This is a genomic window from Chitinophaga sp. (assembly GCF_035538455.1).
In the GTDB taxonomy this organism is placed as follows: domain Bacteria; phylum Bacteroidota; class Bacteroidia; order Chitinophagales; family Chitinophagaceae; genus Chitinophaga.
Genome location: NZ_DATLKJ010000016.1, coordinates 1 through 42,005 on the forward strand (window position 1 = coordinate 1; position 42,005 = coordinate 42,005).

Consider the following 42,005-nt stretch of genomic DNA (forward strand, 5'->3'; position numbering starts at 1 on the left):
AATAGCTGAGGGTTAATAGTTGATAAAACATCATAAGTAAAAAGTACCATTAAAGACCCCAATAGCACAACCCGTTATCTTCCTTGCGTTGTACCTTTGCTATATCATGTCAAAGGCACATATTCCTACATATGACATCTGTTCCCTGTCCATGGGAAAGCCTGCAGCGGAAGACGTACTAGTGGCGCGATTTACTGATTACCTCGCAGCACACCAGGATATACACTTCCCGCACCGGCATTCATTTTACCATCTGGCTTGTTTCACCAAGGGTAACGGCAGCCATACTATCGACTTCGAACGGTTTCCTGTGAAAGCCGGGCAGTTGTACTTTATGATCCCCGGACAGGTGCATAGCTGGTTTTTTGAAGGAAAGACAGAAGGCTATGTTGTCAATGTATCTGCAAGTTTTTTTAACTCTTTTTTACAGGACGCGGAATATGTGGAGCGTTTCCCTTTCTTCAGTGGTGTTAGCACGGAAGGAGTGGTACAGCTTCCTAAGCAGGCTGTGGCTGTTGTAGCTGAGCTATTTGAAAAAATGTTGAGAGAGATAGATGGTGAAGAGGCATATGGTCATGATATGTTGCGACTGCTGCTGATGGAAATGTTTATCCAGGTAGGGCGTGCTACCCGCAGGGGATCTGCAAAGCAGGAAGCACCGCATAACTATGTACTGCTGCGTAATTTCCGTAAGCTGGTGGAACAGCACTATATGCAGTTGCATCTGCCCAAAGATTATGCAGCATTACTTTACGTAACGCCCAATTACCTGAATGCCTTCTGTCGGCATATGCTGGGTAAATCGGCCGGCGAGATCATCCGGGACCGCGTGCTGCTGGAGGCCAAACGGTTATTGATCAATGCAGATATCAGTATCTCCACCATTGCTTATCAGCTGAGCTTTGCCGACAATTCCTATTTCACGAAGTTCTTCAAAAAATATGCGGGCATCACGCCGGAAGAATTCCGTAAAAATATTTCCTGATAAAAAACAATTAAGATATGTGTGCAGATAAAAATCATGAGAAACCAAACTTTCTCAAAAGCCTTGTTACGAATAAATGTGCCCGTTGCAGGCGTGGTTCTATTTTTACAGAAAAGAATCCCTACAGCCTGAAGAATTTTATGAAGATGCCTGATACCTGCCCTGTGTGTGGACAACAGGTGGAGGTAGAGGTGGGTTTTTATTATGGTACCGGCTACGTGAGTTATGCATTGTCTGTAGCAGTGTGTGTGGCAAGTCTTATTGCATGGTGGGTGTTTATCGGTCTTTCCATATACGATAACAGGCTTTTCTGGTGGCTGGGTTTCAATGCCTTGCTGCTGCTGGTTTTGCAGCCACTGATTATGAGATGGTCCAGGACAATATGGATGGCCTTCTTTGTAAGATATGATAAGGAATGGTATCAGGGGCCACCGGAAGGTACAGGCAGGGTAAATGCTACATTTAAGAATTTGGTATAGATAGAAGATAGGATTAAGTGTTAGGGATCAGCCTTCAGGTTCAGTGGAGATATGCTTCACAGGAGCCTGAAGGCTGATCCCGTTTTGAGGCATAAGTAATAAAATAAAAAGCCGGAGAGTTGTCCCCTGCCGGCCTTTAAACTACGACTAAAACTCAAACCTTAGTCTTTTTTATCGTGGATCTGGGAGGCTTTCAAATAAACCTTTTTCCCTTTTTCATTCACGATGTATTTCTGATCTTTTCTGTTGATGTATACGGTTTCACCGTGAGGGCCTACTTTGCCTTTATACACTTTGTCTGCTACGGTTGAAGCACCTTTCACTGCGATAGAGGCCGTTTTGTTACCAATTTTTTTCATGGTGCTGTCGAATTTATTCTGTGCATAGGAGGATCCGGCTGCTAATGAAACGGTTGTACCCAGCGCGGCAGCGAACAGAAATGCTGAAATTTTTTTTGGAGCTTTCATTGTTATATATGTTTTAGTTTTTTTTAACAATCAGCTAGTGGCTGATTCCGGAGGGAGTATTCCAATTTTAATGCCATTTAAGTTTTATACTTGTCGAGCGGTTGATAATTAGTCATTTATGGATAGGGCTTTAACACAGATAGATGAATGAACCAGGAAATCTCCGGTTTTGAAACGTGAAAAATTCGTATATTCATAGAGGTAATCCTATGCCTATGAATAACGCCAAAGGTCTGTACCTGTCTGTTCCTACACCTTGCATGGAGAATTGGGATGAAATGACCGGCACTGCTGTAGGAAAGCATTGTATGAGTTGTAACAGGACCATAATCGATTTCTCCTTAATGACGGATGCTGAAATTGTTACTGTTCTGAAAAACAGTATGGGGACCCGTTTGTGGCAGATTCAGGGATGATCAGCTGGAAAGATATATAGGCGCCTGCTGTTCACAGAAGTCGCTACCTGGTTTGTGGAATGGTGCTGATGGGAGGATTGATAACCGGTATTGCCAATGGTGGTCATGCTGCGACAAGAGTGTTCAAAAAATAGAGATGGGTATTGCCATATCCATATCAGCATAACATGACTTCCCGTAAAAAGAAACGTTGGATCTGGAGATAAAACCGGCTCCCGGATTGGCCCGTATTCCCGGAAGCCGGCCTGCTGTACTAATTTCCCCAGAACATATTCTCCTGCGCGATATCTTCTGCATATACAGTAGCAGCTACTATTTTGCCATCCTTTACCGTATATACGTCTACGTTATGCGTATCCAGTGCTGCTCCCTGTCTGGAGGCTGTCCAGCGTAACAGTACTGCGGCCTGATTGCCGTTTACAGTAATAGACTTTATATCTGCCAGCCGCATGGTATTCTGAGATACTTCAAACATACCGCCTACCATCTGAAATACTTCTCCACTGGAGTTTTTGGTGCCTGAAAAACGATTGCTGCCAGGTTGCTGCCAAGTGATCTCCGGATGCAGCAGTGTGCCTAGTGTTTCGAGGTTTACCTGTTGTACGGCTGTTACAAATTCTCTTACTACTTCGAATGTTTGTTTTTCCATGATTGTGAATTTTTGATACTGCAAAACTAGTACAGGAGAGAGAGATAGTAGTTATCATAACACGACAAACGTTTATCATTTCATGACATACCTTTTTTTATCATCTCAGCGATGAATATCTTTATCATATGAAACAACTCATATTAAGCATCATTGCTTACGCCATACAACGGGATGTATATGCAGACCGGCTTTGCAGGCTATCCGGCCTGGATCTGGCATCACTGAAAAAGAGGAACAGTCCGCCCGTCACTGCACAACAGCTGGATGCTTTGTGGCTCAATGCCACGCGTCTCAGTAATGATCCTTTGTTTGGATTGCATTTTGCGGCATCGCTACAACCTACTGCATTAGGTATTGTTGGCCAGATCATTCAGGCCAGCGCTACTGTCGGGGAAGCGCTTACACATGCGGCGGCGCTCATTCGCCTGGTTACAGATCAATGCAGGATGGAATTATCGCGCAATACCAAAACATTTACCGTACAGCTGATACCGGCAACATCCTTCAATGGTGTGCCGCCACAGCCGTTCAGGTGGCTTGCTGAAACCCTGCTGGTAATGGTGATACATGAACTTGACGGCCTGGTGCTGGAAAAGATTGCGCCTTCTGTGGTGAGACTGCCTTATACTGTTTCTGATGCAGCTGAGTATGAGCGTGTATTTCGCTGCATGCCCACTAAGCGTTCCGGCGAATTCTCACTGGTATTTGATGCCCGTTACTGGGATGAGCCGATACTCACAGCGAACTACGACCTGCAGAATATGTTGTTGCAGAAGGTAAGTACGTTAGGTAGTGAAAAGGCCGGTGCACAAACCTTACGGATACGTATTTTCAACTACCTACTGGCCAATTCCTACCTGGGCGTATCTTCCCTGGAAGATATGGCGTCCAACTTCAACATGAGTACCCGCAGCCTGCAACGCAGGTTAAAAGACGAAGGCGTTACCTACCAGGAGATTGCCGATGAGGTCAGGAAGTCATTAGCCCTGTATTATATATCGTCCGGAAATTATCCGCTGAAAGATATTTCATGGATGTTGGGATATAATGAATTGAGTGCCTTTACGCGCGCTTTCAAGCGGTGGACCGGCAGCACACCGGTAAATTATCAGTCGTTGTAATTAAAGCTGGTATCCCTTCGCACAATGCCCCATTTCTTAATGAAAACATACTCCCCTTTTTCAAGGCCGGAAACGTAATTATCCACCCATTTACGGAAGGAGGGGGCTATTACTTCACGGTGGCCGTCGTCGTGCCAGAAGGCGATCACCTGTCCTGTGCGGCCCTCCGGTGCGGGGTCCATGTCAATGCAGAGATGGTTATCGAAGCCGTCGCTGGTGATAGGAATCCATTTGGGATTCCACCAGTTGTTGCGGATGCCCGTATCCGGTTCGGATGCGAATGGTTCATCATTGTGCATGAAAGTGCCTGCATCCAGAAGATCCTGCCAGCGGTGCCATACTTCTATGATCTCTTCCACAGGCAGTAATTGATCTGCATCTATGAGGCCGGTGCGCTTACGCTGCTGGCCGTTGTGAATAGCATAGAAATTTTTGAAGTCGGCCGGAAGTGCTGTTCCGGTAAGCCTTTCAAGGGATGTGATGGTGTCGGTGTTAACACCAGGGTTCAGGATGTTCAGTAGGGGCGGGGCGTGATGTTGCATCCAGTTCTCCCACCTTGTCCAGTAGTCTTGCATATGGAATCGGTTTGAACCTGGGTATAAAGATGTGAAATTTCAGCAATAATTTCAATCCTATTTCGTGGTGTTTTTTATTGATCAATTATCGATACTTTTGTAACTCATATACAGCGAAGATCATTAAAACGTAAATAACACATTATGTCACAGTTACCTAAATTTCTGATCGCAGACGATCCAGTAACGGACCCGGAGAATGAATATATTTTTCATACCCAAAAACCCCGCTTCTTTGCCAAACGTGTGGAAGAAGACGAAGAAACTGCCTACATTGACATTGTTGAAGAGATTGATAATGTAGAAGAGTTTTATAAAGATTCTCCGGAGAAGAAACAGGAACTGCTGGAGCAGCTGGAGGACTGGTACTACTCTTACATGGAGTGGCTCGAGGATGACGGCGAAGAAGATGATGAAGAGGAAGAAGCGTAAACTTTTTTTATAAGTAATTCACAGCAAAGAGCCGGCTTTTAGTGCTATTGAGAAGAATGATTACTTCTTTATAAAGCTAAAAGCCGGCTCTTTGCTGTGAATTATTTATTGGTCAGGCTACCTGTTGCATTTCCTTCCTGTATGCAGAAGGATTGACGCCCTTGTACTTTTTAAAGATCCTGTTGAGATGGCTCTCATCTGTAAATCCAAGCTCATAGGCTATCTCCCCCACACGCATGCTGCTGTATTGCAGCCTTGTTTCCACCAGTCTCAGTTTGTATTGCGTAATGTACTGCTGCAGGCTGTCGCCATTATTCCTTTTGAAATATTCACTGAGATAAGTAGGAGAAATATTAAAGTGAGCAGCAATCTGTTCTGCCCGCAGTTTTTCGGGCACATAAATATTTTCGTGGATATAGTGCAGGATATTGAGTGAAGCCCCGTTCCTGGATTGTATCTGCGGCTGTTCCGGCAGTTGATAGAGAATATTACGCGCCACCACCATCAGTATTGTATTCACAATCTGCTGCGATAACGCCTTATGATAATGCTGTTTGTTTACTTCTTCCCTTATCAGCGCCTCTATCAATGATTTCACCAGCGGCTTATCATTTTTGTTTTTGAGTATACAGCCCGGCATATGATTGTTATTCTGGAAGATGAATTCCAATTGCTGAATCCAGTCTTTGGGCTGGTCTTTCAGGTAAATATCATTGAAGCGGATGAAGAAAAACCTGGTAGGCTCCTTTACCTCGAAGGAGTGGCAATCCTGCGGCATCAGCAGGAATAGCTTACCAGGTGCATAAGGCAACTGGTTTTTATTTACACACTGTGTGCCGGTTCCTTCCACAATGTACACCAGCTCAAAGAAGTTATGCTTGTGCGCGTCTATCGGACATTCTTCACACTCCCTGTATTCAATATCAAAGGGTTGATATAAGTTCTCCTGTATCATATTACAAAAGTACAGAATGATCCCAGAATTGTACAAGTGTTTTTTCCTGGCGTCGATTGACCTTTGAGCCTGTAAAAATTATGCAAATGGAAAACAACGCAATCGTATTTTTATTGCTCAGGCTGGCTGTAGGAGCCAGTATGTTTGGACACGGCCTGGTAAGGCTGCCCAAGCTCCAGGGTTTCAGCGCCTGGATGGTGAAGAGTTTTGAAAAATCCATGCTGCCATCCGCTATGATAACACCTTTCAGTTATGCTTTGCCACTGGCCGAATTTGCTATCGGTCTGTTACTCATATTCGGATTGTTTACCCGTATATCATTGATTGGCGGCGGTGTTGTAATGGTGATGCTGATATTTGGCACTGTCATGATCGAAAACTGGGAAGCGCTGCCTTCGCAACTTATCCATGCTGCATTCTTCGCCGCTTTGCTGACATTTCTCTCCTACAATACTATCTCCCTGGATCATTTAATTAAAAGATAATGGTTACAAGAAAAGAGTTCCTCAAAACAGCCGGTATAGCCGGACTGGCAGGCCTTGCAGTCCCTTCGTCACTGATGGCGCAGCCTGTGCGTAAATGGGCTGATGGTTCGCGTCTGATCGTTTCCATCTCCATGCAGTTTGAAGCCGGTGGCCAGCCGGACAACGCAGAAAGTCCATTTCCGCAGAATATGCAGAAAGGCTACAAAGACCTGCCCGCCGCCACCTGGTATCAGTATGGTTACAAAGAAGGCATTCCCCGTATGCTTGATAACTGGGACAAATACCACATTAAAGTAACCTCACATATGGTGGGCGCCGCTGTGCAGAGAAATCCCACACTGGCGCGGGAAATAGTACAACGTGGCCACGAGGCCGCCGCGCATGGCCGTGACTGGTCATCTCAATATATGCTGCCTTATGAAGAAGAAAAGCGTTTTATTCAGGATGGCGTAGATGCTGTGAAACAGGCTACAGGCATAACTCCTGTAGGTTACAATGCCAACTGGCTGCGGCGAGGGGAAAACACGCTTAAAATACTACAGGAACTGGGATTCCTGTACCATATTGATGACCTCAGCCGGGATGAACCTTTTATCACTACTGTCAATGGGAAAGATTTTGCAGTAGTGCCTTACACCCTGCGCTGCAATGATATTCAACTCATCGCCGGGCAATGGTTTTCTTCCGATCAGTTCCTGAACCAGGTGAAAATGGAGTTTGATCAACTGTATGAAGAAGCAGCCACCCGTCGCAGAATGATGTCGATCAGCTTTCACGACCGTATCGGTGGTACACCACAATTGGTAAAGGCAACCAGTGAACTGCTTGCCTATATGCAGCGTCAGAAAGGTGTTGTATTCATGCGTAAAGATGAAATCGCAAAAATGGCATTGGCGGATAAACACACTATCCGGGAATAATTTCAGGATGAGCGGAGATCGTAGCAAGTAATTGTCTGAACTGTGATTTATATGATTATTGTGATGCTGGTGATGGTTGAAGATAAAATTGAAGGCCTATCCTGCTAAAGTAATTGCAGGATAGGCCCTTCAATTTTATCTTCTAAACTATGAATCTGTACAATCTCCGCTTATCAGGATAGTCGTTCAAATTGCAATAATCATTGTCAGTGCTCGGGTCTTGTTATCTTCAGCTCATCGAGATCCAGTTGTAATTCCTGGTGGCGGATCGCTTCATCGCTGAAGGTATTTTCACGACGTAGCTGGAAAAGGGCGTTCCGTTGCACGGAATACAGGTCCAGCAGGACACGTTGATACAGCTCCACCTCTTCTTTTTCTGTATCGTCGCATTCCAGTGAGGCGAGGCGTGCCTGTGTATTGGATATGTTATGTTCGAGATCCGTTTTGAGGAAGCCAACCAGTTCATTGCCGATGATTTCGGTAGCGTATTTTTCATTGAGGTGATTGAGGGCAGCCCGCATCAGGTGAAGCCTGACACCGGCTTCCTGCTCTTCTTCCGGTGTAATGTCATCGATCTCTTTAATCTTAATCAGTTTTACCAGGAAAGGAAGCGAGAGTCCCTGAAATACCAATGTGACCAGTATCACGATAAAGGTGATAAACAATATAAGGTTACGATGTGGAAAGGGCTGTCCGTTGGCGAGCAGCGGGATAGATAATGCAGATGCCAGCGATACCACGCCGCGCATACCAGCCCAACTCACTACTAACGGGCCTCTCCAACCAGGGCTAGGCTCGTTGGTACGTATTTTTTTGCTCAGCCACCGCGGAATAAATGTAGCGGGATAGACCCAGAGTAAACGGATCAGGATAGTGAGTGCACTGATGATAAGTCCGTATTTAATGGCGTCGCCTATGGAGTAATCACCCAGCCCTTCTACGATGGTGGGGAGTTCCAGCCCTATCAAAATAAAGATGATGCCGTTGAGCACAAATATCAATGTGCTCCAGACACCCAGCATCTGCATGCGTGTGGCGCCGGTGCTAAATATTTCATGCGAGCGATATGAAAGGAATAACCCGCCGCTTACTACTGCCATCACGCCGGAGAAGTGGAACTGCTCTGCAGCTATGTACATGAAATAGGGCGTCATTACGGTGAGCGCCGCGTCAATGCCGGGCGTGGTGGGCAGGAAACGGTGTATCACATACATGATATGCGCAATGGCCAGACCAATTACAATACCCATGCCTGCAGCCAGGAAGAAATCTTTTACAGCGAGCTGCATAGAAAACTGCCCGGTTATCACAGCGGCCAGTGCGAACCGGAAAACGATCAAACTCGATGCGTCGTTCACAAGGCTTTCACCTTCGAGTATGGTGATGGCACGTCGCGGTACTTTTACATGTTTCAGTACAGAGGTGGCTGCAACAGCATCGGGGGGCGAGATAATACCACCCAGCAGGAAGCCCAGTGCCAGCGTAAAGCCGGGAATCATGGAATTTGATATGTAGGCAATAATTACGGAGGTGAATATCACTGCGCCAAATGCGAGCAGGGATATTGGCCGTTTCCACTTCCAGAAGTCATTCCAGGAGGTATACCATGCGGCTTCATACAACAGTGGGGGCAGGAATATCAGGAAGATCAGCTCCGGATCTATTTCAATGCGCGGCATTCCGGGAATAAATCCAATACCCAGACCGGCCAGTACGAGGAAAATAGGATAGGAGATCTTCAGTTTCTGGCCCAGCATAACGAGCATGAAAACAGCGAACAGCAAAATTAAAATTAGCAACAGTGTGTGGTGCATGTAAGGAGTTGATTTGGGCTTGAATTTAGTAATTTTCAAATTATGCAGCATCGGGCATCTTTAGTATCTTTCTGCCTGTTCAATTGTCTGTTCATCTATGATGCAGTTCAAAATAAACCCGGAATCCTTTGCCACAATGAGAAAGGAGGCATTGATAAGGCGACTCCCGCTGATTGTAATGTCGGCGGCGGCAGGTCTTACCATTTTGTTATGGTATGTGCCTGGTAATAATGCAACAGAGCTGATGATCACTGTTGCGCTTGTGGTGATGGTGCTTATCATCAGGCTATATATGAGTACTGGCAGTCAGCAACGGCTATTGGCCAGTTATACAGTTACGATTTCCGATGATGCAATCACCCGGGAACAGTACAACACGCCACCACTTTCATTTAACTTTATTGAGATCCTGCAGATTGCCAAAGACAAAGATGGAAACATTTTCATCAGAGGTATGGAAAAGAGTGACGTCATGGTGATCCCTTCTGAGATTGAGCGATATGAAGAATTGGAATCGATCCTGCAACGGATAAAACCGTTTGCTGACAGAGATATTAAGACACCTGCGGAGAAATACCGGTACGTTGGCAGCATTCTTTTGCTGGTATTGATGATGGCGGTTTATTTGTCAGGTAACAAAATCATAGTGGGGAGCAGCGCAATACTCTTAACCGCCTTATTGATATGGCAGCTTATTCAGGTGCAGCGTAACAGGAATGCGCAGGAGCATGTAAAGCGCAGATACTGGGTGATATTGCTGGTGATGCTGGCAATCATTGCCATTGCTGTAATCAAGATCGTGAAACCGGAGATGCTACGCTGATCACTCTTCAAACCTGCGCAGCAGTTGTTCCAGTTCTTTCGTCGTGATACCAATGCTGAGATCCTGTTCATCTAATACATTCTTGGCGCGAAGATCATGGATCGTTCTGTTGAAGCTGCGCACAGAAATGCCCAGGTAAGCGGCCATATCTTTTTTGGAGAAAGATATTTGCTGATCCGCTTCCAGCATCAGCAACCGCAGCAGGCCATATTCTACGGGATAAAGCTGCTGATAAGATGCCCGCCTGCAGGTCTGCACAATGCGGGTAACCAACTCCTTTACTATCAGCTCATTGAATTCCTGCTTTTCAAGCATAAAGCGTGAAAAGAGGTGGTAGGGAAGAACATATACCTCCATAGCGGTTAGTGCCTCAATATTGCAGAGGCAGGGCGCTTTCTGGATGGCTTCCAGGTCGCCGGTGATTTCCCCTCTTCCCAGAAATTCGAAAATATAGTCTTTGCCGTTATCTTCCCTGATATAACACTTAGCGATACCATCTATGATAACGTAAGCCTGATTAATATCATCGCCCTGCCGGATCAGAATATCGCCAGGCTTAAAGGATTTTTGTACAATACCGTAGCTGGCGGGCAGGCTTTCCATGAATGATAATAAGGCTAAATTCGTCCGGAGCATATAATTGAGTGATGTAGGACAAATGTCCCGCTTTTTTATGATGCTGCATATATTTTTGCAAACGTCGAAATTAAATATAGAATAATGATTGAAAATATTAACGTAATAGCTTTTGATGCCGATGATACGCTCTGGGTGAATGAGCCGTATTTCCAGGAAACAGAGCAGAAGATCTGTAGCCTGCTCGAAGACTACCTGCCGCATCACAGCGTATCCCAGGAGCTGTATAAGATCGAAATGGCCAATCTGCCGTTATACGGATATGGAATTAAGAGCATCATGCTGTCTATGATAGAGACCGTACTGACTGTATCCAACCATACGGCTGGCCCCGAAGCTATCTCAAAAGTAATAGAATATGGTAAAGAGATGCTTAACAAGCCTATTGAGCTGCTCGATGGCGTAGAGGACGTGCTGAAAGCCCTCTATGGCAAATACAAACTGGTAGTAGCCACCAAAGGAGATCTGCTTGACCAGGAACGCAAGCTGCAAAAATCCGGCCTGGAGCATTATTTCCATCATATAGAGATCATGAGCGACAAGCATGAGAAAGGATATGAGAAATTACTGAAGCACCTGGACTGCAAACCGGAAGAATTCCTGATGCTGGGGAACTCCCTTAAGTCAGATGTGCTGCCAGTACTCGCCATTGGCGGACACGCAGTGCATATCCCGTATCACACTACCTGGGTGCATGAAAGAATAGACCATAAAGTAGAGAGTCCACGCTTCTTTGAAGTGAAGACCATTACTGAAATATTACCGCATTTATTGCCATGAAACAATTACTGGATCTGAATACCTGGGCCAGGAAGGACCATTACAATTTCTTCAGCCGTTTTGAAGAACCTTTTTTCGGAGTGTGTGTAGAAGTGGATTGTACACATGCCTATAAAAGGGCAAAGGAAGAAGGTGTATCGTTCTTTCTGCTGTACATGCACTGCTCACTGGCAGCTATCAATAATACGGTTCCTTTCCGCTACCGCATTGTAGATGGTGAAGTATGGGTGTATGACCAGGTACATGCATCTCCTACCATTAACCGCCCTGATGGAACCTTCGGTTTTGCCTATATGGATTACTATGAGGATTTCCGTGAGTTTGAAGTACATGCGCAGAAGGAGGTGGAGAACGTACAACAGAGTACCGGCCTGGTGCCGGCGGTATCCGGAGAGAATGTGATACACTATTCATCGCTGCCGTGGATCAGCTTCACGGCCATCTCGCATGCACGCAGCTTCTCATTTAAGGATAGTTGCCCGAAGATCTCTTTTGGTAAGATCAGAGAAGAAGGAGACAGGAAGGTGATGCCGGTATCTGTACATGTACATCATGCGCTGATGGATGGCGTCCATGTGGCGCAGTTCCTGGAGTTATTCCAGCAAAAGATGAACGGGCAATAGTTTATTCCAGGAAAATCTCCTTAAAAGGGTGATACCTGGTGTCCATGTTGCTGATATTCTTTTTCAGGATGATAATCCTGTTGCAGATAAATTCATCTTTATAGTCAAACACCGGCAACATGGTCTTCAACTGTGCCAGGTATTTTATAGGAATGGACCTGGCAATGGTTATATGTGGAATCAGTGTTCTGTGGCTGGCCCGGAATTCATTGATGAGCAATTGATGCAGATGTTGTATGGATGTTGATTCTTCGATATTTACATAGAGTGTTGCCGATACTTTACCATGTGTGAAAATACCTGCGCCGTGCAGCTTTACAGGGAACTTCTTTAATCCGTGCAATGCATGATGAACCTTTTGGGTAATCAGTTCCTCATTGCCGCGTGACCTTATTTTAAAGAGGGAGATGTGTGCTATGGAACGGAGATTAGCGGGTGATAAGGGTATTTCGGCATGCAGAATGGCCTTGAGTAGACTGAAATCCCCGGTGATCCTGCTGTCTGGCGGGATCAGGATAAAGTACTCGCTGATGGGATGGGTGCTGCCCATCTCTTCGGTGTCAAACAAGCATAGTTGTCCGTTTCCTGAAACATACATGTGTCCGGTCTGTTAGGTCGTAACAGATATAACAAATGCCGGCGGTTAAAAGTTGTGAGGATTCCGAATGACTGTGCGGGAAAAAAGAAGCCAGGAATCACGGGCGATTCCTGGCTTTATATTGTCGTTTAGTTAATTGCTATTCTGACATCACGGCCGCCTCTCTGTTATACTTGCTACGATAGTCGGCTGGGGAAAGGCCGGTAAGTTTTTTGAAGACGGCGCGGAATGCTTTGAGGTCAGAGTATCCTACCTCGTACATCACTTCGTTGACGTTCATGTTGCTGGTTTCCAGTTTCTTTTTGGCGGCTTCCATTTTCACGCGCTGTATATATTCCAGCGGGGTATTGTTGGTCGCTTTTTTGAAGCGTCTTTCGAAATGTCTTCTGCCTATGGCAAACCGTACGGACAGATCCTCCACAGATATTTTTTCAGACACATTCTGTTCAATAAACTCCTGGGCCTGCTTTACGGGTTCATCTTCATGCTTTTTCTGTCCGTTGAACATAATGAAGGGTGACTGGCTTTTGCGGTCTATCTCCAGGGCGAATACCTTAGATGCCATGATGGCCATTTCGCGGCCTGCATATTTTTCAACAAGGTGCAGTAACAGGTTCCAGTAAGAGGCTGCACCACCGCTGGAATACAGTCTTTCCGCCTCGGTAATGATGCGGCCGTCTACCAGTGTCACTTCCGGGAACATTTCGCGGAAGAGGTTGGCAGAGATCCAGTGGCTGGAACACTCTTTACCATCCAGCAGCCCTGTGGAAGCCAGCATAAATGCACCGGAGCAAAGGCTGAGCACTTCGGCACCTTTGTTATACTGGTCTACAATCCAGGGGATGAAGTCCTTGTTTTTTTCGAGCGTTGTTTTGAAGTCCCCGCCAATGGCAGGTACAATAACCAGGTCGGTTTTGGCCACTTCATGCAACAGCGCATCTGTATTAACACTAAAGAGCCCATTATTAAGCTTCACCTGTTCAGTAAGTCCGATGAACTGGAGTTTAAACCGGGGTGATTCCCCAGCGGCTTCCAGGAAACTGTTAACCCCCGAGAATATGGTATTCGGGTCTACAATGCTGGCTAGTACTGCATCGTTGAGAATCAGGATGGAAACGTGTCTCATAACGTCTGTTTTGCCTGGTAAAGATAAATAACTAAAAAGTCGCAAACAACCCCAATAACGTCGTTTACTCCCCCCATGCCGAACAATAACCCGGCGTACTTTTGTTTCAACAACATCACAAACGAATCATTTAACTTAAAAATTCTCTTACCATGGCAACAAAAATTTTCGTCAATCTCCCGGTAAAAAACCTGCAACAGTCAATGGATTTCTTCAGCAAGCTGGGTTTTACCTTCAACCCGCAGTTTACTGATGATACTGCCGCGTGTATGATAATTTCCGAAGATATTTTCTCCATGCTGCTCACCCATGAAAAGTTTCAGGAGTTCCTGCCTGAGGGTAACACCATTGCAGATGCCTCTGTCTCTGAAGTACTTACCTGTCTCTCCCGCGATAGCAGGGAAAAGGTGAACGAATTTGCTGATACAGCGATCAAAGCCGGAGGAAAAGAAGTGCGCGAAGCTAAAGACTATGGCTTTATGTACACCAGGAGTGTTCGTGATCTCGATGGTCATGTATGGGAACTGATATGGATGGACCCCGCTTTCATCAATAGCCCGGAAAATGCCGCCGCCGCCGGAAATTGATCTTTTTAACTTCAACAGTTATTTCTCATCACCAAACGCTATCAGCCATGGCAAATATCCAGGCAAATAAAATTACCCCGTTCCTCTGGTTCAATGACAATGCAGAGGAGGCAATGAATTTTTATCTATCTGTTTTCAAAAATTCGCAGGCCGGTAGCGTTTCCCGCTATGGAGAAGGCGCGCCGTTGCCCAAGGGCACGGCGATGTCTGTGACTTTCCAGCTGGAAGGACAAAACTTCATGGGACTTAACGGCGGACCACACTTTTCGTTTACACCTGCTGTTTCTTTTTTCGTGAACTGTGAAACACAGGAAGAAGTAGACGGGTACTGGGCAAAACTCTCCCAGGGTGGTTCTGAGGAGAGGTGTGGATGGCTTAAAGATAAATTCGGTTTATCCTGGCAGATCATTCCGTCCTCACTTGGCAGGTTGCTGAACGATCCGGATCCTCAGAAGGCAGGCCGAGTGATGCAGGCTATGATGAAAATGGGCAAAATAGATATTAAAAAGCTCGAAGAAGCCTATGCCGGCTGAAAAATGGCAACCACTAATGGTTAAGAATAACCTCATTTAAAACTCGGGGTATGAGAAAGGTGATAGTATCAATGAATGTAACGCTGGATGGATTTATATCCGGCCCGGATAACGAGCTGGACTGGCATTTCGAAAGTTGGACTCCCGATATGGGAGAAAGGCTGACGAAAGAACTAAGCATGACAGATACTATCCTGCTTGGCCGCAACACTTATGAAGCCATGGCTCAATACTGGCCCGGTAGGGCTACAGACCTGCTCTGCCCCAGAGACGATGTCGCATACGCAGTGATGATGAACAGGCACTATAAAGCGGTATACTCCAAAACCCTTAAGATCGCCCGGTGGAATAACTCAAGATTAATTAAGGGAAACCTTAACGATGAAATAAAACAGCTGAAACAATTCCGCCATGAACAGGAAAAGGACATTATCGTTTATGGCAGCGGCAGATTGGTAGCAACATTGATTGAACTGAACCTCATTGATGAGTACCAACTCTGGATACATCCGGTACTGTTAGGAAAAGGTAAGCCACTGTTCAGAGAGCTGAAAGAAAGAAGAGAGATGCGGCTCATACAATCCAAATCATTCAAGTCTGGGGTCGTGTTGTTGCATTACGCCGCATTGCGGGTGGCGGAGTAGTTCCACTGGAAAAGATGATGGATCGTTTTTAATATAGTATGATGACTTTTTATTTCCTTTGCCGGGCTAAATCATCTCTATGCTATCGGTGCGATGAATGAAAGATTGAAGAAAGCCGGACTGTGATTTTTTATGATTAAAGTGATTCAGGTGATGTACGAAGATAAAAGCGGATGTCCTATTTTGATTCATTCAAAATGGGACATCCGCTTTTATAAGCTGTTATTGTCTTCGCTTGTCACCTGAATCACTTCGGTCATAACAAGTCAGCTATAACGCTATAGCATTTCGTTGAGCGGTTGTGCGCCATTCAGCTATACATACTGGGCTATCCCCTGACCGAATGACCAGTTTTCAGGAGCATTTTCACTAAGAACGATCACCACATCATTGATGCTGCAACCTGTTGATGTGGCAATTTTGTTCGCAATTGAGCTGTAAAGGCGTTGTTTCATTTCCACGGTTCTTCCATGCCTGGCAGTAATGTGTACATAAATCAGATCGTCTGTGTGCGGAATGTTCATGTATTCATCGGGGTAGCGCAGGTGCTCTTTCTTTAAAGAGTGTACCACCTGGAAGTAGTCTTTGGGCGGAATCGCGAATACATCTATGAGGCTGGTGTGCACGGCTTCAGAGATATTGTCGATTCTTTTGTTGTCGAATCTCTCAGGGAGATAGAGTTGTACAAATGGCATGGTTGTTTTTTTAACAATATTAGGATATGTTGGTGGAATGGTCTTGTAAGATATTGCGTGAGGAGAATGCCGGTTGCTGATTCAATTACTTAATCACTTTCTCTACCCATTTGTTGGTATCGGATACCAGTAATGACATCGTATCAGTTTTCCCTGCTTTAAAGGAATGGTCTGCTCCCTCTAATTGTATCAGGGTGGCTTTCTTTAAGGATTTGCATACGGTGGTGATCAGCTCCGTAGTTGCCAGTGTATCTTTGGTGCCTTGTAAAAAAAGCATAGGTATTTTTATTTCTTTCAGATGGTCAGCACGCTCAACAGAGGGTTTACCGGCAGGATGAAGCGGGAATCCATAAAAAACAATACCCTTCACTGAACCATCAGGATGTGCTGCCAGGAGTTGGGAACTCATTCTTCCTCCAAAAGATTTACCAGACGCAAACAGTGGCAACTTAGGATTTAGTTCATGTGCTTTTGCAATGGCTGCCTTTATAGTAGCATGGGCAACTGCGGGGGTGTCCGGCCGGCCTTTCTTGTTCTCGATGAACGGGAAGTTAAACCGCAATGTACTGATTCCGACTTTAGAGAGAGCATCTGCCAGTGTTTCCATGAAAGAATGATTCATACCAGCGCCAGCACCATGTGCCAGTGTGCAGACACATTTAGCATTTTCTGCTGGGATATACCTGGCGGAAACTTCGCCTATTGACGGGGAGACCTCTATTTTGAAAGATTGCATACTCATGGTGAATCAAAATTAAGACATCTCCTGCAAAAACCTTCTGGTAATAGATGTCTCCCCTCTTTATCTGATTAAAGAATACTTTCAATACCGCTGTGCTATTCTGAAAACAAATCGTTCGGGTTCTCCAATTACTCCTGCTGCCTTTCGTTTTTCTTTAAGCGCATCTGATTTCCAGTAAGCATCGGCTTTGACTGAATCAGTGATGGCTACTACCAGTGTTACTTTGTGATTGTCATCTACATCATGTCCATAAGCTCTTACGGTTAAGCCATTATCCAGTCTTGCCTGTTTGCCTTCTTCAAATGCTTTTTGCCAGGTATTCCAGTCTTTAACCATGAATGTTGTGCTGGATCGAAGGTCTGTTGCAATAACAGCGGTATCCTGAAAGGTGATTGTAACAAAGCTGAATGTGGGGGTGCCCGTTACTCCGCTTTGTTGCATGGCCATTTTCAGATTAGGAGCTTTGGCAAATGCTTTTGCTTTGGCTATATCATCCACTCTTGTGGCTACCAGCACCATATTGGGGTCCTTTACGCCACGGCCAATAACGTGGCTGTGTATCTGACTGGCTAATCGCATGGAATCACCGGTATCGTAGCCGGATTTCCATTTCGCAAAGTCTGCCACTTTGTGAATACATATCATCATGTTTTGCGGTGTGGTAATTACGGTGTTTGTTGCAGGTGTTGTGTTTGGGGTGGTGCTGTTTGTTACAGCTGTGTCGTTGGTAGTATTGGTTTTGTTACCTCCGCCGCAAGAGGTTAAGAAAACTACCACAGTTGCATAAACGAGCGTACATGAAAGTCTTAGTTGGTTCATTTCTTTTTTGTTTAAGAATTAAGAAATAAAAGGGTAAGAAATTGGGGTTTATTGAGGTGGCGTAAAGGTAGTATATGTTGAGTTATTCGTCGAATTTTTCAGGAGAGTTAAAGGATGGTAAGCGCTTTCTTAGCAAAAGGGCCGTGTTAAAAAAGTATTACGACAGCGCTTCTTTTTTCGAGGTTAAAACAAGGATTAAACTGAGACTGATGGAAGGATAGATGGAAGAAAGGCGAAGGAAAGACGAAGGATGCATGAAGGAGAGGTGGACTTGATGCGGAGATACACTGTAAATGATATTAAATCAGCAAGTTGTAAATACGCTTATTTTTCTTAATATGATTGGTGTTGATACAATTTTCCCCTCTGGAAGCCTTTGGTCAGGAGTCTGATTATTTGCATCTGTGAGCTGTTCCCATTTCTTTGATTTTTCAGTTTTTTCTTGTTTCTCTTCATACTCGATGGAGTCATCGTTACAAAGTTTATTTTAAGTTAACAGTTTGGTCATATTGAGTGACTAGATTAGCAAAAGTATTCTCAATTTTTGTTAACAGAAAAACTCAATGACCATGAGAAAATTCATTGTTTTGTTTGCTACAGGTCTTGCATTCTCAAGCGTATTCCAGGTGTACGCAAAAGATAATCACCCGGTTAAGAAATCTTCATCCGTAAGTAATGGTGTATTTATCCAGAACAAAGCAGGCCAGTGCTGGAATGCATTGAGTGCCTATGCTGAGAACCCGGACACCCATGCCCACAAGATTACTGTTGAACGTACGGAAGAGAATCCAAATTATCCCCAGCCATATGTTGAAACGATTACCATAACTGTTCCTGCAGGAGGTGAAGCATATCTCGGCTGTACATTACTGGTAGGAGGATTACCTAATGGTGATATTCCTGTCGATTTCAGAATAGTAGGAGATGAAGTAATAAAGTAATAATTACTTTTCTGTTTGGGTATTGTAAAGTAAGCTCCCGATGGTTCATTAACCGGGAGCTTATTTCTTTATATCATCATAGACTTTAAGTTTTATCTGGGTATTCATTATATTTAATAAAACAGGGAATGTTCTCTTCTACCAGTATCACGTAAACAAAAATATATCTCATCAAAATCTAAGCATTACGTCGCAAAAAATGGTCGCTTCAAAGTTTGTGTCTTCAATAAATGAACAACCGTATGGGCTATTTCATTAAACTCCTGGAATGAATAACGTAGGAATAAAACACTTAAGTCTTTCACGTGATGAGCAAACACCCACTCTCCAAAATCCTTGTCCTCAGTGAGTAACAAATAACCATATTGTAATGCCAACTGAATTACCTGATCATCTTTTATGCTCTTGGCTGATTCACTAACAGGCATAAATTCCGCAAGGTCTGGATAATAAAACTCTGGATGTTCTCATCTGCCAGTATCATGCAACGGCAATTATTGTTTCGTTTGAGATAACATCTGATGCATACGCTAATGCTGCATTAATGGAGGTCTCCGTGAGATTGGGATATGCAGTAATAAGATCCTGTATAGTAGCTCCTTCAGATAATCTTTGCAATATCAACCCTACAGTAATCCTGGTACCTTTCACCACGGGCTTACCTAACATAATATCCGAATTGGACTCTATATATTTTGTGTAATCCATAATCTTTATAATTTTTGGTGGGCAACGCTCTCAAATTTACGAATTTTGGGATGATGGAGATGAGGTGATAGCGAGGCAACGGAAATAAAAACAAAGAGTCTTGTCGTGTAGTAATTTACAAAACTCTTTGTTCCTATGTAGCCCGGACAAGAATATTTGTTTTGTTCATAATGTATTGATTTGTAAGTTGTTATGATTTTTTCTGATTTCTTGGGGTATACGTTGGGGTACACCAGAGAAAAGGACTATCTTCAACTAAGCTAAAAAAAACTTTTTGTTTGAACTTGCATTTCCTGCATATCCTACATTAAACGAAGCTCCCAGCCTAGAGAGACCGGGAGTATACTTACCCAATCTTACATATTACACAAATAACCATTGAGGCATCTGCATAACAGTTTCTTATGGGATTATTCAGGATGAAGTTGATATACTCCTGGCTTAGATAGGCCGGGAGGTTAGGTCATCTCACAATGGGGAACTGTTTAAAAATTCGAAAAATCACAGTTGCCTTATAACTCCCGATTTGGGAAAGCAAGAGATTTATTTTCCGCATCAGATCATAATGGGAAGTCTTTTATGGATACAAATAATTATTTATTGTCAAGTGTTGGGCTTGGATGCGCCCTAAATTTTTCCATGAAAGTGCCAATAGCCAGGTACATGTCATCAAAGATTTGAAGTACCTTTTCATATTCCGCATTGCTGATGGGCTTAATGTTTTTCGTTTCAGAAGCATAAGGTCTTATTTTCCTGTAGAACGTAGGCATACTCCACCCGCATTCAGCACACACACGCTGACGTAACTCGACAGGAAGGTCACTAAAGAGGTTATGTAATGCAAACAGCATGTTATCATTTGGTATGGTTACCTGTGATTCTGTAGTCATGGTACTGGATTTTATTTTGAATGATTCAGTAAGAGATCATGTATTATCGCATCCTGTGAGATAATGATAAGTAGACTGATGCCCAGCGCCAGCGCAAAGCATACCATAACGCCTATCATTATCCCTAGGGCGATTTCCGGACTTGAAATTATTGACCTTGGCGTCTGTCCTTCTTTGGTTACCGTATCTTCTGGACAAGGAATAGACTGTAAAGTTTCCATGTGGCTATTTGGGTTTAACAGGGATAGGCGCTCCGTATAGACATGACGGTTACCGTTCCCTGCATAGGGATAAAAATGGTTTCAATAAATGCTGAGTGAACCGGTGTGAGTAGAAATAAAAAAGCGCGGTACTCAACCTGTCATGTGCCTGTGTCCTTGGCGAGGGCAGGCCATTAACAAGCGAGTGCCCGCGCCTATAAGGTGCAGGCATCGCCTCACTATCTCTGCCCTCGCCAAAGACACAGAGAATAGAACGATGACAATGCGGTCTACCAATTATGAAGACTGCAAAGCTAACTCATATAATGAAGTTTGCACGCATTCTAACTGGTGCATGTATTTTCTGACTGCAATATACAAAAAATACTATTAACCTAACATGTTAGGTTGTTATTTTATCACTTAACAAGTTGCTTACACCCAAAAATAACTATGAGTAAGCCACATGCTACGGAGATCGATTTGTACGTAATAGGGAAGGTTAAAGAAAGAAGGAAAGAACTCAATATTTCGCAGCTTGCTTTATCTCAGCAGCTGGGGGCTGCCGATAGCTTTGTTTCAAATGTAGAAAGTTCAAAGTACAGGACTAAGTATAATGTTCGACATCTTAATGAACTAGCGAAGATATTTAAATGCTCGCCGAAAGATTTCTGGCCAGAAAAACCACTATAAACATCTTTTCGAGATGATATGAAAATATTTTTGTTTTTCAATTTTCAATATATTTACTATGTCGTGATTTGTTGAGAGTGTGTCCTATACCGTTAATCCGTGTTTCCTTAACCTTAAGCAGATAATAAATATGAAAAAAATATTTATATGTTACCCCGGCTTTATTGTTTAGTTGGCCTGTTAACCTGTACTTCAAGCCTACGAATATTAAAAGCCCTCTTTTATATACATTGATATTTCTACCAACCAAGTGAAATTGTAAATCAATTTTTATGAACCCGAAATTATTTAGTTATCTCAAAAAGGCGTTGTTACCCTTTACTATTTCATCGATTCTGTCCTTAGCTTGTCGGAAGAACACAATTCAAGATAATAGACTAGATACTATTTCCGACATGAAGGAAGCGTTTCAAAATATTGGCTGGTCCGATAAATTGACAGATCCTTTTAATGATACCTTATCCCTTGTATGGTCACCTAATTGGGAGCAATACGCTGAGAAGAAATCGGCAGAAGGTACGACGTTTTACTATGTACCGCTCAGCTCCACTCTTAGGAATAAGAATAATACTAATCAGCGTGACCATATTAATCAGATTAGATTCCAGCGATACTTGGTTGTAGCATTAGATAAGTCTAACAACTACACTTTTCAAAGGTTAACTTATATTCCCCAGTACAGGATAAGAAACCGAAGTACCGGTCAAGATATGACCTTTAACTATGCAGGCTTTACTGGTTATTCAATAGCTGAAGATGCTCATGGGTACAGTAAGGTCAGCTACTTTAGAACTGGGGGGCTGTTATTTGAAGACGGACGACGCATAAACAATCCTGCTGCCAACAATAAATCAATTTATGCGCCGCAGGCAAAAGTTGTTCCAGGATTTGATACAGTGAACTTATGGGAACTCAATCCCGATCCAGGGATGTTACCCGGCGATCCCTTGGCGGGGGAATGTTTTACAAAGTGTTTCTGGGCCACGACCTGCGGAGACGGCGTATGGAATATAACGAGGACTATAGCCGCGCCGAAAGAACCATGCACCCAGCCCATGGAGTCAGCATGCGACAATGATCGCACTGCCGTATGGCGGTTAAGTTATTCCGAGAAATTCAATTGCATCATTCCCGGAAAAGACCCGAATGCCGTGCCGCTTCCTCCTGGTGATGGTGGAACTGGTGGGACTGGTGGGGCTACAGGAACAATGCATGTCACCGAGATAATTAAGTCACAAATAAAAGACCCTTGTATTTCTTCCGCTTTAGATATTGCGCTCACAGGAGGCGTGAAAAACAGTATTGCAACTACTTTTAATCAATTATTTGCAAGTTCCACTGATTATGAGATCTCCTTTCTTGATGGCCCTCTTGATGAAGCTACAGATGGAATAACGAAAACTATTACCCGATACAAAATAGAAATAACGTTAAATAGCGCAATCCTGCCCAATACTTCCAAGGAGTTTATAGTAGCAACGGTTTTACATGAGGCTATTCATGCATTGTATGACGCACAGGGGATGGAGGCACAGGCTCCCCGGCTTAGTTTTTCAGAACATGTTCAACATAACTTGATGGCTTGGAAGTATGTTTCCCAAATCAGTACTGTCTTACGAAATATTTTCCCTACGCTTGGGCAGGAGGACGCGGATGCTATGGCTTGGGGAGGGCTAGAGAGTGGACTATTTTGGAGAACATTAGATCGCAGTACGGCAAATAAATATCTACTCATTAATCAGGAGTTCAGAAATAAGGGACAGAGAGGAACACGTTGCAGATAATTTTTTTAATTGTAACTTTTTAAATAAATTCTTTTACATGAAGACTATTAAACCCATTTTACCTTTATTTCTCCTGATGATTACTTTCATTCAGGCATTCTCCCAAAGCAATAAGGAAGAACAGAGATTAATTAAGCTGATTTCAAAAAACTTAGAGTACCCAAAGCAATTTAGAGAACAAAAGAAATCTACCACTTTTTCATTACGATTTAAACTATCCACTAATAGTAAATTGGAACAGGTTACGGCTTCAAAGCTGGCATCTTCTGACTTAGTTAGCCATATTGTCGATAAGAAGAACTATGAGACGATCCAGTGGGCAGAAATCGCAAAACAAGGAAATGTATTGAATAATGTGATCATTGTAGTTCTTACTATAACTCCTGGAGACAACATTCCCGGCTTAAATAATTTTACACAAAAAGACGTGAATAGTTTGTTTATATATTCTGGATTGAATGAATCCGGAAGTTCTTGTTACCTGCTTCAACCTATATCACTCCAATATTATGATGCAGTCAAGTGAGTGGCGATTTAAGAACGGTTACTAAATGAGATCACGAATGTAACTCATTCCGAAATAACCTTCCGGAATAGCTATACGTTAAACACAAGGTCACCAATTTAGGAGACCTTGTGTTTAACGAAATCAGCGAAATTAGAATCTATCTCTTTGGGATTATTTTTTGTAAAGCATTTTGAGAAGATATTTTTTACTTACATTTTCGGCTACTTTTAATTGGGCAGCAATTTTCAAAAACCGCTTGGTTGGCTTCCCCTTATAGTACTTCCTGAAGTGCCGGGAATACAATCCTGATCATAGTTCCTTACTCCTGAAATATAGTCTATATATCTTTTCAAGATGAGAATGTACCAGTTTTTCATAATGTCCATTAATGGCCTCCCTACACAGAAAGTGTCCATCAATGAAATACAGCCTCCGGCGACGTCTATTTGCAAAGAAGCATATCTTTCCCCAATTGGAGTGATACCCTTTAATACTCGTTTGGCTTTTGTCAGGTATAGGAATGCACCAAATAAACGACTGAAGGAGAAATAAAAAACAGGCGGATTTCGCCGCCTGTATAATTCTTATAGAAATGTATCCTTTTTATCTTGATACTATAGCTGCTAAATCTTTGCAGGGCTATAGTGCAGTGAATATGTTTGCATAATTAAGCAGTTAATAAAATCGGATTTTTCACCAGGATATTGAAACAGATCTTCGAGTGTGTATTCGTAAAATGTGGAACTGTTTTCCTGGGGATTGTAAATCACAATCGGAATAATCAACTGATCATTATTTTTTACTTTCCTGTTAAATATTTTCTCCCAATTTACACTTTGGAAAATTGATAAATCAGTTAGTTGCGGGATCATCTTCGCAGGAGTGAATTTTGATGCTACAACCTTAGAGAGACCACTTTCGGAGAATGTTAGTTTAATTGAAAATGCTATGGCTTCCTTTTTCTCAGATAACTCCCTGGGAAATCTGACATGGTGTTGAAGTACTTTTGTCAGCTCCGCATTAGTCGAATTAGAGATGTTTTGAGAAAAACACAGCATTGAGCTTGATAGAGATAGAACAAGTATTGTAATGAAATTTTTCATTGGATTACTTATTTATGTATGAAATGTAAGAAAATTATTGACACCTTGTTCCCTTTGTGTGATTTTTATCATATTCGGCTGCTCTGTTGAGAATAGCATTAGCTTCTGCTGGATGCGCTAAAGCAAATCCCTTCCATGCTAATGTTGTTTGTAAGCCACCCCATGCCAAGGCTTCCGCATCACTATAACTTAAATTGGGAAATACTTCTTGCAGTGCTTCACTCATATTGCTTAGGTAACTTGCACTCATGATCTCATGCTGAAATGCTTCTTCCCATTTCAGGGGGTCACTATCCCTGACTTTTTTTGCATCGAAAATACCATGAATCATCTCGTGCAGTGCTGCCGCAATAATTATCTCTTTTGAGGCATGAGAAAGTTGATCCGTATTAAAAACAATGTCAATAAAATAATTACTTTCAGGATGTTCCTTTGCCTCAAATTGGCTTCCATAGGCTCCTTGATCAAAGACAATTGAAAATTCACCAGCACCGCCGAATATCTGATTAAAGGTATTGGTTATTGTATTTTTAAGATTTTTACTTGTAATTTCATTTATTGCCCAAATGAAACAAGGATCAAGCAGTGTGGTGGTTTTCCCAATAGTGTCAACTACATAGTTGCCACCTCCACCATCACCAAGAGCTCCGTTGCCAGCTCCTCCAGCTCCTCCTGTTCGAGGATTATTAGGCTCGGATGGCGCAGGAAGGGGCGGAACATCATCAGGTGAACAATAAACCTCCCAACTTGTCCAACCACTGTACCAATTTGCACTTGGACAACTTAGGCTTAAGGGAATGCCACATGTTATAGACCTGTTTGTACTTCCATCACCGCGTGTATACATAACCGTTTGGACTCCATTGCAATAGGCCACCCATGTGCAAGAGTTAAAGTATAAACAAGTTTCCGTCTGGGCGCCTTGCCTGTGTGTTGAAATACCGTTAACAAATTCCTGATAGGAGCCGGTATTCTCGCCTATTTTATTATAAAATATGTTCCCGTTGAATGCTCGTCTCTGATCAATATTCTTTCCGTTTTTTATTGTACTCGCTAAATAAAACTTAAAGCCATTACTAACCTTTTCGGCAACGAGGTATTTATTTTCATTAATAATCAAATTATTACTTACAATATTTCTACCACCAGCAACCACGGGTACACATGGAATATAGTATATCTGAGGTCCATTGGTTTGGGGCAACGAATATTGATTCCACTGTGGACGCCAAACTATGTATAGGGAGTCGTTTACTTTGTGTTTTATCATTTGGAAATTTTCCTGGCTATAGTATGCCTTTACGACCTCGTTTAAATTCTGAGCTGAGAGAGGATTTTCTTCTGTCGTATTGTTTTTTTGACAACTAACAAGAAAGACGGCACACAAGATTAGTGCATTCTGAATAATACTTTTAATAGAAGTCTTCATAAAAATTGTGTTTTTGGGTTATTAACGGAGTAATAATTGTATCATGACATTTTAAAGCTCTGTATAAAGGGTAATAATTCTGTTTTGATTGATAGTTATGGGTTCTTAATTTGAAATACCTATGGCTATTTCATTGTGTAAATGATAACTATAACTAAAGGCTGATAATCTCGATATTTGCTAGCCCAAGGTATATATTAAAAATTACAAATGCAATGAGGTCGAACAATTTTTTCAATTTAGTAATGTACCTATTTGTGTCGGGTCATCTCATTAACTAGGTCGTTTTCATTTACTCCCTCAGCGGCTTTTAACTGCCTGCAAATCTTCACAAATCGCTTGGTAGGCTTGCCTTTATAAAATCTTCTAAAATGTCGGGAGTGTAGTTCGGAATAAAGATCGTCACTTTTGAAATATGGCCCATAAATCTTTTCAAGATACCGGTAGTATTTTGACTGTATCTGTTTATCATAATACCCATTGATTGCCTCTCTGTGCTGAAAGTGCCCACCAATGAAATATAGTTTCCGGCAACGTTTATTTGTGAAGGGGCAGTGAAAGAACCATATCCGGCCTTTCCCCAAATTAGAGGGAGCCGGTATCAGGAATACTTTGTAACGTTTACTTTGCTCCTGCCAGTTATAGGAAAGCTCCAGATAAGGCCTGTCGGATTGCATATTGACGGCAATATTTATCTGGCTGGTAATTTCGCCGTTCCGGCTCCACGTGATCGTGCCTGATTGCCAGCTTCCCGGCTTTAGGTAGCCCCATTTTCGTAGGTCGGAGATTGACACTGATTTTCTTTGTTCGAATGTAGTTGGGTAAGTCCCTATTTTAGCCATAGTATTTGGTTTTACGGAAACCGAAATTGTTAAGGAATGTTAAGGTTAAATCTTCATTTTTGCCGCACTTTTGCCGTAGAATTTCCTCGAAATAGTGTCATATAATGTCACATCTTATTCCTGAAATACGTCAGGCACTGACTACCGTTAAGTAATCCGATAGTGAGACTATAATTATAGAATTGGGCAATATCTCTACTAAGTGAATCATCTATATTAACCGGCTCTCCCGAATCATTAAATAAAACATCACAATGACTGTTGTCAGATAGAGCTATGCAGGCGAACTGATAATGATTATACCTTTCTCCTAAACAGGAAATAGAAACAATACCTTTTATCTCAAATGTATTATTGTTAATAACAAGCTGGGGGCCTGTTGCTTGATTGCTTGCATCATCACAATTGTTATGATATGCTTTGAATGGGTATCTGGTGAGATAATCCCGGAGATCAAGGCCAGAAACCCTTTCCTCGTTGGTGGCATGTTCCTCCAATATATCAGAAACAGTTATGGACGCAATACCGGCTATTTCTTTCGCTTTACGGCTCCATGATTTGCAGGCTTTCCCGTCGTTTGACAGGTCAGGGAATAAGCATACATGCCGGCCCTCCAATGCCTTGCATCTCTCTGCTGTAAGGTAAGACAGACTACCCGTTGCCAACCAAAGGAAATCAGGTAAATAAACACTGGCAACAATGGCTGTCGCCGGGGCCTCTACTATTGCTACCGGCTTTGTCGGTTCCTGTCTTAGAAGATGTTCGCCAAATAAGCAACAGGCATAATTTCCACCTTGTTTAAGATAAGATGAAAGCCAATCTGGCGGTTCAGTTCCCTGACGATCACAGGTATATTTTAAAATATTGTGTAACCAGGTTGTACAGCTGCGTTTATCTCCTTCCGCTGTATAGTACTTAGCGGTATGGCCGGTATTATCAAATAGTTTTACCTGTGCTGCCCGGACTTTGCCGGTAATGTCAATAAACCAGAATATCGTAGCTCCCGGCCAGCGACTGTTGGAGCTGCCTAAATGATAATGTTTGATAAGGTTTTGAGTGATTTCAACTCCGAAAAGCCGGATGAGATATTGAACAAATTTGTTTCCTTCATATGCTTTCCTGCTCTGTTTCAGTACACTAAAGGGAATATAAGCGGGTGTTATTATTGGTGAACGCTTGGGTTGTGTGCCATACAGGTCTTTACTGGCGGTTGTTTCACCCTCCCTATCCTGTGCCAGTGTGCCATCAACATATTTGAAATAGCTGCATTTAACCTCCCTGTCGCATCGCCCATAAGCTGCCGGTAAGTATTCTCCGGTATGGGTATCAATAAAGCGAACAAACGTTTTTTTGCCACATGAGGGGCAGTAATGCTTTTTACTGCCCGGTTCCAACACAAATCTATATTCACGCATAAAACTATCCGGTATAGCATTTCCTTCATGTAGGATATGAAGGAAATGCAGGTTCTGGTAAAACATTTATTTTTCGATGTAAACAAACATTCCTTTTGATCTCCGCTCCGATTCATAACCATGTTGTCGCAGCCTGTCGCTGAAAGTCTTTAGGGAGCAAGCGCGGTAACCATTGTCAGCACAGTAGATGCGATACTCAACAAACAGCTCTTTCAGTGCCTTACTGTCTGCTGTAGACGGCCTGTAATCTTCATCCTCAATAAACATGAATATGCTGTCCGACTGCCTTCTGTATTGCTCCACCTGAAGGCGGGCCGCTTCACAATCTGAAAACCTCTTTTGTTTAAGTAGTCGGTGTAATCCCCCCAGTATCCAGTTGAACACACCGGATAGCTCATTAGCTAAGATCTTTTTAGATAGCTCTTTGTCCTGCTCTGCTTCAGGGATTGTCACATCAAAGGGAATGATCAGGAAGCGCCGAAAATAGGCGTTTGTATGCTCTACATCTTTGGGCAGTTCATTACAATTGAACATCAGCTTGGCATAATGGCTCATGTTGAATGCCTCGCCGTATGGTTGTCGGGCCTCTACCGGCTCACCGCTGGCAAGCTGCTTAAAGATGGCAGCTTCCAGATTACCGTTGATTTCGCTGGCATAGTTCACCAGCTTATTAGCCAGCTTGGCGCGATAATAACCGGTTGTATCGGTAAGGCTCTGTAGAGAGTAGCTACAAACATTCTCCGGGCCTAATAAGGCGTTCACGATCTCAAAGAATACGGATTTCCCATTAGCACCGGAGCCATACAATAACAGCGATTTTTCCAGCTTCAGCGTGCCAGGATGAATGAACACATAGCCCATGTATTCGGCCAGTACATTTTGCCGTTGCTGATCAGGCAATACTTTGTTCAGGTACTTCCGGAATAACGGAGCCTGTGCTTCTCTATCATAGGCAAACGGCAGCTGATAAGTAATGAAGTCATCCCGGCTGAAGGTGCGTAGCTGTGTGCCTTCCGGCCCGATCTCAAAAGTGCCATTCTGTAGGTTGATAAATACTGTATTGGGTGGTTGCGGCGGTGTAGGCAGATTGGCGAGAGCAAAGAACTGTTTGAATAAATGATCCCGGAAGGCATAAAAGCGGCTTTTGAACTTGTCAATGTTCATCCGTTCCGCAGCTGCACCTAAGAATGATCTTAGCTCGTCACTGCTCAATTCACTCCAGAATGCGCCATTGTACAGGTAAACGAAATCATACTTCCGGCAGATACCCCAATTGTTAGCCTTTGCCAGTCTCAATACTTCCTCAATACAGATGATGAGGTACTGAGGAAGCCGGATCTTATGTTTTTCTATCTGGCCGGCTATGGATTTCGTTTTCTCCCGTAATGCCGGATCATCTTTAAATGAGCCGTCTTCGTTAATGAGCTTGGATTCAGCCTCTTTTAATTCAGCCCGGAGTGTTGCTGTCTGTGGGTATGCGATCAACAGGAAGTCTACCGGGCCTATTTTTTCTAACAGGTTACTGAGTATCTCTGCATGCGGTAGTGGCAGACTTGCTTTTATCAGCTCCTTAGCATGTTTCTGTATGGCCTCTACCGTTAGTGTGCCAGATTCTTCAAAAAAGCGATCTTGCCCTGTGAAATCAGGTTTTATCAGGAGGGTATTGTTATTGTCCTGCATAACCACCTCCTTTCTTTTTTACTGACTGTATCTGTTTCAGCGATTGCTCCAGCTCCGAACGCTTATAGCGGACCCGTGTGCCGATCCGGTAGCCTGTAATCTTACCGGATTTCGTGAAGTCCAATAGGGTAGGGAGAGAGATACCTAAAATCTTTGCGGCTTCTTTACGGGTTAGTAACTCGTTGCCGGTAGGCTGCGGATTAACCGGGTTGAGATGCTTTGTAAGTTCATTGTTCACTGCCTCCGCAATCATTCCTTTGAGTTCCTCAACAGGGATTGCTGATAATAACACATTTTCCATTTGCTTAACTAAATTTGTTTTAGCAAATTTCCTCTTACTTAATCAGGCTTACTTTCTGAATGGTTTCTTATTACTTTCGAAAGCCTATTTTAGGTGTTCAATTTTGGGCAACGACAACTTCAACCGGTTTTCAGCACATAAAGAATTAGTGCGGTCACTAAGCTCTTTGGCTAAAGTTGCCTTTGTGGTTTCAAGCTCAAAGAGCTGTAGATATATAGCAGCATCTTTGGAATATGAAGATGTTGGGCGCTCCAAATACCCTTTAGCTATAAGCTCATCGAGAATACAACCGAGAACGGCAGCGCTGCCGTTCCATTTAAGTTTAGTAATGGCCAATTGCCTGTGTTCTGATTGTGATAACTGCTGATCCTGTAATTCAATAAGTTTATCATTAAATTCTTTACAGAGAGCGGCGGCGGTTGCCAGACTTTTCAACTTCTTTAAACATCGTTCTGTATGTAATTTAAAGTCAACAGCACAGTAGGAATAATAATAAGGTCGGATAAAGTAATATAGATTGGTCTTTACAAGTTCCCTTTTTTCAGATAAAAAATAGTCTTTACCTGTTAAAATATCTTCAATGATAGTTTGTTGAAATATCCCTTTATTCCTGGAATACAAATGACCTTTGCAATCCTGAATTTTTTCGTTTATTCTAGTGATCTGAAACGATAGTCTCTGACGTTCGATTAGATTGAAAACCTTTTCAGCTTGCTTATTGACAGCCTCCATGTTGGGTAATTCAGACAGTTTAATTTCTAAATTCAACGTGCTGAAATATGCATCAAATAATCGTTCAAACACGCCAATATTCTTTTTGGGGATGTTGAATATTGGTTCATTCTCGTGAGGATCTCTAAATTGTCTAAACTCTCCAAAATGCATATTAAATATTATTTTAAGGGTTAACATTCAACAAGACAAATAAAATTGTCACTGTGAAATTACTAAATTTTTTAGTAATTCTAAGCCGGGTTTTATCTTATTTAATTGATTTTGTTCAGCTTGTCTTGTTTCCCAGTGCTGCTTTAACAACTTCGCATGTTCAGCAGGTGTGAGCTTGATATATCGTAGAAACGCTTTCTCTGTCTTATGGCCGGTAATAGCCATGATCGTAACTACCGGGGTTCCGGCAAGGTACTCATTGGTAGCAAAGCTCCGGCGTGCTGTATGCGTGCTAATAAGTGTGAATTTAGGTTGTGTCTCGGTTTTCCTTTCACCGCCTTTAGTGTAAGAGATCGTTATTGATACATGCAACTCTTTTACTTTCTTCCCTATATCCTTCAGATAATCGTTCATCTTCTGATTGCTAATCACTCTTGGCAGTTCCTCGTTATATTTATTCAGTATGCCCTGAATAACCGGGTGTACCGGTATAACTACTTTCCCTGTGGTCTTCGTTTGTCGGATTTCAATATAGCCGCCTTTTATATGTTCAGGGCTTAATATAGAGTAATCAGAATACCTTAAACCAGTATAACAGCCGATCAAAAATAAATCCCTTGTCCTGTCAAGCTTCAGATCATTGGAAAGGTCCAGTTGTTCGATCAGCTTCAGCTCCTGCTCATTCAGATAAATGCTGTCAGTTTCCTCTTGTGGCTTGAAAAAATAGTCGGTTTCAAAATCATTACATACAGGAATACCCCGGCTCTTGGCTTCAGCCATTATTGTAATGATTCGTTTGATATGATCTCCGATAGTATTAATTCCCAGCTTTACCGTAGAGGTAAGATAAGAAACATAATCACTATGAAATTTTACATCGATATTGTCGAAATCAATTTTCCGTTTATAGGTGGCCTGAAAATCTTTAAGATGATTCAATGTTGTCACGTACCCTTTATTGGTATTAGGAGATGTTCTCCGCTTTGTTTTGGGGCTTATACGCTCACCTTTCTCTGACCTGTTATTAAAATCCTCAAAGTATGAAAAGAACGTTTCGGCTTTCTTTATCTCTTTCCGTCCCAGTGCAGTATCCAGCAAATCTCTAAATACGGGAGGGGAGGGCGGAGTGTTATCATTATCATTCATGAATTTCCGGCGGGTATTCTTGATAATCTTCTCTATGTTGTCAAGCCTATCATTAAACTCGGAAAATTCCGGGAAATCCTTTGATTTAACGGTGCGGTGTGTTTTGGGATTCCAGTATGCCGGATTGATTTTTTCAGGTAAGTAATATTTAAATCTCCCGTGTTCGTATGTAATACGGGCAAAGATGCCTGTGGGTGTGGTGGCCTCTGGTCTTTTGAGATACAATTTAATTTCCATGGGGTAGGACTTTAACGGTTAACAAATCATTTTTCTGTGTACCCCAAGTGTTGCTTTGGGGTATACGCTGGGGTACACGATGGGTTAATTCCTCTTTACTTCCCTTTCTCCCTCTTTCTTCTGAAACCCACGTCAGTAAATGAAAAACGCCCAATTCCAGTGAAGCTGAAATTGGGCGAATAAACGTTTTCGTAGCCCGGACAAGAATCGAACTTGTATCTAAAGTTTAGGAAACTTCTATTCTATCCATTGAACTACCGGGCCGGTAGTCCGATTACCCTTCCGGGGTGATCGGGGTTGCAAAAGTAAGGGTTTTAAATTAATATTTAAAGACTTTCTATATCAACTTTTCCGGAAGCCGGAGCATAAATACTGTCGATTTCCTGCTTGTACTTTTCCAGCACCACCTTGCGCTTCACCTTCAGTGTGGGGGTAAGTTCGCCGCCGTCTACAGTCCATTCTTTTGGGAGTAATACAAATTTCTTGATTTGCTCCACGTGGTTAAAGAACTGGTTGTATTTATCCATAGCTTGTTTGAAGAGGTCCACTATTTCCGGGTTCCGGATCATTTCCTCATTGGTGGTGTAGGGGATGCTACGTTTCTGGCACCAGCTGGTCAGATTGCTGAAGGAGGGTACGATGAGGGCTGCAGCAAATTTGCGGTCTTCACCTACTACCATGATCTGCTCAATGAAGGGTGATTCCTTGAACTTATTTTCGATAGGCTGTGGCGCTACGAATTTACCGCCGGAGGTTTTGAACAGCTCTTTTTTGCGGTCGGTGATCTTCAGGAATTTATTGTCTATGAGGATGCCTACGTCGCCAGTATGAAACCATCCATCAGTGATAGCTTCGGTGGTAAGGTCCGGACGTTTGTAGTAGCCCATGGTCACGTTGGGTCCTTTGCAGAGGATTTCACCGTCTTCGGCTATTTTCACCTGTACATTGCTGATAACAGGACCAACAGTACCGAACATACGGTCTTCCACTTCATAGCGGTTTACGCTGATTACGGGGGAGGTTTCGGTGAGGCCGTAACCTTCCACGATGGGGATGCCGGCAGAGGTGAAGATGCGGAGCAGGCGCACCTGGCAGGCCGCAGCACCATTGACGATGGCCTGTATGTTACCGCCGAGGGCTGCTCTCCATTTGCTGAATATCAGTTTGTTAGCCAGTTTCAGCTGAATGTTGTACCAGAAGCCCATATCATGGTTTATCTCGTATTTCTTGCCGAGGTTCACTGCCCAGAAGAAAAGCACCCGTTTGATACCTTTCAGTTCAAGACCTGTTGACATGATCTTTTCGTATACTTTTTCCAGCAGCCGCGGTACGGTGGTGAAGATGGTGGGCTTCACTTCCTTGAGATTGGCGGCGATGGTATCCGTGCTTTCAGCATAATAGATGGGCACGCCGGCGGTCATGAACAGGTAAGTGACCATGCGCTCAAAGATGTGATTCAGTGGCAGGAAACTCAACGCCCTGGCGTCCTTGTTTACGGGCAGGCAGGGTGTGCATGCCTGTACGTTGCTCATGATGTTGTTATGGGTGAGCATCACACCTTTGGGAGTGCCGGTGGTACCTGATGTGTACAGGATGGTAGCCAGTTCTTCAGGGGAAATGTTTTTGCGGATGGCGTCGATCTTTGGAAAGTCTTCTTCACGGGCCAGTTCTATCACTTCTTTCCAGTGGCGTGCTCCTTCCACTTTATCGAATGTGAATATCTCTCTGATGGATGGCAGTTTGTCGCGCATCTCCATTACTTTATCAAACAGTTCTTTATTGCCAACAAACAGCATACAAGCTTCTGCATTGTTTAATACAAATTCAAGCTCGGGCAAACTAATAGTAGGGTAGATGGGTGTTAACACGGCCCCCAGCTGCTGACAGGCGATATCGGTAATAATCCATTCCGGCCGGTTGGGGGAGATGATGGCGATTTTATCTTTCGTTTCGTGATCAGTGATGCCGGTTTTTACACCCAGTTGCATTAATCCGGAACTGAGCCTTAGTGTCAGATCCGCTACTTCCTGGGTGCTGTACTTGCGCCATTGACCGTTCTCTTTGGCCGCAAGCATGTCTGCTTTTGGATATTTTTCGAGTTGGTAGGGAATTACATCAAATAATCGCTGCGGTTGCTCCATTATGCTGTATATTTTGTTTTGGCTTTAAATGTGCGTGTCTCGTTGCTCTCTTAGTTTCTCATATTCTTTCAGTGTATCACCGTATGCGTCTCTGTGGAAGGCATTAAAATACTGGAATGCCAGCGCAATACCCCAACCCAGCGCAGGCCATACAGGCCACGGTACGCCGGAAGAAAAGTCCCGGTCTGTAAGGAACCATACCACCCATAAACCTGCATTTATGATGAGGTAAATGATAAGATGGGATTTGAATCCGGCCCTGGCTTTTGCAATACGCCAGAGACGCTCGTCCCTTTCGTGAGTCGTTTCCATGATAATCAGTTTTTACATAATAGAGGTTATACCCAATTTAAAGTTTTTTATTGGCTTCAGCCATAAAAAAACTTTAACAGGATATCAACGTGTGGCGGTAATATGCAGGGAGATATTTACCAGTGAATTAATCAGTTTGTCCTGCAGGGATTTATCAGCGCGATAGTTGATGCCCCATAACGTGCGGTCTATATTGAAGCTGGCTATTGCCGTTACTTTATGGGGATCTATGGTGATTTTTGCGGGGAAGGAAATGTTTTTGGTAACACCTTTGATGGAGAGATTGCCCAATATGGTATGAGTGGCATCTTTCAGTTCCACATCCTCACCTACGGAGGGGCGGAAAGGCTTTACACTGGTTATTTCGAAGGTGGCGGAAGGGAATTGGTTCACATCAAAGAAGAGACTGCCTTTCAATTCATTCTCCAGCTTATGTTGCATGGAGGTATCAGCAGCAAGGTCTATGTTACGCAGGCTATGCATATTGATGGTCAGCTGTCCTCCGGTGATGGTGGTGTCATCTTTTACGTAGATGGCTCCTCCGGCGAGTTTAAGCGTCCCATGATGTTTGCCGGTAGGCTTGGTGCCTACCCATTCAACCACACTGGTGGCGGTATCTGCGAGGTATGCGTTACCTGTGCCCACCTGTACAGTCTGGGCTTCAGTGACCTTCGCCTTATCTGCCTTCGGCGCCTGTTCGCAGGCTACCGTCGTGCAGATGACTACTGTCAGTGCGCTTATAATTTTTCTCATGCTCATAACTCCCCGCTTTTTATGCTGTAACAGCGCCGCCAGCATACTGATGGCGCTGTTACAAAGGTACTATTCTGCCAGTTCTCTGTTGCCTACCCAAACAAATCGTTTCACAATAAATTCCTGGTTGGTAAAGCTGGCATTACCTGCCGGATTTCCTCCCGTAACATGGAAATCGGAGAAGGCGGCATGCTGGTTTACCCAAATGAAGCCCGTGAGATTAAAGGAAACAGGTGTGAAAACGCTGTTCATCTCATCTGTTATCATCTCCTTTATTTCAGGATGTATGGTGTAGGCCGCACAAGTGATGGCACCATGTTTCTGCGCCATTTGTTTAGCCAGCTGTATGCTGTGCTGGGTATCTTTTGTTTTGATGATCAGCACAATGGGGCCAAATAATTCCTGTTCGTAGATGTTATTGTCGGCACTGCTCACTTCCAGCACAGTAGGTGCCCATACACGGGCATGGCTGAATTCTTCATTGATAACGGCCGTTCCTGGCAGTATCACCTTGCCGCCCAGCTGCAGCGCATCTTTGGCTCTTGTCAGTGTGTTTTCATTCTGCACGGCGCCCAGGGTACCTGCTCCCATTTTAGGATTGTTCACCAACGCTACAATAGCATCTTTAAATTTGGTCACTACATCGTTGAACGGGATATTACCATCAGGTGTAGTCAACCCGCTTTCAGGAATGAAAAAGTTCTGTGGCGCGGTGCACATCTGACCAGAGTACAGGCTCACGGAGAAGGCGAGGTTCTGTATTACGGCGTCAATATCCTTTACGCTGTCCAGTATTACGGAGTTTACGCCCGCTTTTTCTGTGAATACAGTTTTGCCGGGAAGTGACTCTACGTAGTTACCGAATGTGCTGCCGCCGGTATAATCGATCAGCCTTACATCAGGATGCTCAGAAAGCTTTTTGGTGATCAGCTTCTCTGAGCTGTCGGCTGCAAGCTGGCAGATATGCGGATCGTAGCCGTTTTCCTGCAATACATGCTGTATAGCGCTTACCACAATGGCAATAGGCAGTATGGCTTTCGGATGCGGTTTTACAATAACCGGGTTGCCGGTGATCAGGTCTGCATATATGCCTGGGAGCGTGTTCCATACCGGGAAGGTGGAGCAACCTATTACCAGGCCTACGCCCTTGGGAATAGCCTTGAAGTTCTTCTCCAGCTTGATGCTGAATTTGCCCATCGGCTTTTCCCAGAGCAGCTGTGAAGGATACCGTTGCAGCTCATGATAGCCTGTGGCAATAGCTTCAAGGGCGCGGTCGTTGGCATGTGGGCCCGATGCCTGGAAGCTCATCATGAAGCTCTGCCCCGTAGTATGCATGGTAGCATTGGCAATATCAAAAAAATAATCTTTAACCCGTTCAAGTGTTTCTGTTAGCACGGCGGCTCTTTCCTTTACAGGCGTCTTGCCCCAGGATTTGCCGGCTGCTACGGCCTGTGTTACCAGATCATTTACAGGAAATACAGGGTAAGTTACACCGAGCACTTCCTGGGTGTAGGGCGATACTTCCTCGCCTACCCAGCCGGTTTCACCGGTCTGCAGCAATTGTTTGAATGGTTTGTTGAGCAGCTGCTGATAGCTCTGGACACCTTTTGCGTGGGCTTCATCTCCGTATGCTTTGGGGTGCTCCGGATAGTGCGAAAAGAAAGTTCTTTCGTGGTTGGCTTTTACTGCGCCTTCGATAGTGTTTTGGTGTTTAGTAACAAGCATATGCAGAGTTTGAGATTGACACGTGGAAAATGTAATACAGGTCAGCAGAGGATCTGTATTACATGGTTACTTACTAATATCCTGAATTGATCAATGTAAACTTCCCGTCGTTATAATACTCGTCTGGTCTCGGTTTCAGCGGATTGTTCCGCTGGAATTGCTGGAAAGCGTCATATTCCTGTTTGTGCAGTGCTATCCAGGATTTGTATCCGGCCTGACTTGAAGCCGGTCCGAAGAGCCATTGGTTATATGATTCAAACATACCCTCGCGCAACATTCTTCGCTGAAAATCAAACAGGGCATATGGGAATTTCATCGCGTAAAAATTATACCAGTCAAGAATGAAACGGGTACGGGCCATAACCAGCGCATCAGGATCAACGCCGCCGGTAACAACGCTCAGCTGCTTGCCAAGGCATTGTTTGTAGGCCTGCACAAATTCGCTGTTCTCTCCTTTGCCTTTCCTGCTCTTCTTACCGCTTTCTTCAGGCACCATGCTGTCGAAGAGGGTTGGATCGTTGAACAGCTTTTTATATGCTTCCAGCACAATATTCCTTACTTCGGCAGTACGGGTGGTAAAGCTCTCCATGTTCATGAAGGTCTCGCCATATAATATACACCATATCGGGTTGTTGCTGTAACTGTATGTTTTGGTAGCATTGTAATAATTGCCTGGGAATCCGGGGTCATTTTCAATGCCCCGCAGATAACTCAGTAACGCGCCATCAAACATTTTGAAATTCATCAGCAGGTTGCCGTTGTCGTTATACAGTTCACCGCTGTTGGGGAATTTCTTCAGCGCTTTTTCATACATGCGCTGTGCAGTTTTCCATTCATCACGTCCCTGGTAAATATTACCGGCGATCTGGTATACCTGCACATCCGCTTCTTTGCGGCCCAGTAAAGGTTCTATGATGCTTTTGGCTTTAATGAGGTCTCCTTTGAGATAAAAGGTGAAACCCAGCTGCTTCCTGTATTCAAAGTTGTCCGGGTCCAGCTGCAACGCCTGGTTCAATACCAGCACTGCATTGGAGTAATCTCCACTGCGCATGAAGTTGGTAGCTGTATTGTAAAGATCTTTCGCATCCTGTGCTACTAGTGTCTGTGAAAACAAAACCCCGGTAACAAAAACTAATTTCAATAAAGATGACCTCATATGCATTCCTGAATCTGTCGTTTCTTGTAAAAGTAAGGAAAATGGGGTAATGTGCCACTGTTCAATCATCAGCAGTATCAGGTAGAATAAGGTATTTTTTTATATTATGTTATTAGTGAATTTGTGTGCGGGTGAAGAGCGGGATGGAGATAACGGGAGATATTGACTGGGGCGGATTTCGGGAGATGGCTCTCCTTCCGTTGCTGACGGAAGGAGAGCTAATTATATAAGATTAAATTACATGTGTGATAAGGCCGTCACGCAGTTTGGGTTCAAACCAGGTGCTCTTCGGCGGCATTACATTGCCACTGTCGGCGATGTCGAACAATTGCTGTATGGTCACGGGATAAAGTGCAAAGGCCACTTTCATTTCACCACTGTCTACGCGTTTCACCAGCTCCTGCAGGCCACGGATGCCGCCTACAAAGTCAATGCGTTTGTCGGTGCGTTGGTCTTTGATACCAAGGTGTTTGTCCAGCACATTATTGGAGAGGATTGTTACATCCAGGATACCAATAGGATCTGTGGTGTAAGTGCCTTCTTTGGCTACCAGGCGATACCAGGAGCCCTCGAGGTACATGCTGAATTCGTGGAGCATGGAGGGCTGCTGCAGCTGATGACCGATTTCCTCAACGGTAAAGTCATAGTCCAGTCTGGATAACAACTCCGCTTTGCTCAGGCCATTGAGGTCTTTTACCAGTCGGTTGTAATCCAGTATGGCCAGCTGGCTTGCGGGGAAGATGGTAGTGAGGAAATAGTTTACAGGATCTTCTACAGCGCCGATCTTGCCATTTTCTTTAAACTCTTTCTGAACAAGGCTTGCAGAGGCGGCACGGTGATGTCCGTCTGCAATGTAGGTGCAAGGCACTTTTTCAGCGAACAGGGTGGTGATTTCCTGTACCGCTGCAGGTGTATTAACTACCCAGATAGTATGTTGGATGCCGTCTTCGGCGGTAAAGTCGTATGTTGGTTTGTGGGCTGACTGCCAGTGGTCGATCAACGCATTTACTTCAGGCACGTCATTGTAAGCCAGGAACACATTACCAGTTTGTGCTTTCGTGGTTTTAATGTGATTGATGCGATCCAGCTCTTTGTCCGGGCGCGTAAATTCGTGCTTCTTGATGATGCCGTTATTGTAGTCTTCTACAGATGAACCGCATACCAGGCCGGTTTGTGAGCGGCCGTTCATCACCAGCTTATAGATGTAGTAGGAAGGCTGGTCGTCCTGGAACAGAACGCCGTCTTTTACAAATTGCTGCAGGTTGGCGGCAGCTGTATCATATACCTGTTGACTGTGGATATCGGTGTCTTCCGGCAGATCGATTTCAGATTTGGATACATGATAATACGAGTGGGGGTTACCGGATGCCGCTGTTTTTGCTTCAGCGGAGCTTAAAACGTCGTAAGGCCGTGATGCTACCTGAGCAGCGAGTTCTTCTTTAGGCCTTAATCCTTTGAAAGGTCTGATGATTGCCATTGGTTAAGTAATGTGGGTGAGGGGTAAAAATAAGTATTTGTTTATTTGCTTATCCTGCATTTTTACTTCGTAAGAAAAACTTCATGAACAAAAAATGCAGAGACAGGCAAATAAACAAATACCCGGATATTTTTATTATGCTTTCTTCAGGGAGAAATATTTCATGGCTTCCACCATTACTTCTACGCTCTCAAGAGGCAGGGCGTTGTACATAGACACACGGAAGCCTCCGGATAAGCGGTGGCCTTTGATGCCTACGATATCTTCCTTTTTGCAGAATTTCAGGAATTCTTCTTCCATTTCAGGCTTATCCATGATGAAGCATGCATTCATCTTGCTGCGGTCTTCCTTCACAACAGTACCACGGAACAGTGGATTGTGATCTATCTCATCATACAGCAGGGCAGCTTTCTTGTCATTGATCTTCTCAATGGCAGCTACGCCTCCCTGTTCTTTCAGCCAGCGGAGAGTGAGCATGGAGATATATACTGCAAATACGGGAGGGGTATTGAGCATGGAGCCATTCTCAATATGATTCTTGTAATCGAGAATCGACGGTATTTTACGGCTTACCTTACCCAGTATACTCTTGCGGACAGCTACCAGCGTAGCACCTGCTGCGCCCATATTTTTCTGCACTCCTGCGTAAATCAGCGAGTACTTGTTAAAATCCATGGTACGGCTCAGGATATCACTGCTCATATCTGCCACCAGCGGTACATCTGTAACAGGGGTCATATGCCACTGTGTACCGTAGATAGTATTGTTGGTGGTTATATGCAGGTAACTGGCCTGCGGAGGAATGGTGAACTGTTTGGGGATATGATTGTAGTTACTTTCTTTGGAGCTGGCAACCACGTCTACAAAACCAAACAATTTAGCTTCTTTGATGGCCTTGTTGGACCATACGCCCGTATCTACATATGCTGCTGTTTCACTGTTCTCCAGCAGATTCATCGGCACCTGCATAAACTGTGTGGTGGCACCTCCATGTAAATACAAAACTTCAAAGTCATCATCAAGCTGCATCAATTCCCTCACCAGGCTGCGGGCCTCTTCCATTACCGCAATGAACGGTTCTGTTCTGTGACCTATTTCCAGTATAGACATCCCCGAACCTTCGAAATCGATCAGGGCCTTGCTGGCTTTGTACAATACCTCGTTAGGTAGTATAGAAGGACCAGCGTTAAAGTTATGCACCTTCATGTTGCGATCTAGATTAAATTCATTTTTTGATCTTTCCACTTTGTTTTGGTTTTTCTAAGGAAACGGAAAAAAACGGCACGGGTGTTTTAAAACCTGTAAGGCGCGTGGTGTAGGATAGGCTAAAAGATGGTACTGGCAAAGATAAAATTTCTTTTCTAATTATTAAGTATTGTCATAAATATTTTGAGCTGTTTACTCGTCTCTGCCCAGTATTCTCCCCTGTAACCATCGCTGCTGCAGCTGACGGAACTCCTGTAATGCGTTGTCAGAGGGCGTTGTATTAACCAACGATTGTAACGATGGTTGCCCTGCATTGACCCAGGCTGTATACCAGCAGGCCGCTACTGCTTCAATGGCATTCTTCATTCGTCTCTCTACCATATCACCCATAGCGGCGTGGTATGCCCTGGTATAGGCATCTGAATATGTTCTCACCAGCTTACCGTTGCGGTTTTCGTAAGCATAGCGCAAGGATGGCGGGGTGTGGCCGCTCAGCGCTTTTTCCGTTTTTAGTACCGTATCTGCCGCAAGACCACTGCCGGTAACGATGTGCCAGAAGTAACTGT

At 43.8% G+C, this 42,005-nt stretch carries 46 protein-coding genes, 1 tRNA gene and 1 pseudogene; 17 read left to right on the forward strand and 31 right to left on the reverse strand.

The features are described 5' to 3' along the window. Positions 1 to 106: 106 nt before the first annotated feature. Both VM802_RS01270 and VM802_RS01275 read left to right on the forward strand, forming a co-directional pair. On the forward strand, positions 107 to 985 hold the full coding sequence (locus tag VM802_RS01270; protein ID WP_325527131.1) for a helix-turn-helix transcriptional regulator: 879 nt from the start codon (positions 107 to 109) through the stop codon (positions 983 to 985). Between the two features lie 17 nt (positions 986 to 1,002). Beyond that, complete coding sequence (locus tag VM802_RS01275) at positions 1,003 to 1,464, forward strand: DUF983 domain-containing protein (protein ID WP_325527133.1); 462 nt, start codon at positions 1,003 to 1,005, stop codon at positions 1,462 to 1,464. Positions 1,465 to 1,625: 161 nt separating this feature from the next. Here the strand turns inward: VM802_RS01275 and VM802_RS01280 are convergent, their stop codons facing one another. Further along, a complete protein-coding gene (locus VM802_RS01280; RefSeq protein ID WP_325527135.1) occupies positions 1,626 to 1,931 on the reverse strand; it encodes a hypothetical protein in 306 nt (101 codons plus the stop codon). Between the two features lie 215 nt (positions 1,932 to 2,146). Here VM802_RS01280 and VM802_RS01285 point away from each other — a divergent pair, with 215 nt between their 5' ends. Further along, the gene (locus VM802_RS01285; RefSeq protein ID WP_325527137.1) at positions 2,147 to 2,347 is read left to right on the forward strand and encodes a hypothetical protein; all 201 of its coding nucleotides are present in this window, start codon (positions 2,147 to 2,149) and stop codon (positions 2,345 to 2,347) included. A 253-nt stretch (positions 2,348 to 2,600) separates the two neighbouring features. On the opposite strand, the gene VM802_RS01290 is transcribed toward VM802_RS01285, so the two are convergent. Further along, the gene (locus VM802_RS01290; protein ID WP_325527139.1) at positions 2,601 to 2,996 is read right to left on the reverse strand and encodes a nuclear transport factor 2 family protein; all 396 of its coding nucleotides are present in this window, start codon (positions 2,994 to 2,996) and stop codon (positions 2,601 to 2,603) included. Between the two features lie 128 nt (positions 2,997 to 3,124). On the opposite strand from VM802_RS01290, the gene VM802_RS01295 reads away from it, so the two are divergent. Continuing rightward, positions 3,125 to 4,120, forward strand: coding sequence for an AraC family transcriptional regulator (locus VM802_RS01295; RefSeq protein WP_325527141.1), 996 nt, complete (start codon positions 3,125 to 3,127; stop codon positions 4,118 to 4,120). Here VM802_RS01295 and VM802_RS01300 read toward each other — a convergent pair. Beyond that, complete coding sequence (locus VM802_RS01300; protein WP_325527143.1) at positions 4,108 to 4,695, reverse strand: SMI1/KNR4 family protein; 588 nt, start codon at positions 4,693 to 4,695, stop codon at positions 4,108 to 4,110. The genes VM802_RS01295 and VM802_RS01300 overlap by 13 nt on opposite strands. Positions 4,696 to 4,839: 144 nt before the next feature. On the opposite strand from VM802_RS01300, the gene VM802_RS01305 reads away from it, so the two are divergent. Continuing rightward, on the forward strand, positions 4,840 to 5,127 hold the full coding sequence (locus VM802_RS01305) for a hypothetical protein (protein ID WP_325527145.1): 288 nt from the start codon (positions 4,840 to 4,842) through the stop codon (positions 5,125 to 5,127). A 112-nt stretch (positions 5,128 to 5,239) separates the two neighbouring features. On the opposite strand, the gene VM802_RS01310 is transcribed toward VM802_RS01305, so the two are convergent. Further along, positions 5,240 to 6,082 (reverse strand): AraC family transcriptional regulator, encoded by an 843-nt coding sequence (locus VM802_RS01310; RefSeq protein ID WP_325527146.1) that lies wholly within the window; start codon positions 6,080 to 6,082, stop codon positions 5,240 to 5,242. Positions 6,083 to 6,168: 86 nt separating this feature from the next. On the opposite strand from VM802_RS01310, the gene VM802_RS01315 reads away from it, so the two are divergent. Both VM802_RS01315 and VM802_RS01320 read left to right on the forward strand, forming a co-directional pair. Beyond that, complete coding sequence (locus tag VM802_RS01315) at positions 6,169 to 6,567, forward strand: DoxX family protein (RefSeq protein WP_325527148.1); 399 nt, start codon at positions 6,169 to 6,171, stop codon at positions 6,565 to 6,567. Next, complete coding sequence (locus tag VM802_RS01320; protein WP_325527150.1) at positions 6,567 to 7,487, forward strand: polysaccharide deacetylase family protein; 921 nt, start codon at positions 6,567 to 6,569, stop codon at positions 7,485 to 7,487. The genes VM802_RS01315 and VM802_RS01320 overlap by 1 nt, the downstream gene beginning before the upstream one ends. 206 nt (positions 7,488 to 7,693) lie before the next feature. On the opposite strand, the gene VM802_RS01325 is transcribed toward VM802_RS01320, so the two are convergent. Next, positions 7,694 to 9,271: a Na+/H+ antiporter gene (locus VM802_RS01325; RefSeq protein ID WP_325527152.1), complete on the reverse strand. Its 1,578-nt coding sequence runs from the start codon at positions 9,269 to 9,271 to the stop codon at positions 7,694 to 7,696. Positions 9,272 to 9,437: 166 nt separating this feature from the next. Here VM802_RS01325 and VM802_RS01330 point away from each other — a divergent pair, with 166 nt between their 5' ends. Continuing rightward, positions 9,438 to 10,124, forward strand: a complete 687-nt coding sequence (locus VM802_RS01330; RefSeq protein WP_325527154.1) for a hypothetical protein — start codon at positions 9,438 to 9,440, stop codon at positions 10,122 to 10,124. On the opposite strand, the gene VM802_RS01335 is transcribed toward VM802_RS01330, so the two are convergent. Continuing rightward, complete coding sequence (locus VM802_RS01335) at positions 10,125 to 10,727, reverse strand: Crp/Fnr family transcriptional regulator (protein WP_325527156.1); 603 nt, start codon at positions 10,725 to 10,727, stop codon at positions 10,125 to 10,127. A 117-nt stretch (positions 10,728 to 10,844) separates the two neighbouring features. On the opposite strand from VM802_RS01335, the gene VM802_RS01340 reads away from it, so the two are divergent. Both VM802_RS01340 and VM802_RS01345 read left to right on the forward strand, forming a co-directional pair. Then, positions 10,845 to 11,540: an HAD family hydrolase gene (locus VM802_RS01340; protein WP_325527158.1), complete on the forward strand. Its 696-nt coding sequence runs from the start codon at positions 10,845 to 10,847 to the stop codon at positions 11,538 to 11,540. Continuing rightward, the gene (locus VM802_RS01345) at positions 11,537 to 12,163 is read left to right on the forward strand and encodes a CatA-like O-acetyltransferase (RefSeq protein WP_325527160.1); all 627 of its coding nucleotides are present in this window, start codon (positions 11,537 to 11,539) and stop codon (positions 12,161 to 12,163) included. The genes VM802_RS01340 and VM802_RS01345 overlap by 4 nt, the downstream gene beginning before the upstream one ends. Position 12,164: 1 nt before the next feature. Here the strand turns inward: VM802_RS01345 and VM802_RS01350 are convergent, their stop codons facing one another. Further along, positions 12,165 to 12,761: a 2'-5' RNA ligase family protein gene (locus tag VM802_RS01350; RefSeq protein ID WP_325527162.1), complete on the reverse strand. Its 597-nt coding sequence runs from the start codon at positions 12,759 to 12,761 to the stop codon at positions 12,165 to 12,167. A gap of 139 nt (positions 12,762 to 12,900) precedes the next feature. Further along, positions 12,901 to 13,887, reverse strand: coding sequence for a GlxA family transcriptional regulator (locus VM802_RS01355; RefSeq protein ID WP_325527164.1), 987 nt, complete (start codon positions 13,885 to 13,887; stop codon positions 12,901 to 12,903). 152 nt (positions 13,888 to 14,039) lie between these two features. Between VM802_RS01355 and VM802_RS01360 the strand changes: the two genes are divergently transcribed. From VM802_RS01360 to VM802_RS01370, 3 genes are read left to right on the forward strand one after another with little or no spacing between them, the layout of a single operon-like run. Next, positions 14,040 to 14,474 carry a VOC family protein gene (locus VM802_RS01360; RefSeq protein WP_325527166.1) on the forward strand — a complete coding sequence of 145 codons (435 nt, stop codon included), beginning with the start codon at positions 14,040 to 14,042 and terminating at the stop codon, positions 14,472 to 14,474. Between the two features lie 47 nt (positions 14,475 to 14,521). Continuing rightward, entirely contained in the window at positions 14,522 to 15,007 is a 486-nt protein-coding gene (locus VM802_RS01365; RefSeq protein WP_325527168.1) for a VOC family protein, read from the forward strand. Between the two features lie 50 nt (positions 15,008 to 15,057). Then, positions 15,058 to 15,651, forward strand: coding sequence for a dihydrofolate reductase family protein (locus VM802_RS01370; protein WP_325527170.1), 594 nt, complete (start codon positions 15,058 to 15,060; stop codon positions 15,649 to 15,651). Between the two features lie 314 nt (positions 15,652 to 15,965). On the opposite strand, the gene VM802_RS01375 is transcribed toward VM802_RS01370, so the two are convergent. From VM802_RS01375 to VM802_RS01385, 3 genes are all read right to left on the reverse strand, one after another. Beyond that, positions 15,966 to 16,346: a tautomerase family protein gene (locus VM802_RS01375; RefSeq protein ID WP_325527172.1), complete on the reverse strand. Its 381-nt coding sequence runs from the start codon at positions 16,344 to 16,346 to the stop codon at positions 15,966 to 15,968. Positions 16,347 to 16,431: 85 nt separating this feature from the next. Next, on the reverse strand, positions 16,432 to 17,088 hold the full coding sequence (locus VM802_RS01380) for an alpha/beta hydrolase family protein (protein WP_325527174.1): 657 nt from the start codon (positions 17,086 to 17,088) through the stop codon (positions 16,432 to 16,434). 81 nt (positions 17,089 to 17,169) lie between these two features. Next, the gene (locus VM802_RS01385; RefSeq protein ID WP_325527176.1) at positions 17,170 to 17,907 is read right to left on the reverse strand and encodes a hypothetical protein; all 738 of its coding nucleotides are present in this window, start codon (positions 17,905 to 17,907) and stop codon (positions 17,170 to 17,172) included. 569 nt (positions 17,908 to 18,476) lie between these two features. On the opposite strand from VM802_RS01385, the gene VM802_RS01390 reads away from it, so the two are divergent. Further along, the gene (locus VM802_RS01390) at positions 18,477 to 18,848 is read left to right on the forward strand and encodes a hypothetical protein (RefSeq protein ID WP_325527178.1); all 372 of its coding nucleotides are present in this window, start codon (positions 18,477 to 18,479) and stop codon (positions 18,846 to 18,848) included. Positions 18,849 to 19,033: 185 nt separating this feature from the next. On the opposite strand, the gene VM802_RS32280 is transcribed toward VM802_RS01390, so the two are convergent. From VM802_RS32280 to VM802_RS01400, 3 genes are all read right to left on the reverse strand, one after another. After that, the gene (locus VM802_RS32280; RefSeq protein WP_414647024.1) at positions 19,034 to 19,276 is read right to left on the reverse strand and encodes a DUF5615 family PIN-like protein; all 243 of its coding nucleotides are present in this window, start codon (positions 19,274 to 19,276) and stop codon (positions 19,034 to 19,036) included. A gap of 52 nt (positions 19,277 to 19,328) precedes the next feature. Beyond that, positions 19,329 to 19,556, reverse strand: a complete 228-nt coding sequence (locus VM802_RS01395; protein WP_325527180.1) for a DUF433 domain-containing protein — start codon at positions 19,554 to 19,556, stop codon at positions 19,329 to 19,331. A 593-nt stretch (positions 19,557 to 20,149) separates the two neighbouring features. Further along, positions 20,150 to 20,446 (reverse strand): hypothetical protein, encoded by a 297-nt coding sequence (locus tag VM802_RS01400; protein ID WP_325527182.1) that lies wholly within the window; start codon positions 20,444 to 20,446, stop codon positions 20,150 to 20,152. A gap of 653 nt (positions 20,447 to 21,099) precedes the next feature. Here VM802_RS01400 and VM802_RS01405 point away from each other — a divergent pair. From VM802_RS01405 to VM802_RS01415, 3 genes are all read left to right on the forward strand, one after another. Next, the gene (locus VM802_RS01405) at positions 21,100 to 21,339 is read left to right on the forward strand and encodes a helix-turn-helix domain-containing protein (RefSeq protein ID WP_325527184.1); all 240 of its coding nucleotides are present in this window, start codon (positions 21,100 to 21,102) and stop codon (positions 21,337 to 21,339) included. 272 nt (positions 21,340 to 21,611) lie between these two features. After that, a complete protein-coding gene (locus VM802_RS01410; RefSeq protein ID WP_325527186.1) occupies positions 21,612 to 23,123 on the forward strand; it encodes a hypothetical protein in 1,512 nt (503 codons plus the stop codon). 37 nt (positions 23,124 to 23,160) lie between these two features. After that, the gene (locus VM802_RS01415; RefSeq protein WP_325527188.1) at positions 23,161 to 23,649 is read left to right on the forward strand and encodes a hypothetical protein; all 489 of its coding nucleotides are present in this window, start codon (positions 23,161 to 23,163) and stop codon (positions 23,647 to 23,649) included. A 605-nt stretch (positions 23,650 to 24,254) separates the two neighbouring features. Here VM802_RS01415 and VM802_RS01420 read toward each other — a convergent pair. From VM802_RS01420 to VM802_RS01500, 17 genes and pseudogenes are all read right to left on the reverse strand, one after another. Further along, on the reverse strand, positions 24,255 to 24,734 hold the full coding sequence (locus tag VM802_RS01420) for a hypothetical protein (RefSeq protein ID WP_325527190.1): 480 nt from the start codon (positions 24,732 to 24,734) through the stop codon (positions 24,255 to 24,257). Between the two features lie 34 nt (positions 24,735 to 24,768). Then, positions 24,769 to 26,163, reverse strand: coding sequence for a hypothetical protein (locus tag VM802_RS01425; protein ID WP_325527192.1), 1,395 nt, complete (start codon positions 26,161 to 26,163; stop codon positions 24,769 to 24,771). 251 nt (positions 26,164 to 26,414) lie between these two features. After that, entirely contained in the window at positions 26,415 to 27,005 is a 591-nt protein-coding gene (locus tag VM802_RS01430; protein WP_325527194.1) for a hypothetical protein, read from the reverse strand. A gap of 107 nt (positions 27,006 to 27,112) precedes the next feature. Continuing rightward, positions 27,113 to 28,420: a DUF6371 domain-containing protein gene (locus VM802_RS01435; protein WP_325527196.1), complete on the reverse strand. Its 1,308-nt coding sequence runs from the start codon at positions 28,418 to 28,420 to the stop codon at positions 27,113 to 27,115. A 66-nt stretch (positions 28,421 to 28,486) separates the two neighbouring features. Beyond that, the gene (locus tag VM802_RS01440) at positions 28,487 to 30,100 is read right to left on the reverse strand and encodes a DNA primase family protein (RefSeq protein ID WP_325527198.1); all 1,614 of its coding nucleotides are present in this window, start codon (positions 30,098 to 30,100) and stop codon (positions 28,487 to 28,489) included. Continuing rightward, positions 30,087 to 30,401 (reverse strand): helix-turn-helix domain-containing protein, encoded by a 315-nt coding sequence (locus VM802_RS01445; RefSeq protein ID WP_325527200.1) that lies wholly within the window; start codon positions 30,399 to 30,401, stop codon positions 30,087 to 30,089. The genes VM802_RS01440 and VM802_RS01445 overlap by 14 nt, the downstream gene beginning before the upstream one ends. Positions 30,402 to 30,485: 84 nt before the next feature. Further along, entirely contained in the window at positions 30,486 to 31,286 is an 801-nt protein-coding gene (locus VM802_RS01450) for a hypothetical protein (protein WP_325527202.1), read from the reverse strand. A gap of 48 nt (positions 31,287 to 31,334) precedes the next feature. Next, positions 31,335 to 32,669: a site-specific integrase gene (locus tag VM802_RS01455; RefSeq protein ID WP_325527204.1), complete on the reverse strand. Its 1,335-nt coding sequence runs from the start codon at positions 32,667 to 32,669 to the stop codon at positions 31,335 to 31,337. Positions 32,670 to 32,861: 192 nt separating this feature from the next. Further along, positions 32,862 to 32,933: transfer RNA gene (locus tag VM802_RS01460), tRNA-Arg, on the reverse strand. A 62-nt stretch (positions 32,934 to 32,995) separates the two neighbouring features. After that, complete coding sequence (locus VM802_RS01465; RefSeq protein ID WP_325527206.1) at positions 32,996 to 34,810, reverse strand: AMP-dependent synthetase/ligase; 1,815 nt, start codon at positions 34,808 to 34,810, stop codon at positions 32,996 to 32,998. Positions 34,811 to 34,834: 24 nt separating this feature from the next. Then, complete coding sequence (locus VM802_RS01470) at positions 34,835 to 35,122, reverse strand: 2TM domain-containing protein (protein WP_325527208.1); 288 nt, start codon at positions 35,120 to 35,122, stop codon at positions 34,835 to 34,837. Between the two features lie 84 nt (positions 35,123 to 35,206). After that, positions 35,207 to 35,875, reverse strand: a complete 669-nt coding sequence (locus tag VM802_RS01475; protein ID WP_325527210.1) for a YceI family protein — start codon at positions 35,873 to 35,875, stop codon at positions 35,207 to 35,209. Positions 35,876 to 35,944: 69 nt separating this feature from the next. Continuing rightward, positions 35,945 to 37,600: a phenylacetic acid degradation protein PaaN gene (paaN, locus tag VM802_RS01480; RefSeq protein WP_325527212.1), complete on the reverse strand. Its 1,656-nt coding sequence runs from the start codon at positions 37,598 to 37,600 to the stop codon at positions 35,945 to 35,947. 73 nt (positions 37,601 to 37,673) lie between these two features. Beyond that, positions 37,674 to 38,741 (reverse strand): tetratricopeptide repeat protein, encoded by a 1,068-nt coding sequence (locus VM802_RS01485; RefSeq protein WP_325527214.1) that lies wholly within the window; start codon positions 38,739 to 38,741, stop codon positions 37,674 to 37,676. Positions 38,742 to 38,988: 247 nt separating this feature from the next. Beyond that, complete coding sequence (locus VM802_RS01490) at positions 38,989 to 40,233, reverse strand: DUF1015 domain-containing protein (protein WP_325527216.1); 1,245 nt, start codon at positions 40,231 to 40,233, stop codon at positions 38,989 to 38,991. A 135-nt stretch (positions 40,234 to 40,368) separates the two neighbouring features. Continuing rightward, complete coding sequence (gene serC / locus VM802_RS01495) at positions 40,369 to 41,439, reverse strand: 3-phosphoserine/phosphohydroxythreonine transaminase (protein ID WP_325527218.1); 1,071 nt, start codon at positions 41,437 to 41,439, stop codon at positions 40,369 to 40,371. A 192-nt stretch (positions 41,440 to 41,631) separates the two neighbouring features. Continuing rightward, positions 41,632 to 42,005 (reverse strand): annotated as a pseudogene (locus VM802_RS01500) (zinc dependent phospholipase C family protein); the annotation flags it as partial.

Bases quoted from the DNA above. Each gene is read 5' to 3' on its own strand.
- VM802_RS01270 (WP_325527131.1), top strand. From the start codon at position 107: ATGTCAAAGGCACATATTCCTACATATGACATCTGTTCCCTGTCCATG.
- VM802_RS01275 (WP_325527133.1), top strand. From the start codon at position 1,003: ATGTGTGCAGATAAAAATCATGAGAAACCAAACTTTCTCAAAAGCCTT.
- VM802_RS01280 (WP_325527135.1), bottom strand. From the start codon at position 1,931: ATGAAAGCTCCAAAAAAAATTTCAGCATTTCTGTTCGCTGCCGCGCTG.
- VM802_RS01285 (WP_325527137.1), top strand. From the start codon at position 2,147: ATGAATAACGCCAAAGGTCTGTACCTGTCTGTTCCTACACCTTGCATG.
- VM802_RS01290 (WP_325527139.1), bottom strand. From the start codon at position 2,996: ATGGAAAAACAAACATTCGAAGTAGTAAGAGAATTTGTAACAGCCGTA.
- VM802_RS01295 (WP_325527141.1), top strand. From the start codon at position 3,125: ATGAAACAACTCATATTAAGCATCATTGCTTACGCCATACAACGGGAT.
- VM802_RS01300 (WP_325527143.1), bottom strand. From the start codon at position 4,695: ATGCAAGACTACTGGACAAGGTGGGAGAACTGGATGCAACATCACGCC.
- VM802_RS01305 (WP_325527145.1), top strand. From the start codon at position 4,840: ATGTCACAGTTACCTAAATTTCTGATCGCAGACGATCCAGTAACGGAC.
- VM802_RS01310 (WP_325527146.1), bottom strand. From the start codon at position 6,082: ATGATACAGGAGAACTTATATCAACCCTTTGATATTGAATACAGGGAG.
- VM802_RS01315 (WP_325527148.1), top strand. From the start codon at position 6,169: ATGGAAAACAACGCAATCGTATTTTTATTGCTCAGGCTGGCTGTAGGA.
- VM802_RS01320 (WP_325527150.1), top strand. From the start codon at position 6,567: ATGGTTACAAGAAAAGAGTTCCTCAAAACAGCCGGTATAGCCGGACTG.
- VM802_RS01330 (WP_325527154.1), top strand. From the start codon at position 9,438: ATGAGAAAGGAGGCATTGATAAGGCGACTCCCGCTGATTGTAATGTCG.
- VM802_RS01335 (WP_325527156.1), bottom strand. From the start codon at position 10,727: ATGGAAAGCCTGCCCGCCAGCTACGGTATTGTACAAAAATCCTTTAAG.
- VM802_RS01340 (WP_325527158.1), top strand. From the start codon at position 10,845: ATGATTGAAAATATTAACGTAATAGCTTTTGATGCCGATGATACGCTC.
- VM802_RS01345 (WP_325527160.1), top strand. From the start codon at position 11,537: ATGAAACAATTACTGGATCTGAATACCTGGGCCAGGAAGGACCATTAC.
- VM802_RS01350 (WP_325527162.1), bottom strand. From the start codon at position 12,761: ATGTATGTTTCAGGAAACGGACAACTATGCTTGTTTGACACCGAAGAG.
- VM802_RS01355 (WP_325527164.1), bottom strand. From the start codon at position 13,887: ATGAGACACGTTTCCATCCTGATTCTCAACGATGCAGTACTAGCCAGC.
- VM802_RS01360 (WP_325527166.1), top strand. From the start codon at position 14,040: ATGGCAACAAAAATTTTCGTCAATCTCCCGGTAAAAAACCTGCAACAG.
- VM802_RS01365 (WP_325527168.1), top strand. From the start codon at position 14,522: ATGGCAAATATCCAGGCAAATAAAATTACCCCGTTCCTCTGGTTCAAT.
- VM802_RS01370 (WP_325527170.1), top strand. From the start codon at position 15,058: ATGAGAAAGGTGATAGTATCAATGAATGTAACGCTGGATGGATTTATA.
- VM802_RS01375 (WP_325527172.1), bottom strand. From the start codon at position 16,346: ATGCCATTTGTACAACTCTATCTCCCTGAGAGATTCGACAACAAAAGA.
- VM802_RS01380 (WP_325527174.1), bottom strand. From the start codon at position 17,088: ATGAGTATGCAATCTTTCAAAATAGAGGTCTCCCCGTCAATAGGCGAA.
- VM802_RS01385 (WP_325527176.1), bottom strand. From the start codon at position 17,907: ATGAACCAACTAAGACTTTCATGTACGCTCGTTTATGCAACTGTGGTA.
- VM802_RS01390 (WP_325527178.1), top strand. From the start codon at position 18,477: ATGAGAAAATTCATTGTTTTGTTTGCTACAGGTCTTGCATTCTCAAGC.
- VM802_RS32280 (WP_414647024.1), bottom strand. From the start codon at position 19,276: ATGCCTGTTAGTGAATCAGCCAAGAGCATAAAAGATGATCAGGTAATT.
- VM802_RS01395 (WP_325527180.1), bottom strand. From the start codon at position 19,556: ATGGATTACACAAAATATATAGAGTCCAATTCGGATATTATGTTAGGT.
- VM802_RS01400 (WP_325527182.1), bottom strand. From the start codon at position 20,446: ATGACTACAGAATCACAGGTAACCATACCAAATGATAACATGCTGTTT.
- VM802_RS01405 (WP_325527184.1), top strand. From the start codon at position 21,100: ATGAGTAAGCCACATGCTACGGAGATCGATTTGTACGTAATAGGGAAG.
- VM802_RS01410 (WP_325527186.1), top strand. From the start codon at position 21,612: ATGAACCCGAAATTATTTAGTTATCTCAAAAAGGCGTTGTTACCCTTT.
- VM802_RS01415 (WP_325527188.1), top strand. From the start codon at position 23,161: ATGAAGACTATTAAACCCATTTTACCTTTATTTCTCCTGATGATTACT.
- VM802_RS01420 (WP_325527190.1), bottom strand. From the start codon at position 24,734: ATGAAAAATTTCATTACAATACTTGTTCTATCTCTATCAAGCTCAATG.
- VM802_RS01425 (WP_325527192.1), bottom strand. From the start codon at position 26,163: ATGAAGACTTCTATTAAAAGTATTATTCAGAATGCACTAATCTTGTGT.
- VM802_RS01430 (WP_325527194.1), bottom strand. From the start codon at position 27,005: ATGGCTAAAATAGGGACTTACCCAACTACATTCGAACAAAGAAAATCA.
- VM802_RS01435 (WP_325527196.1), bottom strand. From the start codon at position 28,420: ATGCGTGAATATAGATTTGTGTTGGAACCGGGCAGTAAAAAGCATTAC.
- VM802_RS01440 (WP_325527198.1), bottom strand. From the start codon at position 30,100: ATGCAGGACAATAACAATACCCTCCTGATAAAACCTGATTTCACAGGG.
- VM802_RS01445 (WP_325527200.1), bottom strand. From the start codon at position 30,401: ATGGAAAATGTGTTATTATCAGCAATCCCTGTTGAGGAACTCAAAGGA.
- VM802_RS01450 (WP_325527202.1), bottom strand. From the start codon at position 31,286: ATGCATTTTGGAGAGTTTAGACAATTTAGAGATCCTCACGAGAATGAA.
- VM802_RS01455 (WP_325527204.1), bottom strand. From the start codon at position 32,669: ATGGAAATTAAATTGTATCTCAAAAGACCAGAGGCCACCACACCCACA.
- VM802_RS01465 (WP_325527206.1), bottom strand. From the start codon at position 34,810: ATGGAGCAACCGCAGCGATTATTTGATGTAATTCCCTACCAACTCGAA.
- VM802_RS01470 (WP_325527208.1), bottom strand. From the start codon at position 35,122: ATGGAAACGACTCACGAAAGGGACGAGCGTCTCTGGCGTATTGCAAAA.
- VM802_RS01475 (WP_325527210.1), bottom strand. From the start codon at position 35,875: ATGAGAAAAATTATAAGCGCACTGACAGTAGTCATCTGCACGACGGTA.
- paaN (WP_325527212.1), bottom strand. From the start codon at position 37,600: ATGCTTGTTACTAAACACCAAAACACTATCGAAGGCGCAGTAAAAGCC.
- VM802_RS01490 (WP_325527216.1), bottom strand. From the start codon at position 40,233: ATGGCAATCATCAGACCTTTCAAAGGATTAAGGCCTAAAGAAGAACTC.
- serC (WP_325527218.1), bottom strand. From the start codon at position 41,439: ATGAAGGTGCATAACTTTAACGCTGGTCCTTCTATACTACCTAACGAG.